Genomic DNA, 57,671 nt, shown 5'->3' with positions numbered 1-57,671 from the left:
GGATGTAGATTTTACCTGTGTTTGAAGCTCAATTTCTTCAGCGAAGGTGAAAAGACCGACGGCATCACGTTGCTTGTGCAGCAAATAAGCCAAAGCCGCCGCAGCCAGAGCGGAAAACTTAATTTTGCCGTGTGTTTTTTCGGGATAATACATGGACGAGGAATGATCCAACACGATGTAGCAGCGCAGATTGGTCTCTTCTTCAAAACGCTTGGTGTATATCCTGTCCGTTCTGGCAAACACCTTCCAGTCGATGTGGCGGGTGCTTTCTCCGGTATTATACAGCCGGTGCTCTGCAAACTCAACTGAGAAGCCGTGGTAGGGTGATTTATGCATTCCAGTAATGAAGCCCTCCACCATTTGCCGGGCTAAAAATTCTAACCCACCGTATTCCTTTACCTTGCTGAAATCAACCTTCATTTGAATTAATTAATAACATTGACTAAGTGAATGTCTCTAATTATTGATTGTCATGAATTAACTTGTTATTTTTCGGATAACCAATAAATATTGTTTGGGTTACTCAATCCCATTATTGCAAAGAGGCTGAATGATCCTGGTGAGTGTTTTGCGTATTTTCTATTTTGAACGATTGTATTCAACAAATATTCGGGTATTTCCGATAAACTTTTATTTTTGACCAAACCTAAACCGGAATCAAGTGGAAGAGAATAAGGATAAAAGCAGAGGTGAAGTGTATTCTGAGAAAGTAAGGGCAGGTAAGCGAACCTATTTCTTTGACATCAAAGCCACAAAATCCAACGACTATTACCTGACTATTACCGAGAGTAAAAGGAAATTTAAGGAGGATGGGTTTTTCTACGAAAAGCATAAAATATTTTTGTACAAGGAAGATTTCGATAAGTTTATCGATGCATTGAACGACTCGGTTAATCATGTAAAAACGGAACTTCTTCCGGGCGTTGATTTTTCACAGTTCGAAGTGAAAATGGAAGCAGGCGGCGACGAAGATATTCCTGAGGATGACACAGAGTTGAAGTGGGATTAATCTGATTCTTCAAACAATATTTTGCGAGCCCTTGGTATACAAGGGCTTTCTTTTTTTACTTTAGGCACATGGTTAGACGAATGCTGCTCTACCTGCTTTTGATGCTGGTTTTTCTGGTGTTTATTAGCTGGTATTTCTCCAACATATTTATTTATCTGATCTTCTCATTGGTCTTAGCGACCCTGCTTAGGCCACTCACCAATACCATTCATCAGATCCACGTTCTCAACAGCAGAATTCCAAGACCAATTGCCATCATTTTCTCGTTTTCGATAGTTATTGTTGTGGTTACGCTCTTTGTGATGCTGTTTATTCCACTTTTCAGCGAACAGGTGAAGGTGCTTTCGCAAATAAGCTACGATTCAGTGCTGACGTCGGTAAGCCAGCCTTTTAATAGTATCGAGCAATTTCTTATTGAGAATAAGCTGACGGTTCAGCAGGAAGGTTTTCTTTTTGAGTCGATCAGAGAGAGCCTATTTGGGTTGCTTTCGGAGGTTGACTTTACGTTGCTGTTGAATAACCTGATATCGGTGACCGGGGGGCTTTTGGTTGGTTTCCTGGCTGTATCGTTTATTACCTTTTTTCTTTTGCTGGAGAACGGGATTTTAAGGAGGCAAATCATTGCTCTGATACCTAATCAGTATTTTGAGGTGTTTATAGCAGCGATGTTTAAGATTGAAAAACTTCTGAGCAACTATTTGATTGGGCTGCTTTTCCAGATGGCCTCCATCTTCAGTATTGCATCTTTGGGCTTGTCTATACTAGGGGTGAAGTACGCATTGACAATTGCGGTATTTGCAGCGGTAGCGAACCTTATTCCCTACCTCGGCCCGATGCTGGGTGCCAGTTTTGGTATAGTGGTGGGCGTTTCAACTAGTGGAGATATTAGCCTTTCTCAGGACCTTTTGATTGTGGTGGTGAAAATTCTGTCGGTGTTTGGTATTGTGCAAGCTGCCGATAACATTTTGTTGCAGCCGCTCATTTTCTCAAAAAGTGTAAAAGCCCATCCATTAGAAATATTTGTTATTATCTTTGCCGGCGCAACAATTGCAGGTATCCCCGGAATGATAGCAGCCATCCCTACGTACACAATCTTAAGAGTGTCTACAATTGAGGTTTATGCTGGCTTTAAGGGGTATCAGATATTCAAAAAGTAACAATTGATCATATTTCATGGGATTGCAATGTGGGATTGTGGGACTGCCTAATGTAGGCAAGTCTACACTGTTTAATGCTCTTTCGAATGCCAAGGCCGAAGCGGCCAATTACCCGTTTTGTACAATTGAGCCCAATGTGGGCGTGATCACTGTGCCTGACGAAAGACTACAAGTGCTGGAGAAGTTGGTTCACCCCGAAAAAGTAATCCCTACGTTTATCGAATTCGTGGATATTGCGGGTCTTGTGAAAGGTGCCAGCAAGGGTGAAGGGCTGGGGAATAAATTTCTTGGCAACATCCGGGAAGTGGATGCTGTCATCCATGTGGTGAGGTGCTTCGAAGACGACAACATCGTGCATGTGTCGGGCACGGTAAACCCGGTGGAAGACAAAGAAGTGATTGACACTGAGCTACAGTTGAAGGACCTGGAATCGGTTGATAAAAAGATACAGCGTCTTGAGAAAATAGCCAAATCGGGTGATGCCAAGGCACGGACTGAGCTGGGATATGTGCAGGCTTATAAGAAGCATTTGGAGTCTGGCAAGAACGCCAGAGTGCTTGACATGCCCGAAGCCGGCAGAGAAGCCGTGGCAGATTTGCAGCTACTCACCATAAAACCGGTTATTTATGTAGCCAATGTGGATGAGGGGTCGCTGCCGGCGGGCAACCAATGGGTGGAAAAATTAAAAGCATCTGTAGCAGAAGAAAGCGCCGAAGTGGTTATCCTTTGTGCCGCTATAGAGTCGCAGATAGCCGAACTGGAAGATCTTGATGAAAGAGCACTCTTTTTAGAGGAATATGGTCTCAAAGATTCAGGATTGAATAGACTAATTAAAGCTTCATACAATATACTTGATCTGATTACGTACTTTACAGCAGGAGTGAAGGAGGTAAGGGCCTGGACCATAGAAAAAGGTTGGAAGGCGCCTAAAGCGGCTGGTGTTATCCATACCGACTTTGAGCGTGGATTTATCAGGGCGGAGGTAATAAAATTGGCCGACTATGAGAAATATGGCTCCGAAAATGCTTGTAAAGAGGCTGGTAAGATTTATATTGAGGGCAAAGAATACGAAGTGCAGGATGGCGATATCATGCACTTCAGATTTAATGTTTAACCAGCTCTTTTATTCCCGAGGATGAACAATTTTTTAATTTTATTGTTTTTCTCATGAACATTTTAAGTACTAGGAAAATAGAGCTTGATTGTTCAGGCTTATTTTCTATATAATTTTTACGCTATTGAGGGTACGTATCGTTTTTCAAGTAAAAAATAAGGGAGGGTTTGTTCCTTTCCATCACCAGTATCTTTTAGCTCAGCTTATTAAGGGAATGCTCGTAAAAGGAGGTCATAAGGAGTTCATCGACTACCCGTTTTACAATTTTAGCGGCCTTAAAGGACAAACAAAGATAAGCAGGCAAGGTTTGCATTTTTACAGCCGGAGAGTTACGCTTGTTGTAGCAAGCAATAACAAGGATTTTATCGACTATTTCCTCAGGGTGTTGTTTACCTTTCCCAAGGTAGACATTGGCAACTTAATGCTAGCGCCCGAGGCAGTGGAGCTGGAGGATCACCCGGAAATAACTGATGCCTCAAGGTATATTTGCATTTCACCTATCGTAGTGCTTCAGCCTTCTTTGTACGATGCAGAAGCTAAGAAGTTCATTTCCCCAGAAACAGATGCATTCTCTGATCTCCTTTTTGAATCAACCATTCAAAGGATGGAGCAAGCCGGAGAAGATCCTCAGAAAATTGACGGTATTGGTAAGTTTCAGTTGGTTCCTGATGAGGACTATTTAAATAAAATCAGGGAAAGCCAAAAGAAGTTTGCCAGGATATACCCGCTATATGATCAAGACTTGAAATACGAAATAAGGGGCTATACTTTTCCTTTTGTTCTTTATGCACCTAAGGTGGTTCAGGAGTTTATTTTCACCTGTGGGTTGGGGCAGTTTTGCCACAAGGGCTTCGGCATGCTTGACATCGCCAATGCCGATCCAAGCAAGAGAGCGGTTACATACGAATTCGCTGAAACTACTACCTGATCAGTTTTTTGGGCCGTTGTGAATGATGCTCTGGTAGCCGACAAGTCGATCTACAAATGACCCGGGAGTTTTAAAGTAAACGAACACTTCATATTCATTTTCAGCCTGGAAGTTGTACCCTTCAAACAAGTAGGGATCAACGCCGTTCCCTTTTGCCCAATACATATAATTGTAGAATCCCTGCTTTAACAATAAGGATGCGGTATACATGCCCGAGAGGTCATCGTAGACCAACCTGTTCTGAGGGGTTTTCTGCCAGTCGTTAAAACCACCGATTACGTACACATCGGTTGCTTCAACTTTCTCCGTTTCCAGGAAAAACATCACCTTCACGTAGTCGGTCTGTAAATCACTGGTGTTAGGCTCGGTGGAACCGATGAAAAAGTTGCCGTCAAGGTCCTGCATTCTGCTGTAGGGCTCGCTGAACCGGGAGGCGTCTTTTAAAAGCAGGGCCCTTATTTCATTTTGGCTTTTTTCTATTTTGCCCACATTGCGACCGTTGTAGCTTAGCGAGCGGATGTCGAAGAACCTGAATTCCCTTGTCGATTTGAAATTGTTCTGGAGCGTGAAATTTCTGTACTCCATGTATCTCTGATCTTCCCTCACCAGCGTGGGTTTCAGGTTGAGAATGGCGTTGTCCCACCTTCTGTTTTGGCGCACCATTACCTTAAAGTCGTTGTACGCATTGGTAGAAGTGAGTCCACCATAGCTAACAGAGAACTCGACCTGATGATTTTCCTCCCTTTCGGCTACACTGGATGAAATCCGAACCTCCATTTGGATATCGGCCCCTTCCTCAAATACCATAAACCGCCTGCTTAGCACAATATCTGCTTTGTTTGTCCCCCGATATACCACCACTACATAGTTCCCGGATTTTTTCACTTTGGGGAGGTCAAGCGAGTATTGTGTGTAGGGAACAATCGTGCTTTGGGAGTACTGGTAGTTGTTGACAGGGTAGGAGTTGTATTCATTCAGAAACTCCATGTCGGTCAGGGCTGAGCGCTCCCAATTAAAATTGCAATGAACGATGTAGGCGTTGTATTGCTGGAAGTCACTTAGAATTTCATCAAATTTGAGTGTGAGAGGTGCAGTTTGGTTGATATGCACAATGGGAGGCTGCATAGTGTCTTCGGCTTTTCCGGAATTTGGAAAAAGGCGAACCAACCTGATGTTATCTTCGTATGATCTGTCGCTGAGCTCTAATACAGCGTCCGAAGTGCTGGTATTGGCGACTTGCTCGAGGGGAAGGCAGCCAGTGAAAAATAAGCAGGAAATGACTAGGAGTAAGAAGTAGTTGAGATGTTTCATCGATAGCTAAACGAACGGCAACTAAATTCATTTTCTACAAATCTGCATAATTCCAACCATTTTTTCAGACCGAGTGTCATAAAAGTCAAAACCTAAACCGAGAACTCGCAGAATGCCTACTGATGAAGAGTTGATAGAGGGATGTGCCAAAGAGGACAGACACATGCAATATCAGCTATACCAAAAGTATAGTGGGCAGATGTATGCCATTTGTTTGAGGTACTGCAAAATGCAGCAGGAAGCTGAAGATGTTTTGCAGGAAGGGTTTGTGAAGGTATTCAACCACATCAAAACATTCCGTAAGGAGTCATCGCTATTTTATTGGATCAAGCGGATCGTGATTAACACTGCGCTCAATCATCAGCGCAACAAGCTTTATATGTATCCGATGGTAGATGTGGCTGAGTTACGGCAACCGTCGGCGAATCACGACATGCTTGCGGGACTTCAGCTGGAAGATTTAATGGGAATGATTCAGGATCTTCCGTCGGGGTGCCAGACAATATTTAACCTGTATGCTATTGAAGGGTATAAACATCATGAAATAGCAGAGCTCCTTGGTGTTACCGAGGGAACCTCCAAGTCGCAGTATGCCAGAGCAAAGCAGCTGCTACAGGAGAAACTTGAGAAATTAGAAAGTACAAATTATGGAAGCCGCAGATAACAACGAATTTTTCGAAAGCCAGTGGCGACAGGCTTTTGACGGAGCCAGCGTGCCACCGTCTCCTATGGTGTGGGAGAGAGTGGAAGCAAGGCTTGCCACCCAAAAAGAAGGAAAGTACAGGAAGGCCATCTTTTACTACAGATGGGCAGCTGCCGCCATGACAACCGTCGCCGTTGGTTTGGGTGTGGCACTTTTGCTCAATGGAACCTCGTCACTTGTAGAGAATGAGATTGCTGGCAATACCAAAGAGAACGTCGTCAATTCTCAGGCAGCACAAAACCCTGAACTTAGGGATATGAAGATGGAAAATGAAGTGGCTTCTACAACCTCCACACTTACCGAAGATGATAAGCCTGAGTTTTATCAAAAAGATACAAAGCCCTTTTTGGCGGTAGCTACAATTGGTAATAGTGGTAGTGAAGCTATCAGGCAGGTGGCAACTCCGATAGACGAGACTTCAACCTCTGAAGAAAATATGTTTGATGTGGCTATCCCTTCTGTTACCGGCATTTTCAGTTCCGAAAGGCTGGCCAGTAACTTATCGAAACTGGAAGTGAATCACTTATATGGTGTGGTACGTCCCATGCAGCGAAAAAAGAAGGAATTGGGAGATCAGCCTTTGTTGGCTGGCCTTGGAGTTGGTAGTGGTACTTTTAATCCTAATTATGGTTTCCGGTCTGGAGGCAACTTGTTTGCTTCTGCCAGCACCGACGAAGCCTCTCTTGTAGCAGAAAACAGTGGAGAGCTAAAGACAAATGATTTTAACGCCGCCAATGGGCTGGTTGGAGCTGCTTCTTCCAGAACATACAATGAGTCGAACGCACAGGGCGGAACTTTCTCATTTGGAGCAAGCATTGGTAAACGCATTTTCAGGAAGATTCTGGTGCACACGGGGCTTCAATATGGAAGGTACAATAGCAACGGAAGTACCAACCTGGTGTTGAACGACGAATCGAACGATAAACGTTATGCGCTGAATCAGGTAAGTTTATTGAGTGATGACATTCTGAATGTGTTTTCATCCTCACAATACTCCTACGATGGGGAAAGAACGAAAATCACCAATACGTATGAGTTCATTTCTGTGCCGGTAAAGGTCGGTGTGATTCTGTTGGACAGGCGGGCCGGGATCGTTTTGAACACCGGTGTTTCCAATGAGTTTTTGCTCGGGAGTGTGATAAAAGGAAGAGACCTTGAGGATGTGAGAACAAAATCTGGAGACCGATCGCCTTACAGGAGCGTGTATTTGAATGGGACTCTTGGTTTGGAGGTTAATTACGCCATCAACAGCCACTATAAAGTCGTTGTGGAGCCGTATTACCGCCAGGCGATTACAAGCCTGACGAAGAACACTGATGGCTATGCGAGTGCGCCAAGGCTATGGGGAGTGCAGGCAGGCGTTCGGTATGAGCTGAGATAGTTTTCCAACCAATCGGCATACAGCGGTGTCCTTTTATCATACCTATTTTTTAGTATATGAAATAGCCATAGCGAATTCCATTGCCAACGGACATGAAAAAATTCATCGAACATGAGATTTTCATTCTCAAAGGGTTTGGGCTATTCCATCTGGCCGCTTAATAAAAATTATATTCAGATGAATGCAGAATTTCACCCCCACGAAGTTAAAGACATTTTCAGAATCACGGTTGTGTCAATTGTGATATTGATTGTCATCGGTTTTCTGTCGACTGGTTGCACCGATACTTGTGAAGTAGACAGGTCGTATACCTATTTCAAGCCGGTATACACCACAACGGAAGAAATTAGAAGCGCAGTAGCTTTTGGCACTCCTCAATCTGTTAACCAGCCAGGAAAGATCTACTTCAAGGATGGCATCCTTTTTATCAACGAAGTAGGTGAGGGCATTCACATTATTGACAACACGAACCCATCTTCGCCCCGTCAGCTGTCTTTTGTTACCATACCGGGTAACTTTGATATGGCCGCCAAAGGAAATTACCTGTATGCTGACAGCTACATCGACTTACTGGTGTTTGACATCTCGAATGTGAATGATGTCAAAATGGTGAAGAGGGTAGAAGGTGCTTTTCAGGCATTTGGTAACCTTCCATTCAATTTTGACTCCTGGCAAGGGGTTATTACTTCATATGAAGAGGCTACAATCGAAGAGGTCACAGAAATGGATTGCGCTTCGAATAGTGGAGGCGATATATTCTTTTATGCAGAAGCTGCCGATGCCTCTTTTGTGAAGTTTAATTCATCTGGCGGGGCTACTTTGATGGCCAACTCCACAAGCAATGCCCCGGCTACCACTGCTGCCGGGGTAGGTGGATCAATGGCCAGGTTTGCCATTTATGAAGACTTCCTTTACACTATCGACGCCAGTTCGTTGTATCTATTCGACATCACGCAGCTTGATGACCCACGGTCGGGTGCCAGAGTAGACATTGGCTGGGGAATAGAGACACTGTTTCCCTATGAAGATAAGCTGTTTATAGGCGCCAATAACGGTATGCACATTTACGACAATGCCAACCCGGAAGCACCGGAGCACCTTTCAACGTACCAGCACATTCAAAGCTGCGACCCTGTGGTTGTTGAAGGCGACTACGCCTATGTGACGCTAAGGTCAGGCAACGCCTGTCAGGGTTTCACCAATCAGCTGGAAATTGTCGATATATCTGATCTAAGAAATCCAAAGGCGTTTCAGACCTACCCTATGCAAAATCCACATGGACTGGGAGTAGACGGAAAATGCCTGTTTATCTGCGAAGGGGAGTTTGGGCTCAAGCTTTTTGATAAAACAGACCTGACCAGCATAGATGACCATTTGGTGGCCAACTATACCAATGTGCATGCTTTTGACGTCATTCCACTCAATGGCGTACTGATGATGATCGGAGAAGACGGCCTGTACCAATATGAGTATGACTGTGAAGGAAAGCTTGAGCTGTTGAGCACAATACCTGTGTTAGCTTTGTAGCCTGACCGATGAGTAATCAAACTGCTAAAAATATCATTTTCAACCGGAAGGGATGGCTCCTGTGGGGCTGTCTCTTTTATTTTTTTGTGCCTGCGCAGCTTATGGCACAGATGCAGGTAAAGGACAAGGCCAGAATAGAAAAAATAGGCGTTGTGCGGGGCAAAGTGCTTGAATACAATGCCGCAGGGGACTTTGTTTTTCTCCGAACAACGGGAGACACCCTCATAGTGGATGCCGACAGGGTGATGAACACGAAAATCATCCATTCCCTCAAAATGCCGGTAAAAGGAATGTTTTGGCATTCAGCTGAGTTCGGCCTCGATTTTGGAAAGTCTAATCAATGGAATCCCGTTTCTCCATACTTGTACCTTGAGACAAACCATGCCTACGTAGTCAATAGGTTCTTGCAACCGGGCATTGGTGTTGGCTATCAACAGGCAGGTGATTTCAGGATCATGCCCATGTTTTTAAGCCTAACAGGTGACCTTTATCGAAGCCGGGTAACTCCCTTTTACTTCTCAAACGTGGGCTATGGCCTGGGCTGGGCAAGGTCGAACGACTGGGGAAATTACGACAAAGTAAGAGGTGGCTTTTTGTGGCATATCGGCGGTGGTTTGAAAATCGCCGGTCGGAACAATGCCGTGTATATAAAGTCCGGCTACAAGATCCAAAATATTTATTCGGAGAGCAGTATCCCCAATTGGTGGGGAACAACCGGCGGTTTCGAAAATATAGCCAGAACCATCCGAAGAGTATACTTCGGAGTTTCAATGGCTTTCTAGGGTCTCATTCGTCTTTGATCCATTCCCCGTTTCTGTACAGGTATTCGATTGTTACCTCGCCGTCGGTATTGTACCATTTCGCAATGCCTTCCCTCACGCCATTCTCATAAGGGCTCTCCTCCATCAGATTACCATTGTCGTGATAGAGCCTTAGCATGCCATTCAGCTTACCGAACTGATAGGCACGTTCTTCCTTTATGTTTTTTCTGTTGTATTTAACATAGGTGCCATGCAGCTGCCCATCGAAAAAATAGGCCTTTTCAGTCACCTGCCCATTTTCATCTACAATCACCTGCGGGCCCTGCTTTTTGCCTTTTACATAGCTGGTAACCATTTTCACCACGCCCGTCGGATAGTATTCTGTCCAGCTCCCTTCCTTTTGCCCATTCAGGTAGTCGCCCTCCGCTATTATCTTATCATTGATGTCGAGCACATGTATTTTCACAAGAGATTCATCGCCAGGGTAGGGCGTTCGTACTGCGCTGGGGGGCAGGTCAGCAAATGCGGGGCCGTCGCTCACTGTTTGGGATTGCGAACAACCAAGAAAAAGTCCTGCAAGAAAGATGGAATTGATAATAGTTGCCTTCATTTTTGATCAGATTTTTTCAGATCGAAAAATAAAAAGAAGTTCCCTTTAACAAAACATGTATTTTACAAGAAATCCGTTCATGATTCAGTTTTTGAAACTACTTTTGCATCCGCTTAGTGCATGTTGAATATTAAAGAGTTTGCAGCGTGGAAAAAGTAAAGAGGATTCTTGAAAGCGATCGTTTTCAGTATTTCATCATAGGACTTATCGTACTGAATTCAATCACCATTGGGCTTGAAACATCTCCCGCCATAATGGCCTTCACAGGAGATTGGCTTTACCTGCTCGATGAGGTTATTTTAGGAATTTTTGTTGTCGAGCTATTGGTAAAGCTGCTGGTTTACCGGGCCAAATTCTTTGGCGAATCGTGGAATATCTTTGATCTTTCCATCGTGCTGCTTGCGTTGATCCCATCAGCCGGTAATTTGTCTATTCTCCGTACGCTCAGGATACTCCGCACACTCAGATTGCTGAAGAATGTGCCAAAGCTGAGGATCATTATCGAGGCCCTTCTTAAATCAATTCCCAGCATTGGCTGGATAGGTGTGCTGGTAATGATCATCTTTTACATTTTCGCTGTTATTGGCACCAGCCTTTATGGAGAGCAGTTTCCACAGTGGTTTGGTAACCTTGGAGCCTCCATGTTTACACTGTTTCAGATAATGACACTGGAGAGCTGGGCCTCGGGCATAGCCAGGCCTGTAATGCAAGAAATTCCTCATGCCTGGCTCTTTTTCGTTCCGTTCATACTTCTTGCCACGTATACTACGCTCAATATTTTTATCGCTATTGTGGTAAACACGATGAATGAACTCCATCAATACGACATCGATGAAGAGGAGAGACGACTTAAGGACTTTGTGCATGAAGAAAATGTGGAGCTTCAGCACCTTCTTGAAGAGCTAAAAGCACAGGTGGCAAGAATTGAGAAAAAAGTGAAGGGTTGACTCAGGCCAATTGCTTCTCCAGTTCTTCAATTTTTATTCCGGTTTCCTCCCATTGGTCATTTAGCCTTTCAAGTTCCGCTTTGATCAGTTGGTATTTCTCATTGCTTTGCGCCAGAGCATCGGGCGACTCGAATACCTCGGGCGAGGCAAGCTCTTTTTCTGCTTCTTCGATCTTTACCTCAGTCTCCAGAATTTCGTTTTCTATTCCATCCAGTTTTTTGCGCAAGGCTTTTAGCTCTTTCTGAGCCTCCATCGATAAGTTATTTGTCTGGCTTGGGGCTGGCTTTGGCTTAGCCTTGGGTTCCTCTTTTTTCACCTGGGGCTGCATGGTGGGGGCTGCTGCCGCTTGCTTTTCTTTCCACCACATGTACTCCTCGTAGGTGCCCGGGTACTCCTTTATTTCGTTGTTTTCAATGTACCAGATTTTGTTGGCGATTTCCGTTACAAAGTAGCGGTCGTGAGATACGACAATAAACGTTCCCTCATACTGCTGCAGGGCCTGGATGAGGATATTGACCGACTGAATGTCGAGGTGGTTGGTAGGCTCATCAAGCAGTAAGAAGTTGGCCTCAGAAATCAACGTTTTGGCCAGCGCCACTCTCGACTTTTCGCCTCCGGAAAGCACCTTTATTTTTTTAAAAACGTCCTCGTCGGAAAACAGAAAACAACCCAGCACACTTCGCAGTTGCATCTCCGTTTTGTCTGTTCCTGAAGCTTTCATTTCTTCGAGGATCTCGTACTCGATGTTCAAGGCCTCCAGCTGGTGCTGGGCGTAGAACGACTTGATAACGTTGTAGCCTTCCTCCCTCTTGCCATTCACCTTGTCGGTGCCTGCGATGATGCGCAGCAAAGTCGACTTTCCTTTTCCGTTGGCTCCAATCAAAGCGATTTTGTCACCTCGCTCTATATGAGCATTCGTATTTTTGAGAATGACAAGATCGCCGTAACTCTTCGATACATCGGTGAGTTGAATGACATGGCGCCCGCTGGGTTTGTTGAAGTTGAACCTGAAGTTGACTTTGGCGTTTTCATCCAGCACATCGTCTATCTTATCCATTCTGTCCAGGGCCTTCACACGGCTTTGCACCTGGCGGGCTTTGGTAGCCTTGGCTTTGAATCGTTCAATGAACTTTTCGGTCTGTTTTATCTTTTGCTGCTGGTTTTCGAAGGCGTTCTTTTGAATCTCATTTCTCAGCTCTTTCTCCTGTAGGTAAAAATCGTAGTTACCGGCGTAAAGGTTGAGTTTGCCATTGCTTACCTCCACGATGGTGTTTACCGTGTTGTTGATGAAATGCCTGTCGTGAGACACCACTATCACCGCACCTTCGTACGTTTTGAGGTAGCTTTCCACCCATTGAATCGACGGAAGGTCGAGGTGGTTGGTAGGTTCATCGAGCATGAGGAGGGAAGGCTTTTCAAGCAGCAGCTTTGCCAGCATCACCCGCATTCTCCAGCCACCGGAGAACTCCTTCAGCGGTCTGGTAAGGTCTTTAGTGCTAAAGCCAATACCCTCCAATATCTCTTCAGCCTTTGATTGAATAGCGTAGCCGTCCAGCGCCTCGAACCTTTCCTGGAGTTTGGTAAGCTTCGTTACCAGGTCATCGCTATAATTGGCCTCCATTTCAGCCAGCACCTTGTCGATTTTGTGGTGAATGTCAACAGCTTCTGCGAAAGCTTTCATGGCCACATCCAAAATGGGTTCGGCAGATTGGTAGGAGAGGAGGTCCTGGTTAAGAAAACCAATGGTGCAGTCCTTACTTTGGCTGATGTCCCCACCGTCGATTGTAAGGTCACCAACAATCATTTTAAGCAGCGTGGACTTACCTGTGCCGTTAAGACCGATGAGTCCTATTTTGTCCTTGGGTTTTATATGCAGATTGGCCCCTTCGTACAGCACTCTTGAGCCAATATTGTAATTCAAATTATTGATTGAGATCATTCGGCAAATTTAGAGCCCTTACGACGAATAACGAAAGTTTTGGTCAAGACCTTTTGTCAATTTTCAGGTTATTTCTCAACCAAATTGGCTAACTATGTGTTCAGATTGAAAAAATAACTCTAATCATGATATTGAAACCAATTCGACTAGCTTTTTACCTTGTAGTAGGTGTGTTGTCAGTTGCAATTTCTTCTTGCGGTGAGTCAAACAAGGAGGCCGCCACAGCAGAGGAGGTCATTGATACTGCAACCACTAATGATGGCGACAGCCTTAGTAAGATTAATCTGCCTGCAGGCTTTGAGATCTCTATTTATGCAAGTGGGATAGACCACGCCAGATCCATGACGATAAGCCCCAGCGGAACAATATACGTGGGCAATAGAGGAGGAGACAAAATCTACGCTATTCAGGATACCGACAAGGACGGCAAAGCAGACAAGACAATTGTTGTGGCCTCAGGCCTGAAAACGCCCAATGGAGTGGCTTTCAAAGATGGCGATTTGTATGTTGGTGAAATCAGCCGGCTTCTGAAATACCCAAATGTGGAGGCCAACCTTGAAGCTGTTGGTGAGCCGGTTGTTGTTTATGACGACTACCCAACCGACGAGCATCATGGCTGGAAGTATATAGCCTTTGGCCCTGATGGTAAACTATATGTGCCAGTTGGTGCTCCATGCAATATCTGCGAAAGTGAGAACGAAATTTATGCGACCATCACCAGAATGAATCCTGATGGAACAGGTCGTGAGATTTTTGCCAGAGGGGTGAGAAACACGGTGGGCATGACCTGGGATGCTGAAGGCAATCTGTGGTTCACCGACAACGGTAGGGACATGCTGGGAGACGATATGCCCGATTGTGAACTGAACAAAGCCACAAAGGCGGGTATGCACTTTGGCTATCCTTACTGCCACAGCGGCGATATTTCTGATCCGGAGTTCGGTTCAAAATTTCCTTGCTCTGACTTTATTGCTCCGGCACAAAAGCTTGGTGCTCACGTAGCGCCACTTGGGCTGAGGTTTTACAGTGGCGATATGTTCCCGGCAGAATACAAGGGCAGCATATTCATTGCACAGCACGGTTCATGGAACAGGAGTAAGAAATCCGGGTACAGGATAGGGCTGGTGAAAGTGGAAAATGGTAAGGCTGTTAACTACTCGACTTTTGCAGATGGATGGCTTGATGAAGCAGAACAGGAAGCCTGGGGACGCCCTGTAGATGTGCAGGTAATGCCTGATGGCTCACTGCTTATTTCTGACGACAAGGCTGGAGTGATTTACAGAGTTACCTACAAGGCCTAAACGGGAAAAGGGTTAAAATGAAAAGGAGGTACTTAGTACCTCCTTTCACCACCTAACCTAAACCAAAAGATTTGACCTTACAGAAATGTAAGGTGTTCAATCAGTGTTAATTAAACCAAATTCCTCCAGTAAAAGTTCAAAACCTGGAAAGCACCTCATCCTGATGGAGAAACCCGCATTTGACGACATTTATATGGAGCTGGCAGTGAACCTTGCCAAGCGGTCTCACTGTATCAAGCGGCATGTGGGGGCCGTGCTTACCAAAGAGACACGGATCATTTCGATAGGTTACAATGGCCCGCCCGGCACACACAACTGCGACCTTGAATGGCCTGAGGTAGGCTGCCCTCGTGATTCGAAAGGTGGATGCTCATTGGCAATACACGCTGAGCAGAATGCCATCCTCTACGCCGTTAAGAATAAGGCAACGGTTGACGGTGCCACCATTTACGTCACGCTATCCCCATGTCTTTCCTGCGCCAGGATTATCTACACCATGGGCATTTCTAAAGTGATTTACCTCAAGTCGTACGCCGAACACAAGGGTATTCCCAACGACGAAGGGATAGACTTCCTCAGAAAGTTTGGTGTGGAAGCGGTGAAGTACGAAGGCACGCTGACCAACGTCACGCACATGATTTAGTGGAAATCCCAAGGCTCAAATCTCAAAAGGTAAATAAGCCCCAAAATCCAATAACGAAATCATAGCACATAGTTGCTTCCTAGGCAAACTAGTCAGGCATTTCGTCTGGGATTTCAGCTCTTCATTTAGTGCTGATTTGGATCAATCTGTATTTCTGGGGATTGAATGTTTCGTTTGTGGTCAAATAAAAAAGCAAAACTGGTTCAATGCGTCTCGCCCGGCCGGGATAGGCTTGGACCTTTTGCTTTTTTATGACCACTTGGGATATTGGGTTTAAAGGGTAATGCCCCAGATTTCCGGCTTGATCCGCTCATTTGAGATTTGGTGCTTGCTATTTGTTATTTGAGTCCCCTAGTTTCTTCTTCATTTAATTTCCAGAAATCTATATTTGCACCATGATAAACAGACGCCTTCCTGCAGAATGGGAACCCCAAAGTGCAGTGCAGTTGACATGGCCACATGACGAGAGCGATTGGGCTGACGACATGGATATTGTGGTGCCATGTTTTGTTGCCATCGCCAGAGAGATATTGAAAAGACAAAAGCTGGTGGTAGTATGCAAAGACAGCGAGGCTGTGCGAAAGCAGATCGGCTCGGCGTCAGCGAATCTGACCCTGGTGGAACTGCCGACCAACGATACTTGGGCCAGAGACCATGGCGCTATCAGCATTGAAGAGGATGGAAAGCCGGTCTTGCTGGATTTTGTTTTCAATGGTTGGGGGTTGAAGTTTGCTGCCGACAAGGACAACCTGATTTCCGGGCGACTTCACGAAAGAGGAATCTTTGGAAAAGTGCCCATGCGGCATGCGGGTTTGGCTTTCGAAGGAGGCTCTTTTGAATCTGATGGAGAAGGGACGCTGCTCACAACCACCGAATGTCTGCTTTCTCCAAATAGAAATCCGCACCTATCGAAGCAGGAAGTGGAAGACAAATTGAAAGAGTTGTTTGGAGTTAAAAAAGTACTTTGGCTGAATAACGGGTACCTGGCAGGCGACGATACCGACTCACATATTGACACGCTGGCGAGGCTCGTGCCTGACAATAAAATACTGTATGTGAAATGCGACGATACCGCCGATGAGCACTACCAGGCGTTGAAGAAAATGGAGGGAGAGTTACAAAACCTGACCAATTCGAATGGAATGGCTTATGAGCTGATACCACTGCCGATGGTCGACGTGGCATTTGACGATGAAGGCAACAGACTGCCTGCTACGTACGCTAACTACCTGATCATCAATGGGGCCGTTTTGGTTCCGTTTTACCAGTCGCCTAAAGATCAGAAGGCAGCGGCCATCATTCAAAGGGCCTTTCCTCAACACGAAATTGTGGGGATCGATTGCAGGCCTTTGATCCTCCAGCATGGCTCCTTACATTGTGTAACCATGCAATACCCTGTGGGTGTAGTTGTATAAATTTCAAAACCAGAAAAACCATGGCAGAGAAAATACTGAAAGTTGGTTATGTGCAGCAGTCTTGCTCCGAAGTGAGAAAAGACAATGTGGCTAAGAGCATTGCCGGCATAAAGGAATGTGCCAGAAGAGGGGCGGAATTGGTGGTGCTGCAAGAGTTGCACACCGGCGTGTACTTTTGCCAGGCGGAGGATGTCAACCGGTTCGACATGGCCGAAAGTATTCCGGGCCCCTCCACTCAGGAGTTTGGAGCCATTGCCAAGGAGCTGGGCATTGTGCTAGTGACTTCGCTATTTGAAAAAAGGGCCCCAGGCCTGTATCACAACACTGCCGTGGTGCTGGAAAAAGACGGTACCATTGCCGGTACCTACCGCAAAATGCATATTCCCGACGACCCGGGGTACTACGAAAAGTTTTATTTCACACCAGGTGACATGGGCTTCAATCCAGTGGAGACCTCTGTTGGAAAGCTTGGTGTGCTGGTGTGCTGGGATCAGTGGTACCCGGAAGGGGCAAGACTGATGGCCATGGCGGGAGCTGACCTGCTGATCTATCCTACAGCCATCGGCTGGGATCCGCACGACACCAAGGCAGAACAAAAACGGCAGCAGGATGCATGGATCATTTCTCAGAGAGGCCATGCTGTGGCCAATGGTTTACCGGTAGTGAGTGTGAACAGGGTGGGGTTTGAGCCCGACTTTAGCGGAGTAGGGAATGGCAGCCGCTTCTGGGGACACAGCTTTGTGGCCGGCCCTCAGGGTGAGTTTTTGTATGTGAGCCCATCGGATCTGGCGGAAAACGTGGTGCTGGATGTTGACCTGGGCAGGGCTGAAGACGTCCGCCGGATTTGGCCATTCTTCAGAGACAGACGAATTGATGCTTACGGAGATATTGTGAAGAGATGGGGTAAATAGTGCCCTATCTGTCCCTTAAACAATATTTACTTCCGCCGACAGCTCAATACCAAATCGCTTCTTTACGGAAGCCTGGATTTCCTGCGCCAACTGCCAGATATCGCCCCCTTTGCCGCCTCCATAGTTAACCAGCACCAGGGCCTGGTTTTTATGCACACCAATTTTCCCAATAGTTTTCCTGAGTTTGACACGCTGAAATTGAAAAAGTGCCATTGCGCTGTGTATGGGCACTTTTTAGACTACTTTTCAGAAATTTGTATATCGAAAACTCGCTTGATTTTCTTTCAGATAGTGGCTTGATTTGCCTCAAACAGATTTTGAGTGCCTAGTATCATTATCGACAAGAAGCCATCAGGTGATTATATCCGCATCGTTGAGTCTTATCGTGACCAGGATGGCAAGCCACGCACCAAAACGCTTTACAGCCTGGGGCGGGTAGACAGTTTTTCGCCCGAGTCTCTGAAACGAATGGGCCAGCGGCTCTATGAATTAGGTGGTGGAAATCTGAAGGATTTACTCGGTGAGCAGGTCAGCGAAGAAGGCAGATATAACTACGGCTTTCTGTTGGTTTACCGTAAAATACTCCACTATTACGGCCTTGATCGCATATTTCAGCGGATCACCAAAAAGAAAAAGCTGACCTTCTCTCTTACTGAAGTAGTTTTACTACTGCTCATTGAGCGCCTCAATGATCCTTGTAGCAAGCGGGGTAGCTTTTTCCACCAGGAAGAATACCTGGGACTGGCTCAGGTGTCCTTGCAACACCTCTACAGGAGTCTGGACTACCTGGCTGACCATAGCCAACTGATCCAGCAAACCATTTTCCAAACTGGTAGAGACCTGTTCAACCAGAAATTAGATGTGGTGTTCTATGACGTGACCACCTTCTATTTTGAATCAGAAATAGAACAGGAAGGAGCATTGCGTCAGAAAGGCTTTAGCAAAGATGGCAAAATAGGAAGCACACAAGTGGTTTTTGCCATGCTCATTGACAGATACAAGCAACCCATCGGTTACAAACTCTATAGCGGAGACCTGTGGGAAGGATACACCTACACAGAAATGGTGGAAAGCCTCAAGAAAGAATACCAGATCGAAAACATCGTCTTGGTAGCCGACCGAGGCATGCTCAATACTGACAACCTGCAAGTCACTGTTGACAAAGGCTATGAGTTCATCATGGGAGAGCGGCTCAAGGTACTCCCCAAACCCATCCAGGCCCGGTTGATCGATCTGGATAACTATCACCATCAATGGATGAGTTCTTCAGTAGGTTCGGAGCGTGAGCCGGTCAAAGTTCGCTACACTGTCCTGGAATACAATGAGCGAAAGATCATAGCTACCTACAGCGAAAAGCGAGCTGAAAAAGATCGACAAGAAAGAGAAGAAAAGCTTCGTAAGGCTGAATTGTTGCTCAAAAACCCAACGCAACTCAAAAAGAAGGCCCATCACTACTACCTCAAAAATACCGAAGGGGAAAAGTATGTGGTTGATACTGAAAAAATCAAAAGAAGCGAAAAGTATGACGGCTTCCTTGCCATCGCCTACCACGCCAAAGGACTCTCCCATGAACAGGTGCTGGATCACTACCACCATCTATACCAGATAGAGCATAGCTTCCGTACCTTCAAAGGCTATCTGGAAACCCGCCCGATGTTCCACTGGACCAATAAGCGTATCCAGGGTCACATTTGCCTGTGCTATATCGCCTATAGCATGCTAAACCATTTACAACTTCGGCTAACCAAACAAGGCACCCCACTTACAGAGCAAACCATCCGAACCCACTTGTCCAAAATGCAAGTCAGTCTTGTCAAACAAGCCGATCAATACTTCTACCTGCGCTCCAAGACCTCTGAAATCTCACAGCAATTACTACAAGCAGTGGCTGAAAAGAACCTGCCTGACCTTTTTTCTAAGGATCAGATAATCAAATACTTATAAAATCTTGTATATCGAAAGCAATTTTTTAATTACTTATATATCAGTTACTTAACTCAAAATCGTGTCAAACTCAGGAGGGTGAGTTTTTGTATGTGAGCCCATCGGATCTGGCGGAAAACGTGGTGCTGGATGTTGACCTGGGCAGGGCTGAAGACGTCCGCCGGATTTGGCCATTCTTCAGAGACAGACGAATTGATGCTTACGGAGATATTGTGAAGAGATGGGGTAAATAGTGCCCTATCTGTCCCTTAAACAATATTTACTTCCGCCGACAGCTCAATACCAAATCGCTTCTTTACGGAAGCCTGGATTTCCTGCGCCAACTGCCAGATATCGCCCCCTTTGCCGCCTCCATAGTTAACCAGCACCAGGGCCTGGTTTTTATGCACACCAATTTTCCCAATAGTTTTCCCTTTCCAGCCGTCTTTCTCTATCAGCCATCCGGCAGGCACCTTCACTGATCCGTTTTCCTGAGGATAGCCTGGAATCTCTGGATAGTCGCTTTTGAGTGCCTCATAAGCCTTACTTGCAATGCTTGGGTTCTTGAAAAAGCTGCCTGCATTGCCAATTTCTTCAGGATTTGGAAGCTTCGATTGGCGGATGTGAATGACCGCTTTGCTCACATCGGCTATAGTGGGCTGTTCGATATTCCAGCTTGCCAGCGTCTCATTAATGGCACCGTAAGTGGTGTTGACTTTAGCCTCTTTTTGAAGCACAAAAGTGACTGATGTAATGATGAACTTGTCCTTTAGCACCTTTTTGAAAACGCTTTCCCGGTAGCCAAACTCACATTCATTGTTATTGAACGTTCTGGTTTTGCCAGATTCAACCTCCAAAGCTTCGAGGCTATGAAATACATCTTTGATCTCCACGCCATAAGCCCCGATGTTTTGCATGGGCGCCGCACCTACCGTCCCCGGGATCAGCGATAGATTTTCGATGCCTCCCCAGCCCTTCGCCACGCAATGCATGACCAACTCATGCCACACCACGCCAGCTCCTACTTTAATGACGACCTCATCCTGACTTTCTTCTTGAACGTGAACCCCTGGCAACGAAAGTTTTACCACCAGACCATCAAAATCTTTCGTGAACAGAACGTTGCTGCCGCCACCAAGAATTAGATGAGAATTACTTTTAAAGATGTCTGAACTGATAATTTCCTTTAGCTCGTTAACCGATTTGGCCTCGGTGAAGTATTTGGCTTTTACATCCAGATGAAACGTATGATAGGGATGCAGGCTCTTGTTTTCGTTGATTTTCATAGAGAACCTAAAATTAGAAAAGCTTATGCTTTATCATTGTTTTTCGGTGCTTTAAGTTTTTGCAGCCACATCTGTCCACAATAGCTTCGCTGGTATATTCTTTTCGGCGGTAAAGCCTTTCTGACTTTCAGGTGCCTGTTTTCGGGATCATCAGCAAATTGAAGATTTCATTTTTTTTCACCAGATTTAGAGCCATGTCTTCAATACCTACACAGGACAATACTTTGAAATCACATTTTCTCAACCCCTCTGGCACCGCCGACTTGCGAGCAAAAGAGAGGGTGGGTAGTATTGACGAAGGTGCTTTGTGGGAGGACTTCAAGAGGGGGAGCGAGATGGCATTGTCTCAAATTTACTCCCTGTATTCGAAAGACATTTACAACTATGGATGTCAGTTTACCAAAAACCACGAGTTGGTAAGGGACAGTATCCAGGATCTTTTTATCGAGTTGATCAAAAGCAGAGCCAGCCTGGGCTCAACTACCTCGGTCAAATTTTATCTGTATAAGTCTTTGCGCCGGAAGCTGGTGCGAGCGCTCAAAAAGCAAAGCAAGTTGTTTGTTACTGATGACATTCAGGAACAGGGATCATTTGCTGTTAGCATCTCACCTGAGCTCCTGCTTCTAAAGACCCAGCTGGACGAAAATCAGCGAATGCTTCTGGAAAAATCGATTAATGCGCTCACTGTTTCTCAGCGTGAAGCCATCTTGCTGTATTTTTATGAAGGGCTCAGCTATGCCGAAATAAGTGACCTGATGGAGATCGGTAAAGTGAAGTCAGCGAGAGCACTGCTCTACAGGGCTATTTCTGCCATGACAGAATTTCTAACCCCCTACAAATCCGATTTGCTACCACTCCTGCTGTTTTACCTCGGCCTTTTCAAGGGGTAGGATTTTGCAATTTTGGCAAATAAATCCACCATTCTTTGCTGTTTTATCGAATGATTTCTGATTTTACTATCTTTCAGTGTAAATATTCAAAAATGCTATGGTCATTTTGAGCGTGCTTGCCTTTATATAACTGTAACCAGGGTTATCAAAGCGGGCTTACCAGTAAGGCTCGGGCACTTATCGGCATTCAATGAACTATAGCGAATACACCGTCGAACAATTTTTACAAGACCAGTACTTTACGAACTGGGTCTTGAGACCATCGAGAGAATCCGATAAGTTTTGGCAGGATTGGATCAGGCAGAACCAGAAAAAACTACCTGAGATTGAGCTTGCGAGAGAAATCATACTCTCAACCACCTACAAGAACAAGCATCTTCTTTCTGAAGAAGACAGCTCCAGCATTTTGGAGAACATCATGCGGGCGCAGGCTGACCTGGGCAACGACCAGACCGGAACCAGGTTTGCCTGGGGACAATTGCTCCGGGTGGCTGCCGTTGTCGCAATTGTAGCCTCCGTGGCCATTTACTTTGTGGTGCCCCGAGAAAAGGAGCCCGAGGTTGTACAAGTGGCCCCTTCTACTGTTATCAAGACTGCCGAGCTTGGCCAGAAGCGAACCGTCGGTTTGCCCGATGGCACTATCGTAAAGCTCAATGCAGGAAGCAGTCTTTCGTACCTCCAGCCATTTGAGGGCAAGGAGAGAAAGGTAGTGTTGGAAGGAGAAGCTTTTTTTGAAGTGACCAAAGACGAAAACCGCCCCTTTGTTATCGAAGCTGGCGGACTGACCACCACAGTGTTGGGAACCTCTTTCAATATTTCTTCTTACGATGAAGCAGGGTCGGTAAAAGTATCTGTGCTTTCAGGAGTGGTGGAGGTAAAGAGCCGCAGAGGGCAAAAGGAAGTGCTGTATCCTGACATGATGGGAGTGTTGTACAAAGACACCGAGAACCTTAACAAAACCACTTTTAATGAAAAGGAGGAGTTCGGCTGGAAGGATGGCATTATCTATTTTAAAAATAACCCACTGAAAGAAGTATTCAAGCGGCTCGAGAAGTGGTACGGCGTAAGCATCAAGCTTGATTCTGATAAAATATTGCAGGGGACCTACACCGGCGAATTCAAAAATGCCTCCCTGGAAAAAGTACTGGAGGGTATCTGTTATACCTCTCAGCTCACCTACTCAGTAGACAACGAAGAAATTACCATTAAACTACAAACCAATTAACTATGAAACACGAAATGACCTACTCCCCCTAAAAGAGAGAGCCGGAAGTAAACTCCCGGCCCCCATTCCTTAATCAATTCATTCCAGTTGATTGGCGTCCACTAAATGTATTGGTTAAGGTGCTTAGTAAAATCGGATTCACTAAAACATTTAAAATTATGAAAAATGCACTACTGAGGAAAATTATTCTTATGTCCAGGTTGATGCTATATGGAATATTTGTGCAGGCGTTCTTTATTTCTTTGCTCAATGCGGGAGATATTGCGGCCCAGGAGAGTATATACGAGATCAAGCTGGATGTTTATCAGCAAGACAAAACGGTATCCCAATTCTTTAAATACGTAGAAAGAAAAACGGATTTTAAGTTCACCTATAATAGCGATCAGGTAGACCTCAACTCAAAGGTCTCGATCAGCGCCACAGACAAATCTCTTGGAGACATTCTTGAAGAAGTTTCCCAAAAAGCCAAAATGAACTTCAGGCGAATAGACTATAACATTCATGTCAGTAAAAAGGAAGACACTTCCGATCAGGTGGAAGAGGTGATAAGTGTTTTCGCTGCTGACGTGCCGATATCAGGAAAGGTATTTGACGAGAATGGCGATCCATTGCCTGGCGCTACGATAGTGGTGAAGGGAACGGCAGTCGGTACTATCAGCGATATTAATGGGGGCTTTAGTTTATTGGCACCCAATGATGCAACAAGTCTTATTGTTTCTTTTGTAGGCTATCAAAGCCAGGAAGTGTCTATTGCGGGGAGAAGCACTATCGACATAACACTGCAGGCAGATATACAGGCGCTTCAGGAGATAGTTGTAATTGGCTACGGTGCAGTGAAGAAAGCTGATATCACCGGCTCCGTGGCGCAGGTAAAAAGCGAGGAGCTGCAGGCAGTTCCGGTTTTCAACGTAGAGCAAGCGCTCAAGGCTCGTGCTGCAGGTGTGCAGGTAACGCAGAACTCCGGCGAGCCCGGTGGAAGAATTGAAGTACGTATAAGAGGTGGTAATTCAATGATTGGCAGCAACCAGCCTTTGTACGTGGTGGACGGTTTTCCTATGACAGGTGGCATCAACTTCTTAAACCCCGCCGACATAGAGTCCATCGACATTTTGAAAGACGCCTCCGCAACGGCCATTTATGGAGCCCGTGGTGCCAATGGTGTGGTGATCATTACTTCAAAAAGAGGTAGTGCTGATCAAAAAGGGAAGATAGAGGTCAATAGCTCTTATGGTGTGCAAACTACGACGAAAAGGTACGATTTGATGAACGCCCAGGAATACGCCGTAGTTGCCAACGAATGGTTGAAAAATGGTGGACAGCAGCCATTCTTCGATGTGAATACAATTCAAAATCCTGGCACCGACTGGCAGGATGCCGTCCTTCAGGCCGCACCTATTCAAAATCACACAGTTGCTCTTTCCGGTGGCGGCAACAGAACAAGGTATTCGCTTTCAGGTAATTACTTTGACCAGGAGGGAATTATGATCAACACCGGCGCAAAAAGGGGCTCTGTGAGGTTAAACCTGGATCATGAGGTAAACGACTGGTTGAAGGCTGGTGTGAATTTGAATATTTCAAGACGGCAACAATTGACCGTTCCTAACAATAACGGTTACCGTGGAACGACGGTGCTTTCAGCAGCTGCTTCAGCACCTCCAACCCTTTCAGTTTACGACGAAAACGGCCTGCCCACTCAAATTGAGAAAGCCTACAGCTTTGGCTCGGCTGACATGAGGAATCCGATGATTTTCGCACAAAATCAAACAGACAACATCTCCAATAATGTAGTCGGCAACTCGAACTTTGAAGTAAAACTGACTGACGATCTTTCTTTTAAAACCCTTTTGGGTATTGAGTATGCTTATACACTGGTAGACTACTATTCTCCTATTATTTTTCCAAATGACAGGGGTTACGCCAGCCAAACTACTTATTATAGGAGCTCATTTTTGAATGAAAATACGCTGCGTTACAATAAAACCTTTAGTGATATTCATAACCTAAGCGTTGTGGCTGGTTACACCTACCAAACAGATATGAATCGTAGCTTTGGTGTGAGTGTAAATGGTTTTTCCAACAATACTACCAGAAATTACAACCTGGGGGCGGCCGAAACAATTGGCACACCGGGCTCAGGTATTTCCGAGTGGACGCTGGCTTCGTGGCTGGCAAGGGCCAACTACTCTTTTGACGACAGATACCTGCTTACTGTCAGTATGAGAACAGACGGATCATCTCGTTTCGGTACTAATAATAAATGGGCTGTTTTTCCATCTGCAGCAATTGGGTGGAGAATTTCTGAGGAAGCGTTTATGAGTAACGTATCGGCAGTGAGTGACTTGAAACTTAGAGCGAGCTACGGTATTACCGGAAACACGGCTCTTTCGCCTTACCAATCATTGGATAGAATGTCTTCGGTAAGAGCTATTTATGCTGATCAGAAGTTTGCTGTGGGTTACAGCCCATCAGGAATTTCAAACCCTGACCTCCGTTGGGAAACGACCGCACAACTCGACGTGGGAGTAGACTTTGGAATGCTTGACAACCGGTTGAGGTTTACACTAGACTACTATAAAAAGAATACCACTGATCTTCTGGCATCGGTACCGCTTCCTCCATCAGTTGGGTTTGGGTCTATCCTGCAAAATGTGGGCGAAATTCAAAACCAGGGATTTGAATTTACTGTGAATGCAGACATACTTACCCGGGATCTTACCTGGGATGTAACTGGTAGTTTCTCCCTCAACAGGAACAAAGTGATTGACCTGGCAGGCGGAAGTGATATCCTCAGTGCAGGTCAGGGAGCTGTCTGGTCAAGTACCAACATCGCACGTGTAGGGCAGCCTTTGGGAATGTTTTACGGCTATCTAGAGGATGGGTTAACTGACCAGGGATTTATCAAGTACAAAGACCTGAATGATGATGGAGTGATTAATTCACTTGACCGCACCATTCTGGGCAACCCTAACCCTGATTTCTTCTACGGACTCAATTCTCATTTTACCTACAAAGGCTTCGACCTGAATGTGTTCTTCGAGGGAGTGTATGGTAATCAGATCTTTAACGCCACCAACGGCACTCACCTCAACTCATTTCAAAGAGGCAGCAATCAGTTTCGGGACTTGATTGGTAACTACTGGACTGCGGAAAATCCCGACCCGAATGCCAAGTACCCTAAAATTAGTGCTGCAACAGGAGTGGACGTTTCTGACCGTTTCATCGAAATGGGTAGCTACCTCAGGTTGAAATCGGTTAAGCTGGCCTATAACCTTCCCGTGAAGAATTGGGGGATGAATTGGGCTGATCAGGCACAGATTTATGTGTCAGGTATCAACCTTCTCACCTTCACCAAATACACAGGACTTGACCCTGAAGTTAACACCAAGGGTGTTGACGATCAGAATGTCTCAAATCGATTAGAAATGGGCCACGACCAAAGCAGCTATCCTAACGCTAAGCTGACGTCAATTGGTCTCCAAATCAACTTCTAAATCTGACAGTTATGAAAAGAGTATCAAACATAAATGGCCTGGCCATCATATTAATATCATCTGTTTTCCTCCTCTCTTGTAGCGATATGCTGGATGAGGTGCCGAAAAACTTTGTTTCAAGGTCGAATTATTACCAGAACGAAGCGGATGCGCAAGGGGCACTGAATGGAGCTTATAGCTCAATTGGGCCAGATTTCTACGGCATTACAAACTACCTGATGACAGAGTTGCAGGGGGATTATTTGAATGGGAGGGGTTCGCAAGCGCCAATTTCAATCGTTGATCAGGTACTAAATCAGCAAAACATTCAAAGAGCGGCATCTAACTGGGGCACTTTGTATAGCGCTATCAACAAAGCAAACGCTGTTCTCGACAATGTGCCGCAGATAGTGAACATATCGGACAATGCAAAACAACGAATCGTGGCAGAAGCACATTTTCTGAGAGCAATAGCGTATTTCGAGTTGGTTCGGGGCTGGGGCGATGTGCCAATAAAAACCACCGAAAGCACTGATCTGTCGGAATTGTCTGCAGCCAGACAACCTGAAGCAGTCGTATACCAACTCATCATCGACGATGCGAAAGCCGCCGAAGCGGCGCTTGGTGAAGTTGGCAATGAAACCGGCAAGGCCTCGGTATGGGCCGCAAAAATGTTGCTGGCCGATGTGTACCTTACAACCGAAGAGTGGGATCTTGCCGCACAGAAAGCCGACGAGGTAATCACAGGTGGCCCATATTCTCTGGTGCCGGTGAGCGAGCCCGATGATTTCTATAAGATATTTGCTTCAGAAACAAGCACGGAGGACATCATGTCGGTGCACCACTCGGAAATAAGTGGATCAACAATTCCTACCTACATCCACATGGGAGGCAATTACCCATACAACTATAGCAGTTCTGGGTTCTTCGCCTGGTTGCCTGATACTACCTCATTTATAGGGGCCAGCTGGGACGACAATGACCTAAGAAAGCCTTTCAACCTATACAGGGAGTTCCAAAATGCGTCAGGTCAGTGGGTGCCACTGCCTTCCACTACACCAGTTCTGTTTAAAAAATTCATTACCAATGAGGCAGGACAAAGTGTTTACAGTGTTCCAGTTTACAGGTTTACTGAGGCCTTTCTTATTTATGCCGAGGCATCTGCCAGGGCCACAACAACGCCTTCAGCGCTTGCTTTAGAACGCCTTAACATGATTAAACGCAGAGCATATGGTCTGCCTCTGCAGGCGCCTTCAGCGGTAGACTATCCTGCAGGAATGAGCGGAGATGACTTTGTCGAGGCTGTGCTACAAGAGCGTGCCTACGAGTTTCTTTTGGAGCGCCGTCGCTGGTGGGACTTAAAACGCACAGGCAAAGTCAAAGAAGCTTTTGCGGCCGTTGGCAAAACATTTATTGACCAGCGCATGCTATGGCCTATTCCTGAAAGTGAAATCAACAACAATCCCGCTATTACACAACAGGATCAAAATCCGGGTTATTAAAAACTAGGTTGGTTGGTAAATGGGGTGGAGGTAGAATAAAGCTCCGCCCCTTTACCTCCATTCCTTTCAATTGTACCTGCTTAAAATCAAAACTATGAAGCTAAAAATGGTTAGTTGTGTGTTTGCCCTGTTCTTCCTGACCACATCTTTTCATCAGCCGCCACCACAACGTGAGAACGGCCCCTCTTATGACCTGGTGATCTATGGAGGGACGTCGGCTGGGGTTGTTGCCGCTGTTCAAGCAGCCCGTTTGGGAAAAAAGGCCGTGATTATTGAGCCGGGAAACCGCCTGGGCGGTGCAATGAGCGGCGGCCTGGGATGGTCAGACATCGGCAATGAGGAGACCATTGGAGGTATGTCGCTGGAATTCTTTCAACGAGTATATGAGTATTATAAGGATGAATCAGTGTGGAAAGCACAGTCCCGTTCATCGTACCAGCTGAATGGCAATCATGCCATCTCTGAAGGGGGCCCTATGTGGACGTTTGAACCGGAAGTGGCGCAAAAAATACTACTGGAAATGATAGCCTCAGCTCCGCAGAAAATTGAAGTGGTTTACAATGAGCGCATTGACCTGAAAAAGGGTGTTCAAAAGAAGAACGGAGAGATCAAATCGCTAAGGACAGAATCGGGAAAGGTATTTACGGGCAAGTTCTTTATCGATGCCTCATATGAAGGCGACCTGTTGGCATTGGCTGGCGTATCTTACCACGTAGGCAGAGAAAGCCGGGATACCTATAACGAGCCTCTTGCGGGTGTCTTGGGGCCAACCATCAAGGTCAGACAGCCCAAACAGTTTTTTGGTCCGGAAATCTCCCCTTATGATGACAACGGTCAATTACTCCCCACCATTCAGGACGTGCCCATGGGTGAGCAGGGGCAGGGAGATAACAAAATTCAGGCATTCAACTTCAGAACCTGCCTTACTACTTTCGAACCCAACAAAATTCCCATCGAAAGGCCTGAAAGTTATGACTCCATGCAGTATGAATTGCTATATCGATACATTGAGCTGAAGAAGCTTACGAAAATCAGCCAGGTGCTGACCATCAGCGCCATCCCCAATCTTAAAACTGACATCAATGATGGAGGCCATGGCTCGCCTTTCTCCACCGACTATAACGGAATGAACTGGGACTACCCGGAGGGAGGTTATGCCACAAGAGAACGTATTTGGAAAGAGCACTACGATTTTACCATCGGTCTGTTCTATTTCCTTGGCCACGACCCAAGATTGCCACAAACCATGCGTGACGAAATGCTGTCGTACGGGCTGCCAAAAGACGAATTTGTCGACTCGGGCAACTGGACGCCACAAATGTATATTAGAGAAACCCGACGAATGATAGGAGAGCATGTGCTCACGCAAGCCGACTGTCAGGAAACAGTGACTAAACCAAATTCAATAGGGATGGCCTCGTACGGGCCCGACTCTCACCATGTGCAAAGGGTAGTTTATAATGGCGAAGTGCAAAATGAAGGAAATTTTCTGGAGCCCCACAAGTCATACGAAATACCGCTTGGGGTCATATTGCCGAAGTCAAATGAGTGTAAAAACCTGCTCGTGCCGGTATGTGTGTCCAGTTCACATATCGCTTTTGGGTCGATACGGATGGAACCAGTATTCATGATCATGGGCCAGGCTGCTGGCACGCTGGCATCCCTTGCCATTGACGGGAAGGTCCCGGTTCAAAAAGTAGGATATGAGAAGCTTAAAATGCAATTAATAAAAGACAAGCAAAAATTGAATTTGGGTGAATAGAATAGCTGCTTCGGACATTCAGTTGCAGTACGCCATTTTGGAATACTCATAAAAATCTGCTTTGTCTATTGGTATCAGCCCTCGAACTTTAACCTAAAAAAAATCTAACTATGAAAAAATGGCTAACACTCTTTGCGGCACTTGCACTTGTCTCTTCCGCCTGCACTCCCGACAAATCTTCGACGAGTGGTCCACTTGTTTACTCAGCGGACATTGTCGTGTACGGAGGCACCTCTGCAGCAGTAACTGCTGCCGTGCAGGCCAAGAAAATGGGAAAGACGGTCATTATAGTGTCTCCTGATATTCACCTCGGAGGACTGTCGTCGGGTGGTCTTGGATTCACCGACACTGGCAGAAAAGAAGTGATAGGAGGCCTGTCGAGGGAGTTTTACCACCGGCTCTACCAGCACTACCAAAAACCTGACTCGTGGAAATGGCAGCAGCAGTCGGAGTACGGCAACAAAGGGCAGGGCACACCAGCCATCGATGGCAACTCAAGAACGATGTGGATATTTGAACCGCATGCAGCCGAGAATGTTTTCGAGGGATTTGTTACGGAAAATGAAATCGAAATCTACAGAGTCGAATGGCTCGACAGGGAAGGCGGTCTGGTGAAGGAAAATGGTAGGATTGTGTCTTTTAAAACGCTAAGTGGCAAAACATTTACCGGGAAGATGTTCATCGACGCCACCTACGAAGGCGACCTGATGGCTAGCGCCGGGGTCAGCTATCACGTAGGTCGTGAAGCCAATAGTGTCTATGGTGAAGAATGGAATGGTGTGCAGGCGGGTGTATTTCACCATGGCCACTATTTTAAAGAAAATATTGACCCTTACGTGGTGCCAGGAGACCCAGCCAGTGGGCTTCTTCCTTACATTTCAAGTGACAAGCCTGGCCCTAATGGTTCTGGCGACCACAAGATACAGGCTTATTGCTTTCGTATGTGCCTGAGCAACCACCCCGACAACCGTGTGCCTTTTGCCAAACCGGAAGGCTATGACCCGTCAAAATACGAATTGCTGGCCAGGGTGTATGCTGCCGGCTGGGGTGAAACATTTCAGAAATTCGACCCCATCCCCAATCGGAAGACCGACACCAATAATCATGGTCCTTTCAGTACAGATTTTATTGGTATGAACTACGACTACCCCGAGGCCAGCTATGCAAGAAGAAGGGAAATCATTGCTGAGCACGAGAAATACCAGAAGGGCTTGATGTATTACCTGGCGAATGATCCCAATGTACCTGAAGAGGTTCGTACGGAGATGAGCCAATGGGGCCTCGCAAAGGATGAATTTACCGACAATGGCAACTGGCCTCATCAGATTTACGTGCGGGAAGCAAGGCGTATGATAGGAGACCACGTAATGACTGAACACGACGTGCTGAACCACAATGTAGTACCCAAGCCAGTGGGGATGGGCTCTTACACCCTGGACGCTCACAACTCTCAACGGTACGTAACTACAGACGGCTTTGTCCAAAACGAAGGCGACATTGGAGTCCATGCACCACAGCCTTACAGCATTTCGTATGGATCTATCGTGCCAAAGGCAAGTGAATGTGAGAACCTGCTGGTGCCTGTTTGTGTATCAAGCACGCATATTGCCTTCGGCTCTATCAGAATGGAACCAGTTTTCATGATCCTGGGGCAGAGTGCTGCCACTGCAGCCGTGCAGGCAATAGCTGATAACGTACCAGTGCAGGGAGTAGACTATGAAAAGCTCAAGGCGCAACTTATTAAGGACACTCAGAAGCTTACAATGGAAGACATCTAAACAACCGACTAACTACATTCTTTATGAAAAATATCATCTTATTACTTGCCTTAGTTTTCACCCTTTCTTGTTCTTCCTCCACCAGCGAGGAACAGTCGTCAGGATACGACATTGTTGTGTACGGAGGAACCTCCGGTGGCATTGCAGCGGCTGTTCAGGCGTCAAGAATGGGCAAAAAAGTACTACTTATCGAACCTTCAAACCACATTGGCGGCTTGACTACTGGCGGACTGGGGCAAACAGATATTGGCAACAAACAAGCCATCGGCGGCATTGCACGGGAGTTTTATACCAATATCCGCACCCATTACAACGACCCCGCCAACTGGAAATGGCAGGAGCCATCCGCCTATATGGACGGAGGGCAAACCCGCACAGTGGAAGGTGAGCCTACTATGTGGACTTTTGAGCCTTCGGCAGCAATGAAGGTTTATGAACAGATGATAGCCAAAGAAGAAATTGAGCTGGTCATCAACAAAAAGCTTAATAGAGAATCAGGTGTAACCATGAATGGAGCCAGTATATCTCAAATTGAAATGCAGGATGGCACGGTGTACACTGGCAAGGTGTTTATCGATGCCACTTACGAGGGCGACCTGATGGCGGCGGCTGGTGTGAGCTACCACGTAGGCCGTGAAGCAAACAATGTCTACAACGAGACCTACAACGGAGTGCAACTATTGGACGGCCATCAATTCCCCGAGGGTATCGATCCTTACGTTAAAAAAGGTGATCCAACAAGTGGCTTGCTTTGGGGAATTACGGACGACGAACTGAAGGAGCAGGGTAGTGGCGACGATTTGGTGCAGACTTACAACTTCAGGATTTGCCTTACGACTAATCAGGACAATATGGTGCCAATCACCGAGCCTGACAACTACGACCCTGCCAGATATGAACTGCTGTTAAGACTTCTGGAGGCCTTGCCCGACCGGAGAAAGCTGAACAACCATTTTATCTGGAGTCACATGGCCAATGAGAAGACAGACATTAACAACAGGGGTGCGTTTTCTACTGACATGATCGGTATGAGTCATGCCTATCCCGAGGCTAGTTACGGGGAGAGGGAGGCCATCGTTAAAGAGCATGAGGACTACACAAAAGGGTTGCTTTATTTCTACGCTTCTGATCCCCGGGTGCCATCGGAACTTAGGGAAGAAATGAAAACCTGGGGCTACCCCAAAGATGAATACACCAACAACGGCAATTGGTCACCGCAGTTGTATGTGAGAGAAGTTCGCCGCATGATCGGAGAGTACGTCATGACGCAAGCCAACTGTGTTGGGGAGGAAGTGATTAGCGACCCTGTTGGGCTAGCTGCTTACACGATGGACTCACACAATTGCCAGCGCATAGTAGTGGATGGGATGGTGAAAAATGAAGGAAACGTGGAAGTTGGAGGGTTTCCTCCTTATCCGATATCCTATCGTTCCATTGTGCCGAAGAAAGACCAGGCTACCAACCTGCTGGTGCCAGTGGCACTTTCTGCAAGCCATATCGCTTTTGGCTCAATCAGAATGGAGCCTGTGTTCATGGTACTGGGCCAGTCGGCAGCCACAGCAGCTGCATTGGCTATCGACAACAGTCAAACCGTGCAGGCTGTCAACTACGACGCTTTGAAAAAGCAAATGCTCGAGGATGGTCAGCGATTGAACCCCTAACAGGTCACAAAATTGAAAAGTAAGTTTCAGTAGTTTGGTAGGTGGAGGTTAAAACCCGGCTTTTGGCCGGAGTTAATTTTTACTTTTCAAACAGCACTTCTCCGCCCACAATGGTCATCATCACCTGAGTGTCAAGAATGTTTTTTTCGTCGATAGTCATGATATCCTTATCAAAGACAGTGAAATCAGCGAGTTTGCCCACTTCAATAGACCCTTTGATGTCCTCCTCAAAAGCGCCATAAGCAGCATCCAGCGTGTAAGAAACCAGGGCCTGCTCCCGGGTCATTTTCTGGTCAGCTTCATAACCGCCTTCAGGGGTTCCTTTCAGCGTTTTGCGAGTCACCGATGCATAAAAAGAGGGGAGTGGGGCAAGCGGTTCCACCGGCGCATCGGTTCCGTTGATCACTTTAGCACCACTTTGCAGAAGCTTTTGCCAGACGTAAGCACCATCTACAATTCTTTTCTCTCCCAATCTGTTAATTGCCCAGGGTCTGTCGCTCGACATATGAATGGCCTGCATAGCCGCAATCACTCCCAACTCCGCAAACCTTGGAATGTCCGCCAGGTCCAGGTGTTGTGCATGTTCGATCCTGAACCGGGAGTCTTTGGCTTTTTCAGGGTTATTCTTCAAAGCTGCTTCGTAAATGTCCAGCACTTCCTGGTTGCCCCGGTCGCCAATAGCATGGGTACAGATTTGGAAGCCAGCCGCCAGGCCTTCGTTGGTCACTTTTTCGATCTCTTCCATTGGCGTCACATTGTGCCCAAACACCCCCGGCATGTCGCTGTATTCTTCCAGCAGCCAGGCACCTCTTGAACCGAGCGCACCATCTGAGTACAGCTTGATCGAACGAACAGTCAGGTGATTATCACCCAGACCAATTTCAGGGCCTTTGTCGTAGTATTCCTCCAGCAGGTTTTGGTCGTGTCCGCTCAGCATCGTGTATAGCCTGATTTTGAGCTTTCCCTCTTCAGCAAACTGTTTGAATAGTTCAATGTCATCTTTGCCCGCTCCAGCGTTTTGAAAACTGGTAATGCCTAATTCTAAACATGCCTGAACGGCCAATTCCAATGCCCTCTGTTGCTTTTCCATAGTGTTTTCCGGAATAGCTGCCCTAATAAGGCCTTGAGCCGTTTCGTTAAATAGTCCCGTAGGCTCGCCGTTAATGTCACGGAAGATATCACCGCCGTCTGGCGTCTTCGTGTCTTTGGTGATGCCGGCAAGTTCCATGGCTTTGGCATTGGCAAAACCAGCATGTCCGCTCGCATGCGACAGAAACACAGGGTGATTCGGAACTGCTTCGCTTAACAAGTGATGCGTTTGAAAGCCGTCGACCATTCTCTCCGCTGGCTTTATCCATTTGTCCTGGTGCCAGCCTCTGCCGAGTATCCACTCACCCTCAGGTGTTTCGTCTGCGGCTTTTTTCACCTGTGCCACAAGCTCCTCGTAACTGGTTGTGGCCATCAAATCAACGTTCATCAGGTTGTAACCCACGCCCATAATATGCGCATGAGACTCAATAAACCCCGGCGTCATTGTTTTGCCCTCAAGGTTAATGACCTGGGTTTCCGGCCCCACCATATCTTCGGCGCCATCTTTACCACCCACATATATAATAGAGTCGCCTGTTACGGCCACAGCTTCGGCCTTCTGCCCGCCCACAGCGGTGTAAATATTACCTCCCCAAATGACCATATCGGCCTTTGGTGTTTCCTGGCAGGCTGCAAATGCCAGACCCAGAACAATGAGTAGAATGGTTGGTTTCATATACTTTTTCAAATGGGTTAAAACTGAGTAAGCTCGAAATACTCACTAATGTTTCTTTTTTCAAAGAAGAATTATTCCTGACCTGGAGCCACCAAGGCATTATTAACAGGCCTATTTTTTAATCTTAGTGAAAAATGTCTAATTTTGCGCTCCCATTCGGGTGAATGGGCTTCCGGGCATTCTGGATGAGTTTAAACTAAATATTGTTGTGGGCTGGTCCTGCTGCAACAGTGTAATTTTGGACCTTTATTTTTATGGGAGAAACAGCAGTAGAATTTGATTGGGAAGGCTTGTCAGCCAAAGGATTTGGCGAAGGCTATTCAAAATCAAAGCGTGCCGAAATGGAGAAACTCTATGAAGGCACTCTTAATTCGATCACTGAAAAAGAAGTGATCAACGGAACGGTGGTAGGTATTACTGACCGTGACGTAATCGTTAACATCGGTTTCAAATCCGACGGACTTGTGGCCTTGTCTGAATTTCGTGACAGACCTGAGTTGAAAGTTGGCGACGAAGTGCAGGTGTATATTGAGGAGCAGGAAAATGCCAACGGGCAGCTTGTTCTTTCAAGAAGAAAAGCCAAAATCGTTAAGGCATGGGAAACCATCCAACACGCTTATGAGCACGATGAAGTGATCGAAGGTATGGTGAAACGCCGTACTAAAGGTGGTCTTATCGTGGACATCTATGGTGTTGAGGCATTCCTTCCTGGTTCACAAATAGACGTGAAGCCAATTCGTGACTTCGATGTGTTCGTTGGCAAGAAAATGGAAGTGAAAGTTGTGAAGATCAACTACACCAACGACAACGTGGTAGTATCTCACAAAGTATTGATCGAGAAAGATCTTGAGAAGCAAAAGGCTGAAATCCTGAACAACCTTGAAAAAGGTCAGGTACTCGAAGGTGTGATCAAGAACATGACCAACTTTGGTGTGTTCATCGACCTTGGTGGTGTTGACGGCCTGTTGCACATTACCGATATCTCCTGGGGACGTATCAACCATCCGGAAGAAGTACTTCAGCTTGACGCAAAAGTCAACGTGGTTGTACTTGACTTCGACGATGAGAAGAAGCGTATTTCTCTGGGTATGAAACAACTTACGTCACATCCTTGGGATTCACTTGGCAAAGAGATCGAAATTGGCTCTAAAGTGAAGGGCAAGATTGTGAACGTAGCAGACTACGGTGCATTCCTTGAATTGCTTCCTGGCGTTGAAGGTTTGATCCACGTATCTGAAATGTCATGGTCTCAGCACCTGCGCAACCCACAAGACTTCATCAGCATTGGTGATGAAATCGAAGCGGTTGTGTTGACTATCGACAGAGACGAGCGCAAAATGTCACTTGGCATCAAGCAGCTTTCTGAAGACCCATGGACTAAGCAAGACCTAATCGTTAGCTATGCGGTAGGCACCAAGCACAAAGGTGTGGTTCGTAACCTGACTAACTTCGGCTTGTTCATCGAGCTTGAAGAAGGTATCGACGGCCTTGTTCACGTGTCTGACTTGTCATGGACTAAGAAGATCAAGCATCCATCTGAATTCGTGAAAGTAGGGGACGAGCTTGAAGTAGTCGTTCTTGAACTTGACGTTGACAACAGAAGACTGGCACTAAGCCACAAACACCTTGAAGAAAACCCATGGGATACTTTCGAAACAGTATTCACCAGAGGATCTGTTCATAAGTGTACCATTATCAATAAGAGCGAAAAAGGAGCAATCCTTGAATTGCCTTATGGTTTGGAAGGGTTCTCAACTACCAAAAACCTTACAAAGGAAGACGGATCAGTTGCTGAAGCTGGAGAAACACTTGACTTCATGGTAATGGAGTTTTCTAAAGATGAGAAGCGCATTGCTCTTTCTCATACTGCTATCTTTAGCGAGCCACAGCCTCAGGAAAGACCAAAGGCGGCTCCTGCTAAGAAAGATGTAAAAGGAAAGTCTAAGGCGGTTGACAGAATCAACAAAGATGCTGAGAAAACAACCCTTGGCGACCTTGAAGCACTTTCAGCATTGAAAGAGCAGATGGAAAGCAAGGCTACTGCACCGAAGAAGGAGGCAGCAAAGCCAAAGGCAGCAGCAAAGGCTGAGGAAGAAAAGCCAGCGGCAAAAGCCAAGGCTGAAGAAAAGCCTGCAGCTGAGGCAGCCAAGCCAAAAGCGAAAAAAGCCAAGGCTGATGAAGCCGACGCTGCTGATGAAAAATCAGAATAACTGAACAAATAAAAAGAGGTGCTTCGGCACCTTTTTTTATTTTGATTGTTTTACCAATGAAACATTTGGACTGATATAGATAATTTCTAGATTTGCAGTCCCAAAAATGGTCGAGTGGCCGAGTGGCTAGGCAGAGCTCTGCAAAAGCTCCTACAGCGGTTCGAATCCGCTCTCGACCTCAATTAAAAAGAGAGGCAATTTGCCTCTCTTTTCTTATTTTGACCCCTCCTCAAAATGTTCAATCCCGGCCTAATTTAAAATAATTCTAAATAGATCATTTTTTCATTGATAAGCCCTTTTAATTAATTGGTATTCAAAGGTTTTAGATATTATTGCACAGTAGTTCAAAATCGGACAAAAATTTACCTCTAAATAAGTTTTTGAAAAGATTGACTCCCATATTAGATTTGCAAGGACTCTAAAAGGTACAACACAAAAGATGCTAAAACCTGTAAAATTCTCTCCTTTCAAGGAAAAAAGCAGACACCTAACCCGCACCTTTTGTCTATCCCTCGTTGCATTAATATTCTCCGCTGCTGTAGCGTTTGCTCAGGACGGTGAAGCTGCATCAGGCGGAGCGGACGATGGCATTCCTTCTGACCCGGCGGTCATCTCAGCCGGAGAAGCATTATTCAAGCAAAACTGTACAGTGTGTCACGCTGTAAATGATCGGGTTGTCGGCCCGGCTTTGCGTGATATTCACGTTCGCAGGCCTTTGCCATGGATTATCAGCTTCGTGCAGAACTCCCAAAAGGTAATTCAAAGCGGCGACGACTATGCCGTTAAGCTTTATAATGAGTACAACAAGACTCAAATGACCTCGTTTGATTTCTCAAACGAAGAAATCACATCAATTGTTGCTTACTTAAAAGCGGAATCTACCAAACCAGCTGAAATTCCTAAGGCAGACCCTTCTGACGGAGGCAATACTGTGGCAGGCGGGAGTGGTTCAGGCGTTCCATCTGAGTATATCAATATCATATTGATAGGCCTTCTGGTAGTGTTGGCATTGATCCTGTTGGTGCTTGTGCTGATAGTGTCAGTTTTAACAAAATACCTTGCTCAAAAGGACGACCTGGATGAAGAGGACAAAGAGGTCGTTCAGAACAAGTTTGACCTGGGTAAAACCCTCAAAGGAAATACCTTCATGGGCTTTGCGGTATTCATTTTTACAGCCATTGTGCTCAAGAGCGTCATCGACGGTCTGTTCACTGTCGGAGTTCAGCAAGGATACCAGCCTGCGCAGCCCATTGCATTCTCCCATAAGTTGCACGCCGGTCAAATGGAAATCGACTGTAACTATTGCCACACAGGGGTTAGAACCAGTAAATCAGCCAACATACCGTCGCCGAATATATGTATGAATTGCCACACCGTAATTCAGAACGTAGGAGGACAAACAGGTATGTCTCCTGAGATTCAGAAAATATACAACGCTATTGATAACAATCAGCCGATCGAGTGGGTGAGGGTTCACAACCTGCCTGACTTGGCGTACTTCAATCACTCACAGCACGTGAAGGTAGGAGGACTTGAATGCCAGACTTGCCATGGAGAGATTCAGGAAATGGACGTCGTGTATCAGTTCGCTCCATTAACAATGGGCTGGTGTGTTAATTGCCATAGAGAAACACAAATAAATACCAAGGATAACGCTTATTATGACAAACTAGTGGAGCTCCACGAAAAGAAGAGCAAAAAGCCAATGACCGTCGAAGACAACGGTGGTTTGGAGTGTGCTAAGTGTCATTATTAATTGAAAATCATCTCCTGGGACAACATGAAAGAAAATACTAAAATATATTGGAAGGGAATTGAGCAACTGAAGAACGATCCTGAGTTCGTTAAGAATGCTGACAAAGAATTTCCAGAATACCTCCCAATTAGTGAAAATGAAAATGGAAACTCACGTCGTGATTTCCTGAAATTAATGGGATTTGGAGTGGCCGCCGTTTCTTTGGCAGCTTGCGAAGCTCCAATACGAAAGGCGATACCTTACCTTAACAAGCCAGTAGATGTCGACCCAAGCGTCGCCAACTACTATGCATCTACCTATATAAATGGTAGCGACTACTGCAGTGTGGTAGTTAAAACAAGAGAAGGTAGGCCTATCAAAATTGAAGGCAATAAGCTTTCGAAATACTCAGGCGGAGGAACAACTGCTCAGGTAGAAGCAAGCGTACTTTCTCTTTATGACAAGCAAAGGCTGCAAAACCCGGTGAAAGCTGGTGCAGCTGTGACCTGGGATGCACTTGATGCTGAGGTAAAATCCAAGCTAGGAGAGATTGCTGCGGCTGGCGGACAAATCAAAATCGTTACCCATAGTATCGTAAGCCCTTCAACAAAGAAGGCCATTGCAAAATTCATAGCAGCTTACCCAAGCACTCAGGTAATTACTTACGATGCGTCGTCTTATAGCGGAGCGTTGAATGCTAATCTTTCATCATTTGGTATTCGTGCATTACCATCTTACAACTTCAATAAATCAAAGACCACTGTTTCCTTTGGAGCTGATTTCCTAGGAACATGGTTGAACCCGGTTGCTTTTTCGAAGCAATTTGCTGAGACCAGGAAACTTGGGCCTAAGAAGAAAGAAATGTCAAGGCTTTATAGCTTTGAATCCAACCTTTCCCTTACGGGAGCAAACGCTGACTACAGGTCACCTATCCGTCCTTCGGAAGTTGGTCTTTATGTAGGCAACCTGTATAACCTCATTGCCGCTAAGGCAGGAGCACCGACCATTTCAGTGGCCAAAGTTGATGATACTGCCACTTTGACCAAGGCAGCTAATGATCTTTGGGCCAGCAAGGGATCATCGCTTGTGGTGTCGGGTGAAAATGACATCAGTGTTCAAACTGTTGTCAATGCAATTAATAACCTGCTCGGTAACTACGGAAGCACGCTCAGCTGGGATGCTCCTGTGATGACGAAACAGGGAGACGACGCTATGATGGACGTTTTCGTTACTGACCTGTCTCAGGGATTGGTGAGCGGCGTTATCTTCTTCAACTGTAACCCGGTATACGACCACCCTAAAGGTGCAGTTATTGGTTCGAGCCTTGCTAAGGCCAAGTTTACGCTGTCAACTTCCGATAGAGTAGATGAAACCACCTCTCAGGTGACTTATGTAGCTCCTGATAATCACTATTTGGAATCATGGAACGATGCTGAGCCAGCCAAAGGGCAGTATAGCCTTTCGCAGCCTGCCATCAGCAATATATTCAACACACGCCAGGCACAACAGTCTTTCTTAACCTGGGGCAATGTGTCCACTTCATACCTTGATTTCATCAAGGAAAATTGGAAAGAGACGCATTTTGCCAGTCAAACTGAGATTGCTGACTTCCAGACATTTTGGGATCAGTGTCTATACAACGGCGTGTTTGAGGGTGATGCAACCTCTACGATGAGCGCTGTAGAGTTTTCAGGCGATGTAAATGCTGCTGGTACTAAAATAGCTGGTAAATACAAGAAAGGTACTGGTTTAGAGCTGGTAACTTATGAGAGTATAGCGATAGGAGCAGGGGAGCAGGCTAACAACCCATGGTTGCAGGAGATGCCCGATCCACTTTCTAAGGTTTGTTGGGAAAACTACATCAGCATGTCTCAGTCCACTGCCAACGAACTGGGCATTGAGATGAAGGAAGGCTTTACTACCAAGGTGAATGTTAAGGCTGGTATTGGAACCGTCACATTGCCAGTAGTGGTTCAGCCAGGCCAGGCAGCTGGCACTGTTGGATTAGCCCTTGGCTACGGCCGTACTAAAGCGGGCAAAGTTGCTGATGGTGTGGGTGTAAATGCCTTTGCATTGCTGAGCTCAAATAATGAAGGAATCGTTTATTCTGTGGCTGGTGTAACCATTGAGCCAACAGGAGAAAGCTATAGAATTGCGCAGACCCAAACGCACCAGACTTTTATGGGGCGTGAGACAGTTATTCAGGAGGCTACGCTTGCTGAATACAAAGCTGATGCCTCTGCCGGCCGTTACAAGCCAATGATATCCAGCTATTCAGGCCCTAAGAAGCCTAATGCTGTATCTCTTTGGAAAGGCCATGAATACAACAACCACCATTGGGGAATGGTGATTGACCTGAACTCATGTACCGGTTGCGCTGCTTGTTCAGTGGCTTGCCAGGTAGAGAACAATATTCCGGTTGTAGGAAAAGAAGAAGTTGTCAACCGCCGTGAAATGGCATGGCTAAGAATCGACAGGTACTACAGCAGCCAGGGAAGCAAAGAGGACAAGTCGATGGAAGGTTTGAGCATGCTCGAAAAGGCTGCTGAAAACCCTGAAGTAACTTTCCAGCCAATGATGTGCCAGCAGTGTAACAACGCTCCTTGCGAGACTGTTTGTCCTGTTGCTGCCACTACTCACAGCACTGAAGGTCTCAATCAAATGACTTACAACCGTTGTATTGGTACAAGATATTGCGCCAACAACTGTCCCTTCAAAGTACGTCGCTTTAACTGGTTCAAATACCACGACAACCGTCAGTTCCCTGACAACACTTCCATGAACAATGAGCTTGGCAAGATGGTGTTGAATCCGGACGTGGTGGTTAGAGCCCGTGGTGTGATGGAAAAATGCTCTTTCTGCGTGCAGAGAATTCAGGCTGGTAAGCTAAACGCCAAGAAGCAAGGCCGACGCCCTGTTGATGGCGAGATTTCTACAGCTTGTGCCACTGCATGTCCTACAGAAGCCATTGTATTTGGTGATATGAAAGATTCAAACAGCAGAATTTCTCAGCTGCTTCGTCTTTCTGCTACCGAAGAAGGCGACACAGAAGTGAAGGAAGAAAGAGCTTACAATGTGCTCGAGGAAATTGGTGTGAAACCAAACGTTTGGTATTTCACGAAGATTAGAAATAAAGAATTAACTGATAATCAAGCCTAAGATCGATACTATGCAAGCAGTAGCATCAGTAAGAAACCCTCTGGTAACCAATGGAAAGACCGTCCACGATGTTACCGAAGATATTTGCTCAAGGGTAGAGCAGAAGCCAACCAAAACGTGGATGTTTGCCATCACGGTGGCTTTGGGTCTTCTCATGGTTGGCGGATATGCTGTTTACCGAACCCTTTGGGACGGTATAGGCATGTGGGGTCTTAACAAGACCGTTGGCTGGGCTTGGGATATTACAAACTTCGTATGGTGGGTGGGTATTGGTCACGCAGGAACACTGATTTCTGCTATCCTCTTGCTTTTCCGTCAGAAGTGGAGAATGTCGATCAACAGAGCAGCAGAAGCGATGACTATTTTCGCCGTAATCTGTGCACTGATGTTCCCGATTTTGCACATGGGTCGTCCATGGTTAGGAATGTACTGGGCTATTCCGCTTCCCAACACCTTCGGGTCGCTGTGGGTGAACTTTAACTCACCGCTACTATGGGACTTCTTCGCCATTAGTACATATTTCTCTGTATCTCTTGTTTTCTGGTACATCGGCCTTATTCCCGATTTTGCTACCATCAGAGACAGAGCCACAGGACCAATAGCCAAAGCAGTTTACGGTGCCTTGAGCTTTGCCTGGGATGGCGCTGCCAAAACATGGTCGAGATATGAGTCGGTAGCCCTGATCCTCGCCGGATTAGCTACACCCCTTGTACTTTCGGTTCACACCATTGTATCGTTTGACTTTGCTACCTCCGTAATACCTGGCTGGCACACCACTATTTTCCCTCCTTACTTCGTTGCTGGAGCGATTTTCTCCGGGTTTGCTATGGTGTTGACGCTTCTTCTGGTGACCAGAAAGGTGTACAAACTGGAGGACTATATTACTATTGAGCACATTGAATTGATGAACATTGTTATCATCATTACCGGCTCTATCGTGGGAGTGGCCTACATCACTGAACTTTTCATCGCCTGGTATTCGGGTGTTGAGTACGAGCAGTATGCTTTTATCAACAGGGTGTCAGGGCCTTACTGGTGGGCCTATGCTTCCATGATGACCTGCAACGTAATTTCGCCACAGCTTTTCTGGTTCAAGAAGATTCGTACCAACCTGGCTTCCACATTTGTGCTTTCTATTGTTGTGAACATAGGTATGTGGTTCGAACGGTTTGTAATCATCGTTACATCAATCCATCGTGATTATCTACCATCTAGCTGGGCAATGTTTTACCCAACCAGGTACGATGTGGGTATGTATATGTTCTCCTTTGGATTTTTCTTCACAGCGTTCTTATTGTTTGCTAAGTATTTCCCGGTGATCAACATTGCTGAAGTGAAGAGCATTATTATTTCTGATTCTGAAAAAGTAAAAAAATAATCCGATGTCATCAGATAGTAAATACATACTTGGGGTTTATGACAATGAGGTAACCCTGTTGAATGCGGTGAAAGCTGTGAGAAAGGGTGGGGTTAAAATCCACGAGGTTTTCACACCTTTTCCTGTACATGGATTGGATATTGCCCTTGGCTATAAAATGTCAAGACTACCGATAGCTGCTTTTCTTTTCGGCTTGCTTGGTACCAGTCTGGCTCTTACCATGCAAATTGGCATGATGACTGTTGACTGGCCAATGATTATAGGTGGTAAGGATTACCTTCCGTTGCCATCCTTCATCCCTGTAACTTTTGAGTTGACTGTTCTGTTGGCCTCATTTGGTATGGTAGGTACGTTCTTCGTAGCGAGCAACCTGAAGCCATGGGGAAAGCCGAAAATATTTGACATCAGGAGCACTGACAACAAACATATAGTGGCGATTGATTTGTCAAAAAATAAGCTGTCAGAAGCCGATATCAAGAAAAGCTTGAAGGACAGTGGTGCTTCCGAGGTAAATGAGAAAGTATTTTAAAGAGACACAGGAGATGATAGGAAATAATCATATTGTAAAGAAACTATTTCAACTGTCTGGGTTGCTGTTGCTAGCGGGGTGCGCTGCTAAGGGGGATTATCCTGGTGTTGAATATGCTCCTCAGATGTATCATTCGGTACCTTACGAGCAGCTTTCGCAGGTGCAGGACGAGGAGGCAGGTAGATGGTTGACATCGCTCGACGAAGGTCCAGCTGAGTTTTATAATTCTAACCCACTTAATCCGAGCGGCATGACCATGAGAATGCCAGTCGAAGGAACGGTTAAGAGAAACGCCAACGGTTACCTTCCTTACAGGATCCCTAAAGATTCATTTGCACTTGCTGGCAGGGTAATGAAGAATCCTTTGGATTCAACTGCTTCTGTTATCAGTGATGGTAAGGCGCTTTTCCTACGTTATTGCCGCCATTGTCATGGAGACACCGGACAAGGGGACGGACCGGTAGGTAAAGTGTACAAGGGTGTGACACCTTACAATTCAAGGGCTGTGAAGGACGCACCGGCTGGGCATATTTTTCACGTAATTACCCACGGAAAAGGAAGAATGTATGCGCATGGCTCTCAGGTGAGCGTGGAGGACAGATGGAAAATAGTTAGGTATGTACAAACTCTTCAAAGACAATAATTAATTCTTTAAGCCAATATCCATGACTGAAGAAAGATACGAATTTACATCCACTGCTAAGAAGAGGCTTATCATTACCCTCATTGTAGGGCTAGCAGTACTTGCGCTAGGCATCGTTATGATGAGCTCAGGTGGGGGACATGATGCACACGGTGCAGAGACGGCTGAGGCAGCTGAAGGGGGGCATCACGCCTTTAACTGGATGCAAAGAATTTGGGCTAATTTGTGGATCAACAATGTCTTCTTTGGTGGACTTGCTCTCATTGGCGTTTTCTTTGTGGCGATTCAATATGCAGCACAGGCAGGCTGGTCAGCTGGTATTGTAAGGATACCATTGGCGTTTGGCGGTTGGCTGCCCATCGCATTTGTGTTAATGTTAGTAACCTACCTTTTAGGTGGACATGACATTTTCCATTGGGCTCACCACGATTTGTATGATCCTGCATCTCCTGATTTTGACCCCATACTCGATGGCAAAAAGGGTTTCTTTTATTGGCCCATGAGTGAACATCCCTCGGTGCCGGTGTTTTGGCTGTTTCGTCTGGTGTTCTTCTTTGGTGTTTGGTATTTCATCTTCACCAAGATTCGTTCACTGATGTTTCAGGAAGACGAAATGGGTGGAGACTCCTACTGGTTCAGACTTCGCAAGCTTTCGGCCATATTCCTGGTGTTCTTTGCGTTCTCTTCTTCAATAGCGGCATGGGACTGGATCATGTCTATAGATCCACACTGGTTTAGCACTATGATGGGTTGGTATGCATTTGCCAGCTGGTGGGTGAGTGGCCTGGCTCTTATTACATTTGTAGTTGTATTGCTGAAGGACAAAGGGTACCTGAAGATCGTAGATGCCAATCATTTACATGACCTGGGTAAATTTGTGTTTGCTTTCAGTATTTTCTGGACTTATATCTGGTTTTCGCAGTTCTTCCTGATTTACTACTCTAATATTCCTGAAGAAACGATATACTTTGTGGAAAGATGGAAAAGCGGTCATTACGCTCCGTTCTTTTACTTCAACCTTGCGATCAACTTCTTCTTCCCATTCCTGGTGTTAATGACCAGGGACTCTAAGAGGCATTCGAGAATACTTAAGATAGTTTGCCCGGCGGTGATTTTCGGTCACTGGATGGACTTCTATTTGATGGTTACTCCAGGGACACTGAAGGATAATGGTGGTTTTGGTTTAGTGGAAGTAGGGATGCTGACTGTTTTTGTCGCTGCTTTCTTATATGTAGTTCTTTCAAACCTTTCTAAAGCACCATTGGTTGGTAAGAATCACCCTATGTTGCAGGAAAGCTTACATCATCATATTTAACTGGAAAGGTAAAAACATCTGCTATGTTCAATGCGGTAGTAATTATTGGTTTAATCTTAGTAGCAATCATCCTGTTCACATTGTTCAGGGTCAGCACGCTTGTAGATGTGCTAAAGGGTAGCTCTAAGAAGAAGGTTACGAAAAGTAACGGAGTAAATGCAGGGCTGGGCATCGTGTTCATGATTGGTGGGTTGCTGCTGTTCTTCATCTACTCATATACGGAGTTTGATAGATACAATCTGCCGTTGGCGTCTGAGCATGGAGCCGTAACGGATCAGCTTTTCTGGGTAACAATGGCCATAACAGGCATTGTTTTCGTCATCACTCAAATTTTACTTTTCGGTTTTGGCTGGAAGTACAGATATAAGGAGGGTAATCAAGCCTTATTTTATCCGGACAATAACAAGCTTGAAATGATGTGGACTATTGTTCCCGCCATTGTTTTGACGCTTCTCATTTTTTCTGGATGGAGGGCTTGGGTGGACATTACCGACAAGGCGCCGGATGAAGCAGAGGTAGTAGAAGTGATGGGGTATCAGTTTGCCTGGTCTGTTCGCTATCCGGGTAAAGACAAGCAACTTGGAGACTACGATTTCCGACTTATCGATGCTGAAAACGCTATGGGTATGGACTTCAAAGACAAAGCATCTTTTGATGACTTTATTCCAAGAGAAATCCACGTTCCTAAGGGAAAACCGGTGAAGTTTAACATCAGAGCGAGAGACGTGATACACAGTGTGTATGCTCCTCATTTCAGGCTTCAGATGAACGCAGTACCTGGGATGCCGACTACTTTTTGGTTTACGCCAACAAAGAGCACACAAGACATGAGGGAGGAAACAGGAAACCCCGAATTCAACTATGAGTTGGTTTGCAATAAAATTTGCGGAAAGGGTCACTTTGCGATGAGATACCTCATCGTTGTTGACGAGCCTGCCGACTACTATAAGTGGTACAATGAGCAGCAGGCATGGCTGGCTAAAAATCCGTCGTACCTTTCGAGCGTTCCTCAACACTTGAAAGAGGTGGCTATAATTTCTTCCGGAATGGAAAACAATCCGGAAGTACAGGCTGTTACTGGCCTTGAAGAAGAGGAAGAAATGGTAGGAGCATTTTAAATTAAATTTGTTATGTCAACAACAGCAGTACATACAAACGAACATATAGGTCACGACGATGCTCATGATCATGAGCACCACGAGCTTAATTTCGTTGAGAAATATATTTTCAGCACTGACCATAAGACAATCGCTAAGCAATTCCTTATCACTGGAATTATTTGGGCGCTTATAGGTGGTGGATTGTCTATCATATTCCGTTTACAATTAGGGTTTCCAGACATGAACCTGGAATGGCTTAGACCAATTCTGGGCAAGTGGATCACGTCCACAGGACAAATTGATTCTGAATTCTACCTGGCTCTTGTTACTATGCATGGCACCATCATGGTGTTCTTCGTGTTGACGGCCGGTCTGAGCGGTACCTTTAGTAACTTCCTGATCCCGTTGCAAATTGGCGCAAGGGATATGGCTTCTGGCTTTTTGAACATGTTGTCATACTGGTTCTTCTTTCTTTCAGGAGTGGTCATGTTCATTTCATTCTTTGTTGAGACCGGGCCGGCGTCAGCTGGCTGGACTGTATACCCACCGTTGAGTGCGTTGCCAACGGCCATGCAGGGATCGGGACTGGGAATGACACTTTGGCTAGTGGCCATGGTTTTCTTCATCGTGTCGTCATTGCTGGGTGGTATCAACTATGTTACCACCGTGATTAACCTCCGTACGCAGGGTATGTCGTTTTTCAGACTACCACTGACGATATGGGCATTCTTTTTGACAGCTGTTATCGGAATACTTTCTTTCCCGGTATTGCTTTCTGCGGCGTTGCTGCTTGTATTTGACAGATCATTCGGCACCAGCTTCTATCTGTCAGATATCTACATAGGAGGAGAGGCTCTGCCAAACGTTGGCGGTAGCCCAATACTTTACCAGCATTTGTTCTGGTTCCTCGGCCACCCGGAGGTATATATTGTAATTCTTCCGGCTTTGGGAATCACCTCTGAAGTTATCGCTACAAACTCAAGAAAGCCTATTTTTGGTTACAAGGCGATGATTTTATCGCTCCTTGGAATCACTATTCTTTCGTTCGTGGTTTGGGCACACCATATGTTCGTGTCAGGGCTAAGTCCATTCCTTGGATCTATTTTCATGTTCCTGACATTGATTATTGCGGTGCCGAGTGCTGTGAAAGCGTTCAACTACCTCACCACACTTTGGAGAGGAAATATAATATTCACGCCAGCTATGTTGTTTTCTATCGGCCTGGTTTCATTCTTTATTTCTGGTGGTTTAACTGGTATTTTCCTTGGTAACTCTGCAGTAGACATCAATTTGCATGATACATACTTTGTGGTTGCCCACTTCCACCTGGTAATGGGTAGTGCGTCCTTCTTTGGAATGATGGCAGGTATCTACCATTGGTTCCCTAAGATGTTTGGTAGAATGATGAATGAGAAGTTGGGATATATCCACTTCTGGCTGACCTTTATTGGTGTGTATCTGGTGTTCTTCCCTCTTCACTACATTGGTATCGCAGGTTTCCCACGTCGCTATTACTCGTTCACTAACTTCGATGCGTTCCAGGATTTCACTGACCTGAACACATTCGTGAGTGTGGCTGCTATCATTACTTTCTCTGCGCAGTTTATCTTCCTTTTCAACTTCTTCTACAACATATTTAGAGGTAGAAAGGCACCAGCTAACCCTTGGGGAAGTAACACATTGGAGTGGACGACACCAAGAGTGCCAGGGCACGGTAACTGGGAAGGTGATATCCCAAAGGTTTATCGCTGGCCATATGACTATAGCAAGCCGGGCGCTCCGGAAGACTTCATACCGCAGCACATTCCTTTAACGGAGACACCAGAGTCGAACCTACCTCACGAAGTAGAGCAGTTGAAGGAAGAAGGGATAGAAGTGAAAGCTGCTAATGCAGGAAAATCCTAAGTCTCTAAGGAGATACAAGCAACTTACTATAAGTACTATCATTGCCGTCTACCTTTTGATTTTGGTAGGCGGCATTGTTAGAAGTTCGGGTTCCGGCATGGGTTGTCCCGATTGGCCAAAGTGTTTTGGCAACTGGGTGCCCCCAACCAGTGTTGAGCAGCTCCCCGCTAATTACAAGGAAGTGTATTCCGAAAAGCGCCACCAGAAGAACATCCGCTTGACAGGCTACCTTGAAAAGTTAGGTTTTTCCGATACAGCCAACAAGTTGAAGCACGATCCATCGGTAAGGGAAGAGGCTGACTTCAATCCATTGAGAACATGGATAGAATATGTGAACCGCCTGGTGGGAGTGGTGATAGGGATGCTTATTTTCGCCACTTTTGTTTACTCCATTCGATTCAGAAAGACGCAGCCGAAAGTATTTGTATTTTCGTTGCTGGCATTTGTAGGGGTAGTTTTTCAGGGTTGGGTAGGTTCAATTGTAGTTTCTACGAATTTGCTTCCAGGAATGATCTCCTTTCACATGCTACTGGCATTGCTGATCGTTATGCTGCTTATTTATACTTATTTTACGGTTGATCCACCCGTTGCCGACAAGGAAACAGACGTGGGTTCGAAAAATGTAAAATGGCTATTGCTGGGGTGTGCAGCTTTATTTATAGTACAATTGATTGTTGGCATCAACGTGAGAGAAGGTGTGGATTCCGGGCTGTCTGCCGGGATGGAGCGTAGCGCAGTACTTGACTGGATTGGTTTTAGGTTTTATTTCCACAGATCTTTTTCATGGGCTTTGCTTGTCGGACATGTGCTACTGACCTACTTCTTGTGGACGTCTTCGTCGCTTTCATTTTCCGTTAAATTCTCGGCAGTTTTGACACTAGTGGTGTTTCTTGAGATTGTTTCGGGAGCAGCAATGGGGTATTTCTCCATTCCGGCTTTTATACAACCGATTCATTTGCTTTTAGCAAGCGTAGTGTTCGGTTTTCAGGTATATTTGTTCCTCCGCTTCAATAGAAAGGATGCGCTCAATATTAAACACTCGATTTGAATCATACTTCTTACATATCGCCGGGTTTTGTCGTCATTGGGAGGTTAAAGGCCTACTACGAATTGCTTAAATTCAGACTCTCTTTTCTGGTGGCCTTTTCGTGTGGTTTTGGCTACTTGCTGGGAGCCAGAGGTGCTGTTGACTGGGCTACTCTGGGCTTTTTGTCGCTTGGTGGGTTTTTGATTTCCGGAGGCAGCATCACTATCAATCAGGTGATAGAGAAGGATCTCGATAAATTGATGAAGAGGACGATGGGTCGGCCGTTGCCTACCAATAGGGTAGGAGTTGGCGAGGCCGTTGTTTTTGCTGCTGTGGTAATTGCCATGGGGCTGGGGCTGATCCTTATTTATGCCAATCCGCTTACTGTGGTGCTGTCTGTCGTGTCAATGGTGCTGTATAGCTTTGTTTATACACCATTGAAGCGGGTAGGGCCTATCGCCGTGTTTGTAGGAGCAATTCCCGGAGCGCTTCCTCCTTTGCTGGGATGGGTAGCGGCTACTGGTGCTATTACACACGAAGCGTTGATCATCTTTGGTATCCAGTTTATCTGGCAGTTTCCGCATTTCTGGGCTATTGCCTGGGTAGCGGATGAGGATTATAAAAAGGCGGGATTTAAGCTGTTGCCTTTCGGCGGAAAGAAAGATTTCACGACAGCTGTGAACATCATGATTTACACGCTGTTTTTGCTTCCTCTAGGGTTGTTGCCAGCTTACTTTGGCATCACTGGGATAAATTCTGCGGTGGTAGCTACTATTTGCGGTGTGTTATTTTTAAGTCAAACCTTTATCCTGATAAGGGACTGCTCCCGTGAGGCGGCCCTGAAGCTGATGTTTGCTTCATTTATTTACCTGCCAGTTGTTCAAATCGCCTTTTTACTAGATAAATTATGATGAGCGCCAAAAAATCTGATATTGAAACTCCTGCTCAGGTGCTATCGATGCACCCCAGGAAGTTTTTGCTTTGGCTGTTTATAGTATCTATCGTAATGATATTTGCCTCGCTCACCAGTGCGTATGTGGTGAAGCAATCGGAAGGAGCCTGGCTGATTTTTGATTTACCCGAAGCCTTCATCTATTCCAGCATTGTTGTGCTGTTGAGCAGTGCCACTATGCAGTGGGCCTACTGGGCCGCTAAAAAAGACAATCTTTCTCAAATTAAGATAGCTGTTGGTGCTACGTTGGCGCTTTCTTTGGTTTTTCTGATTGTGCAGTACCTCGGCTGGGAGCAGTTGGTTGATCAGCAGGTTTTCTTTGTCGGTAACCCGGCAGGATCTTTTATCTACGTTTTGACAGGTTTACATGCCTTTCACCTGGCGGCAGGTATTGTTTTTTTGATTATTGTTTTAATTTCGACCCTGAGATTTAAGGTACACTCAAAAAGTATGACCCAGATTGAAATGTGTACAACATTCTGGCACTTCCTGAGTGGACTTTGGATATATTTGTACTTATTTTTATTATTAAATAATTAATCTGAACTAATCGTCTATGTCTAGCACTGCAGTAGTTGCATCCGATTCTGACAAGGACCTTTGGATGGGAGGTAAAGAGCCCCTAAAAGCGAGCTATGGCAAGCTTATGATGTGGTTCTTCCTGCTTTCCGATGCCTTTTCTTTCTCTGGCCTTTTGATTGCCTACGGAATGATCCGTTTCAGCCACCCTGCATTCCAGGGCAGCCCCGACGAATTCGTTTTCTCACAAGAGTACTGGCCAATACCTGAAAAAGTATTCGAAGCGGTTCCTTTCCTTCACGGCGTTTCGTTGCCACTGGTGTTTGTGGGTATCATGACTTTCGTACTGATTTTGAGTAGCGTAACCATGGTGCTTGCTGTGGAAGCTGGTCAGCGTATGGACAGGAAGGGTGTAGAAAAGTGGATGCTTTGGACGATTCTGGGCGGACTTGCCTTTTTAGGCTGCCAGGCTTGGGAGTGGACGCACTTTATAGTAGGTACAGAAGAGGGTGGCAGATTATTGGATGGTACTTTCATTCATGGAGCAAACCTGTCACAGAATCAATATGGCCCGCCTAACTTTGCGGCTTTGTTCTTCTTTATCACAGGCTTTCACGGCTTCCACGTATTTAGTGGGGTATGCCTTAACTTCCTGATATTTTATCAGGCAACAGTAGGCAAGCTTGAAAAAGTGGGGCATTACGAAATGGTCGAAAAGGTCGGTTTGTACTGGCACTTTGTAGACCTTGTATGGGTATTTGTATTCACCTTCTTCTATTTGGTTTAATTTTCCGTTCTATAAACAATTAGTAAAATGTCAGCAGAACATCACGAAGAATCAACAGTTGTAGTTCAGCCAGTCGATAAGGCGAAAATCAGACTGTTCTTGAAGGTAACACTGATCTTGTTTGTCATTACAATGATTGAGTTTGCCATTGCCTTTACGGTTGATGCAGGGATTTTGAGGACTGCTGTCTTCATAGCTTTGACGATTGTAAAAGCCTTTTATATTGTAAGCGAATTTATGCACCTTGGCCACGAAGTAAAGACCCTTATCTGGTCTATTCTTATTCCATTGGTGTTTCTGGTCTGGCTTATCATAGCGTTGATATATCAGGGCGGCCAGGTGTTGCTGGTCCGATAAATTTAGCGACGTAGAAGATATTAACATGCCGGTAGTACTTACCGGCATGTTTTGTTTGTACCCACACACCATTTATGAGCAAACTGCTAAAGGGAATTATTCTAATTGTAACACTTGGACTGCCGGTGTCTATTTATCTCTTTCTCCAAGCTTTCGGTGAAAATATGTATGCGCTTCCCGTGTACCCGGAGACGTCATATACCTCTACAGACTGCGGAACAGTACCGGTTGACTACACTGTTAGCAAGCTTACCTGCGACAGCACCGATGTAGTGGTACTGGGCGACCAGCAAACCTATCTCTTTCATTTTCCTGACCGTTCTAAAACGGATATAGCAGGTGAAATGAATGAAATGAGAAGGCTGGTGGAAGAAACCAAACCACTGGATTATCGGTTAATCACCGTGAGCAATGACGAGCAGGTGGATAAGTGGGATAAGCTCGCTGCTTCACAAGATGGGAACAGGTATTGGGTTGTGACTTCAGCTTGTGCTGATGGCTTAGAACAGCTGATGAATTGTCAACTACTGCTTTCTCAATTTACCCTAGAAATCGAGGGTTCGAAGAGCAGAATGGTGTTGGTAGATAAGGTCGGCCGGGTCAGGGGTTTTTACGCCAGCGCTGAAAAGGGTGAGATGGATAGATTGTTAGTTGAGTTGGATGTTTTAATGCAGGAAAAATGAGTGCTGTTTCAAATACTAAGCCTAATTATTTGCGCTGGATAAGCGTTGTTTCAGTGATCATTCCGGTGGCAGTGGCTGTATTGATATTCATGCCAGCAAGGTTAAATGCTGGCGATTGGGTAAAGTTTTTGCCTCATTTGAATGCCGTGATTAACAGCGCAACGGCGGCCTTGTTGTTGCTAGGTCTGTATTTCATCAAGAATAAAAACGTTGATCATCACCGGGCAGTGATGCTGGGTGCATTTGCATTGGGTGCCATTTTTCTTGTTTCGTACATTATTTACCATGCTTCTGTGCCGTCGGTGAAGTACGGAGACGCCAATGCGGATGGGCTACTTTCGGAAGCAGAAATGGTAGCAACGGGCAATGGCAGAACGATTTACCTGATTACCTTGCTGTCGCACATAGGGCTTTCTATTGTTGTGGTTCCTTTTGTGCTTATGGCATTGTATTTTGCACTCACCGGACAGATTGAAAAACACAAAAAGGCTGTGAAGTTTGGATACCCGATCTGGCTTTATGTGTCAGTTACCGGTGTGATTGTCTATTTTATGATAAGGCCTTTTTACACATAAAAGAACTCAGGGAAGTCAACGACTGTTAGTTAGCATATGAAAGTATTTATCAAAACCCTTTTTGTTGCTGTGGTGCTGCTTTTGACCAATGTGGATAGCTGGGCTCAATGCGCCATGTGCCGGTCGACGCTGGAGTCAAACATGAGCAATGGAGAAACAGCCAATTTTGCAGCGGGCCTTAACTTTGGCATACTCTACTTGTTTTTCACCCCTTATTTGTTGTTAGCAGTGATTGCCTTTTTTTGGTACAGAAACAGCAGGAAAAATGTCAAAAACCTCCGCCCTTCAGGCAATCGTTCATGGTAAGTGTCCCCGTTGCCGGTCTGGCAGCATGTTTGTTGAGCCGAACTTCAGGTTAAAAAACTTCGATAAAATGCCGGTAAAGTGCGAGGTTTGTGGCCTTCGCTTTGAGCCGGAGCCTATGTTTTACAATGGTGCCATGTATGTGAGTTATGCCATTTCCGTGGCGCTGACCATCATAGTAGGGTTTTCAATCTATTTTATATTTGACAACCCCGACATGTGGGTTTACATGGCGGCAATCATCACCGTTGTGTTGCTTTTGTCGACAACTATGTTCAGATATTCCAGAATTCTTTATCTTCATGCATTTGGTGGCATAAAATATGATGCATCTTTCGGTGTGTCGAACAAAGACAAATAGGTAAGATAAAACTGTTCCATTTGGCCTCCCATGTAGTAAGCTATAAATATCTTTTCATTGCAGCCCTGTTCGGGGCTTCTGCGTTCTTCTATTGGTATTTTGTTGGTAAGAGCTCGAAGAGAGGTCAGGAAGCTTACGAGCAAATCAGTGAACGGCTGGTTAGCCAGTTGCAACTCATTGAGAGCGACCTGGCCAATGCGAAAAGCAGTGGGAAGGTGCCAGGAACGCTGCAATCCAATTACCCCATACAGATTTACACGAATCGATCGCTCACCGGGCTGAGCTCCAATGCTTTTGTGCCCGACTACAGAGTGATTGAGGGTGACTACCAAATTCAATATTTGGAATGGGAGGGCAATAAATTCATTGCTCTGAAGGAATATACCGAAAGAGCAGGGGTTCGGAAGGAGTATGTGGGCGTGCTGCCCATCTATCGTAACTTTCCGATTGAGAATGAACTGATCAGAGGAGGGTACGATAAGAGTATTTTTGATGAGCTGAGGGTTTTCGTATATGACAAGGAGGTGGAAGGAAGCTTTGCCTTTAGCTATCATGATCAGGTAGTATGCTATTTCACCATTCAGTCGCCGCCAGCTGTTTCGTCCCGTTTTGACCGCTTCCTTATCTTTAGCTTGCTTTCTGTGGCGTTTGTGCTGGGTTTTTTCTTCTTCCAGCGATCTGCTTCCAACCTGGCAGAAAACGGCAGGCCTTATGCAGGCATAGCTTTATTGCTTGCAGGAGTAGTGTTTATCCGCTGGCTACTACTGGCTACCAACTTCCCATCGTCGGTTTACCAGTTTGACCTGTTCAATTCACGGTACCTTGTGATTTCTTCGCTCCACAAGTCATTGGGTGACTTGATTATCACAGCCTTTTTGCTCGCTTACTTTGTCTACTTTACTTCCAATGCCGTTTTTCGCAGCGACGCCTACGCTTACTTCTCTGGTGCCTCGCAAAAGGTAAAATGGTTGATCACCATTGTGGTCATACTGCTGGGCTATGGGTTTATGGGTTATACCTACCTGCTTTTGCAAGAGATATTTAAGAACTCTCAAATACACCTCGATGTAAACCGTAGCATTCACCTCGATATGTTTCGGATGGGCACGCTGGTAGTATACTTTCTGTTTTGCTTCAGCTATTTTCTCATTGCTCATGCTTCCTACATACTGCTTAAGCATTTCAGAAGTACGTCGCCAGGGGTCGCCTGGCTGGTTCATCTGGCAATGGCTGCCATTTTGTTCCTTGCGGCCCTTGTCATCGATGATGATTTGGCCATTGTACCTGTGCTGCATGCTGCTTACTTCTCCATTATTTTTTGGTTCAGCCTCCCTGAGTTTATTAGACCGATCCAGTTTCAGGCCTTCCTTTATTTCTTTCTGGCGGCGGCTTTTTCGTCCATTCTGGGAAGCTATTCTATTTATAAATACAGTGAGTTTGAGAGGAACGTGCAAAAACAAAAATTTGCCAATAGCCTGCTGATAGAAAATGATATTCAGGGCGAGTTTCAGCTAGATGGCATTATGAAATCCATCAAGAGCGACATCTTCATTTTGACCCGCATGATGAGCCCTGTGCTGGCCAAGGACATGATTAAGCAGCGCATTAAGAGGCTTTACATGAACAGCTACTTCGATAAGTATGATGTGCAGGTGTCGATGTATAACTCGAAAGGCGATCCCTTTCCCAACGAGCCCGGTGTTACTTTCTCAGCGATAAAGGAGACCTATGACAAGCCGATTTATAAAACCGATTATCAGAATATCTTTTTCGAGAGCAACTTTTCGCCAGGATCTACCAAGCGCTACGTGTGTTTTATAGGATTGGAAAGGTATGATAAAACGATCGGGTATATCGTTTTGCAGCTTCGCCTGAAGAAGTACCTTCCCAGCACAGTATACCCACGCCTGCTGGTAGACGAGCGGTTTATGAATGAACCGGCCGATGAAAACTACAGCTACGGTATTTATGAGGGCACAAACCTGCGGTACAAGTCTGGGACGTTCAACTATATCACCAATCTGCCTCAAGGTATTTTTGACAGGGAAACCTTGTATACCACCGGCCTGGAGATCAATGGGTTCCATCATTTGGGGATAAAGGGATCAAGAGGGAAAAGAATCATTATTACCTCTCCGATGTACGAGGTGAGCTGGATGGTTTCCAATTTCTCGTTCCTATTTCTGGTACTTATTGGCGGCATAGCTCTTACAGTCGTTTTTAATGCGCTTGAGGTGAGGTTTGCCAACACCGGGCTTACTCTGGCTTCGAAGATCCAGATTTACCTGAGCATCGCCTTCTTTCTTCCGCTGGTAGTGGTTACTGTGGCGACGCTCAGCGCTATCAATAATTCGTACAAGGAGGATATTGACAAGCAGTATATGAAGAAGGCCGAAAGTGTGAACGGCTACCTGGTGTCGTTGATGGACAACTACATTTCCAACGTGATCAATAAAGAGGTGCTGTCCAACGAGCTGACTGATATTGCCAGGTTTTCGCAGGCTGATATCAACCTGTTTAGCGTGAATGGAAAGCTGATGGCTTCCAGCCAGCAAACAATCTATGATGACAAGCTGCTTTCTGAGTACATTAATCCAGAGGCATTGAGACGGATCAGGGAGGATGACGGGGAAAGGATTATTCTTTCGGAAAGCCTGGGCAGTCTTAACTATAAGTCGACCTACCTGGCGATCAAGTCATTCAATGACGCCAGCTTGTTGGGTATTATGAGTATGCCGTTTTTTGAATCGAGGGCGCAACAACAGAACCAACAGATTGAGGTGTTCACCAACATCATCAATATTTTCACCTTCATCTTTATTTTCTCACTGGTGGTGTCGTTCATGGCATCGAGGGTGCTCACCAATCCATTGCGAATTATCACTTCCAGGCTGCGGAAAACGACCTTCAACGAAACAAATGAGCCTATTCACTGGAATACTTCTGACGAAATTGGATTGCTGGTGGCTGAATACAACTCCATGCTGGTGAAGCTGGAAACCAGCCGGGCGGCATTGGTGAGGAGCGAGAAAGAGTCGGCATGGAAAGAGATTGCCCAGCAAGTGGCGCACGAGATCAAGAATCCGCTGACGCCCATGAAGCTTACGCTTCAGCACATGCGCAGGCTTGCAGATGACAAAGATGAGGGGCTGAAGAAGTCGATTGATAACTTACTGCGGCAAATTGATAACCTGAGCGATATTGTTACCTCATT

48 protein-coding genes, 1 tRNA gene and 1 pseudogene (2 of these 50 running past the window's edge) are annotated in these 57,671 nt (G+C 45.8%); 42 read left to right on the top strand and 8 right to left on the bottom strand.

The features are described from left to right. Positions 1-420 carry the start of a DUF58 domain-containing protein gene (locus ACMVP2_RS28585; RefSeq protein ID WP_193217778.1) on the bottom strand. 486 nt of this gene lie to the left of the window's left edge, so only the first 420 of its 906 coding nucleotides appear in the window; the start codon lies at positions 418-420; its stop codon lies off the left edge, out of view. Positions 421-661: 241 nt separating this feature from the next. Here ACMVP2_RS28585 and ACMVP2_RS28580 point away from each other — a divergent pair, with 241 nt between their 5' ends. From ACMVP2_RS28580 to ACMVP2_RS28565, 4 genes are all read left to right on the top strand, one after another. After that, positions 662-1,009, top strand: a complete 348-nt coding sequence (locus ACMVP2_RS28580) for a DUF3276 family protein (RefSeq protein ID WP_339790735.1) — start codon at positions 662-664, stop codon at positions 1,007-1,009. A gap of 68 nt (positions 1,010-1,077) precedes the next feature. Continuing rightward, positions 1,078-2,166, top strand: a complete 1,089-nt coding sequence (locus tag ACMVP2_RS28575; protein WP_416866146.1) for an AI-2E family transporter — start codon at positions 1,078-1,080, stop codon at positions 2,164-2,166. Positions 2,167-2,182: 16 nt separating this feature from the next. Continuing rightward, complete coding sequence (gene ychF / locus ACMVP2_RS28570) at positions 2,183-3,280, top strand: redox-regulated ATPase YchF (RefSeq protein ID WP_339790730.1); 1,098 nt, start codon at positions 2,183-2,185, stop codon at positions 3,278-3,280. A 214-nt stretch (positions 3,281-3,494) separates the two neighbouring features. Next, complete coding sequence (locus ACMVP2_RS28565; RefSeq protein ID WP_339790728.1) at positions 3,495-4,208, top strand: CRISPR-associated endoribonuclease Cas6; 714 nt, start codon at positions 3,495-3,497, stop codon at positions 4,206-4,208. Here the strand turns inward: ACMVP2_RS28565 and ACMVP2_RS28560 are convergent, their stop codons facing one another. Then, positions 4,209-5,519: a DUF5103 domain-containing protein gene (locus ACMVP2_RS28560; RefSeq protein ID WP_416866145.1), complete on the bottom strand. Its 1,311-nt coding sequence runs from the start codon at positions 5,517-5,519 to the stop codon at positions 4,209-4,211. It abuts the gene before it with no gap. A 112-nt stretch (positions 5,520-5,631) separates the two neighbouring features. Between ACMVP2_RS28560 and ACMVP2_RS28555 the strand changes: the two genes are divergently transcribed. From ACMVP2_RS28555 to ACMVP2_RS28540, 4 genes are all read left to right on the top strand, one after another. Further along, entirely contained in the window at positions 5,632-6,183 is a 552-nt protein-coding gene (locus tag ACMVP2_RS28555) for an RNA polymerase sigma factor (RefSeq protein ID WP_339790723.1), read from the top strand. Next, on the top strand, positions 6,167-7,603 hold the full coding sequence (locus tag ACMVP2_RS28550) for a hypothetical protein (protein WP_416866144.1): 1,437 nt from the start codon (positions 6,167-6,169) through the stop codon (positions 7,601-7,603). The genes ACMVP2_RS28555 and ACMVP2_RS28550 overlap by 17 nt, the downstream gene beginning before the upstream one ends. Before the next feature lie 177 nt (positions 7,604-7,780). After that, positions 7,781-9,130, top strand: a complete 1,350-nt coding sequence (locus ACMVP2_RS28545) for an LVIVD repeat-containing protein (protein ID WP_416866143.1) — start codon at positions 7,781-7,783, stop codon at positions 9,128-9,130. An 8-nt stretch (positions 9,131-9,138) separates the two neighbouring features. Further along, positions 9,139-9,912, top strand: a complete 774-nt coding sequence (locus tag ACMVP2_RS28540; RefSeq protein WP_416866142.1) for a hypothetical protein — start codon at positions 9,139-9,141, stop codon at positions 9,910-9,912. A 4-nt stretch (positions 9,913-9,916) separates the two neighbouring features. Here ACMVP2_RS28540 and ACMVP2_RS28535 read toward each other — a convergent pair whose 3' ends face one another. Continuing rightward, on the bottom strand, positions 9,917-10,501 hold the full coding sequence (locus ACMVP2_RS28535; protein ID WP_416866141.1) for a toxin-antitoxin system YwqK family antitoxin: 585 nt from the start codon (positions 10,499-10,501) through the stop codon (positions 9,917-9,919). Positions 10,502-10,647: 146 nt separating this feature from the next. Here ACMVP2_RS28535 and ACMVP2_RS28530 point away from each other — a divergent pair, with 146 nt between their 5' ends. Beyond that, a complete protein-coding gene (locus ACMVP2_RS28530) occupies positions 10,648-11,448 on the top strand; it encodes an ion transporter (RefSeq protein WP_416866140.1) in 801 nt (266 codons plus the stop codon). A gap of 1 nt (position 11,449) precedes the next feature. Here the strand turns inward: ACMVP2_RS28530 and ACMVP2_RS28525 are convergent, their stop codons facing one another. Next, positions 11,450-13,387: an ABC-F family ATP-binding cassette domain-containing protein gene (locus tag ACMVP2_RS28525; RefSeq protein ID WP_416866139.1), complete on the bottom strand. Its 1,938-nt coding sequence runs from the start codon at positions 13,385-13,387 to the stop codon at positions 11,450-11,452. Positions 13,388-13,512: 125 nt separating this feature from the next. Between ACMVP2_RS28525 and ACMVP2_RS28520 the strand changes: the two genes are divergently transcribed. The 4 genes from ACMVP2_RS28520 to ACMVP2_RS28505 all read left to right on the top strand — a co-directional run bounded on the left by ACMVP2_RS28520 (position 13,513) and on the right by ACMVP2_RS28505 (position 17,657). Then, positions 13,513-14,688 carry a PQQ-dependent sugar dehydrogenase gene (locus tag ACMVP2_RS28520; protein WP_416866138.1) on the top strand — a complete coding sequence of 392 codons (1,176 nt, stop codon included), beginning with the start codon at positions 13,513-13,515 and terminating at the stop codon, positions 14,686-14,688. A gap of 163 nt (positions 14,689-14,851) precedes the next feature. Beyond that, positions 14,852-15,331 carry a deoxycytidylate deaminase gene (locus ACMVP2_RS28515; protein ID WP_416866137.1) on the top strand — a complete coding sequence of 160 codons (480 nt, stop codon included), beginning with the start codon at positions 14,852-14,854 and terminating at the stop codon, positions 15,329-15,331. Between the two features lie 395 nt (positions 15,332-15,726). Further along, positions 15,727-16,746 carry an agmatine deiminase family protein gene (locus ACMVP2_RS28510; RefSeq protein WP_416866136.1) on the top strand — a complete coding sequence of 340 codons (1,020 nt, stop codon included), beginning with the start codon at positions 15,727-15,729 and terminating at the stop codon, positions 16,744-16,746. A gap of 20 nt (positions 16,747-16,766) precedes the next feature. Then, positions 16,767-17,657 carry a carbon-nitrogen hydrolase gene (locus ACMVP2_RS28505; protein ID WP_416866135.1) on the top strand — a complete coding sequence of 297 codons (891 nt, stop codon included), beginning with the start codon at positions 16,767-16,769 and terminating at the stop codon, positions 17,655-17,657. Positions 17,658-17,672: 15 nt separating this feature from the next. Here ACMVP2_RS28505 and ACMVP2_RS28500 read toward each other — a convergent pair whose 3' ends face one another. Beyond that, positions 17,673-17,870 (bottom strand): hypothetical protein, encoded by a 198-nt coding sequence (locus ACMVP2_RS28500; RefSeq protein WP_416866134.1) that lies wholly within the window; start codon positions 17,868-17,870, stop codon positions 17,673-17,675. 108 nt (positions 17,871-17,978) lie between these two features. Here ACMVP2_RS28500 and ACMVP2_RS28495 point away from each other — a divergent pair, with 108 nt between their 5' ends. Together ACMVP2_RS28495 and ACMVP2_RS28490 are read left to right on the top strand one after the other, a co-directional pair. Beyond that, on the top strand, positions 17,979-19,601 hold the full coding sequence (locus tag ACMVP2_RS28495) for an IS1634 family transposase (protein ID WP_416864706.1): 1,623 nt from the start codon (positions 17,979-17,981) through the stop codon (positions 19,599-19,601). Positions 19,602-19,693: 92 nt separating this feature from the next. Beyond that, positions 19,694-19,834, top strand: coding sequence for a hypothetical protein (locus tag ACMVP2_RS28490; protein WP_416866133.1), 141 nt, complete (start codon positions 19,694-19,696; stop codon positions 19,832-19,834). Positions 19,835-19,849: 15 nt separating this feature from the next. Here the strand turns inward: ACMVP2_RS28490 and murB are convergent, their stop codons facing one another. Then, entirely contained in the window at positions 19,850-20,866 is a 1,017-nt protein-coding gene (gene murB / locus ACMVP2_RS28485) for a UDP-N-acetylmuramate dehydrogenase (RefSeq protein WP_416866132.1), read from the bottom strand. A gap of 194 nt (positions 20,867-21,060) precedes the next feature. Between murB and ACMVP2_RS28480 the strand changes: the two genes are divergently transcribed. From ACMVP2_RS28480 to ACMVP2_RS28450, 7 genes are all read left to right on the top strand, one after another. Next, complete coding sequence (locus ACMVP2_RS28480) at positions 21,061-21,756, top strand: RNA polymerase sigma factor (RefSeq protein ID WP_416866131.1); 696 nt, start codon at positions 21,061-21,063, stop codon at positions 21,754-21,756. Between the two features lie 190 nt (positions 21,757-21,946). Continuing rightward, the gene (locus ACMVP2_RS28475) at positions 21,947-22,981 is read left to right on the top strand and encodes a FecR family protein (protein WP_416866130.1); all 1,035 of its coding nucleotides are present in this window, start codon (positions 21,947-21,949) and stop codon (positions 22,979-22,981) included. Positions 22,982-23,139: 158 nt separating this feature from the next. After that, complete coding sequence (locus ACMVP2_RS28470) at positions 23,140-26,472, top strand: SusC/RagA family TonB-linked outer membrane protein (RefSeq protein ID WP_416866129.1); 3,333 nt, start codon at positions 23,140-23,142, stop codon at positions 26,470-26,472. Positions 26,473-26,483: 11 nt separating this feature from the next. Continuing rightward, positions 26,484-27,953 (top strand): RagB/SusD family nutrient uptake outer membrane protein, encoded by a 1,470-nt coding sequence (locus ACMVP2_RS28465; protein WP_416866128.1) that lies wholly within the window; start codon positions 26,484-26,486, stop codon positions 27,951-27,953. A 94-nt stretch (positions 27,954-28,047) separates the two neighbouring features. Next, the gene (locus ACMVP2_RS28460; RefSeq protein ID WP_416866127.1) at positions 28,048-29,715 is read left to right on the top strand and encodes an FAD-dependent oxidoreductase; all 1,668 of its coding nucleotides are present in this window, start codon (positions 28,048-28,050) and stop codon (positions 29,713-29,715) included. Between the two features lie 110 nt (positions 29,716-29,825). Next, entirely contained in the window at positions 29,826-31,493 is a 1,668-nt protein-coding gene (locus ACMVP2_RS28455) for an FAD-dependent oxidoreductase (RefSeq protein WP_416866126.1), read from the top strand. 23 nt (positions 31,494-31,516) lie between these two features. After that, on the top strand, positions 31,517-33,154 hold the full coding sequence (locus ACMVP2_RS28450; RefSeq protein ID WP_416866125.1) for an FAD-dependent oxidoreductase: 1,638 nt from the start codon (positions 31,517-31,519) through the stop codon (positions 33,152-33,154). A 79-nt stretch (positions 33,155-33,233) separates the two neighbouring features. Here ACMVP2_RS28450 and ACMVP2_RS28445 read toward each other — a convergent pair whose 3' ends face one another. Beyond that, a complete protein-coding gene (locus ACMVP2_RS28445) occupies positions 33,234-34,919 on the bottom strand; it encodes an amidohydrolase (RefSeq protein WP_416866124.1) in 1,686 nt (561 codons plus the stop codon). A 254-nt stretch (positions 34,920-35,173) separates the two neighbouring features. On the opposite strand from ACMVP2_RS28445, the gene rpsA reads away from it, so the two are divergent. The 3 genes and pseudogenes from rpsA to ACMVP2_RS28430 all read left to right on the top strand — a co-directional run. Continuing rightward, entirely contained in the window at positions 35,174-37,129 is a 1,956-nt protein-coding gene (gene rpsA, locus ACMVP2_RS28440; protein WP_151997361.1) for a 30S ribosomal protein S1, read from the top strand. Positions 37,130-37,237: 108 nt separating this feature from the next. Beyond that, positions 37,238-37,308: transfer RNA gene (locus ACMVP2_RS28435), tRNA-Cys, on the top strand. A 260-nt stretch (positions 37,309-37,568) separates the two neighbouring features. Next, positions 37,569-37,988: pseudogene (locus ACMVP2_RS28430) on the top strand (c-type cytochrome); the annotation flags it as partial. A gap of 186 nt (positions 37,989-38,174) precedes the next feature. Here ACMVP2_RS28430 and ACMVP2_RS28425 read toward each other — a convergent pair. Continuing rightward, positions 38,175-38,393 carry a hypothetical protein gene (locus tag ACMVP2_RS28425; RefSeq protein ID WP_416868229.1) on the bottom strand — a complete coding sequence of 73 codons (219 nt, stop codon included), beginning with the start codon at positions 38,391-38,393 and terminating at the stop codon, positions 38,175-38,177. Between the two features lie 516 nt (positions 38,394-38,909). Between ACMVP2_RS28425 and ACMVP2_RS28420 the strand changes: the two genes are divergently transcribed. The 17 genes from ACMVP2_RS28420 to ACMVP2_RS28340 all read left to right on the top strand — a co-directional run. Continuing rightward, positions 38,910-42,023, top strand: a complete 3,114-nt coding sequence (locus ACMVP2_RS28420; protein WP_416866123.1) for a TAT-variant-translocated molybdopterin oxidoreductase — start codon at positions 38,910-38,912, stop codon at positions 42,021-42,023. A gap of 10 nt (positions 42,024-42,033) precedes the next feature. Next, positions 42,034-43,401: an NrfD/PsrC family molybdoenzyme membrane anchor subunit gene (nrfD, locus tag ACMVP2_RS28415; RefSeq protein ID WP_416866122.1), complete on the top strand. Its 1,368-nt coding sequence runs from the start codon at positions 42,034-42,036 to the stop codon at positions 43,399-43,401. 4 nt (positions 43,402-43,405) lie between these two features. Beyond that, complete coding sequence (locus ACMVP2_RS28410; protein ID WP_416866121.1) at positions 43,406-43,930, top strand: DUF3341 domain-containing protein; 525 nt, start codon at positions 43,406-43,408, stop codon at positions 43,928-43,930. Continuing rightward, entirely contained in the window at positions 43,914-44,573 is a 660-nt protein-coding gene (locus ACMVP2_RS28405; RefSeq protein ID WP_416866120.1) for a c-type cytochrome, read from the top strand. Before ACMVP2_RS28410 ends, ACMVP2_RS28405 begins: the two co-directional genes overlap by 17 nt. Positions 44,574-44,595: 22 nt before the next feature. Further along, positions 44,596-45,888, top strand: coding sequence for a quinol:cytochrome C oxidoreductase (locus ACMVP2_RS28400; RefSeq protein ID WP_416866119.1), 1,293 nt, complete (start codon positions 44,596-44,598; stop codon positions 45,886-45,888). A gap of 23 nt (positions 45,889-45,911) precedes the next feature. Then, entirely contained in the window at positions 45,912-47,006 is a 1,095-nt protein-coding gene (locus ACMVP2_RS28395) for a cytochrome c oxidase subunit II (protein ID WP_339790653.1), read from the top strand. 12 nt (positions 47,007-47,018) lie between these two features. Next, entirely contained in the window at positions 47,019-48,893 is a 1,875-nt protein-coding gene (locus ACMVP2_RS28390) for a cytochrome c oxidase subunit I (RefSeq protein ID WP_339790649.1), read from the top strand. Further along, complete coding sequence (locus ACMVP2_RS28385) at positions 48,877-49,941, top strand: COX15/CtaA family protein (protein WP_416866118.1); 1,065 nt, start codon at positions 48,877-48,879, stop codon at positions 49,939-49,941. Before ACMVP2_RS28390 ends, ACMVP2_RS28385 begins: the two co-directional genes overlap by 17 nt. Next, complete coding sequence (gene cyoE, locus ACMVP2_RS28380; protein WP_416866117.1) at positions 49,938-50,831, top strand: heme o synthase; 894 nt, start codon at positions 49,938-49,940, stop codon at positions 50,829-50,831. The genes ACMVP2_RS28385 and cyoE overlap by 4 nt, the downstream gene beginning before the upstream one ends. Continuing rightward, positions 50,831-51,412, top strand: a complete 582-nt coding sequence (locus tag ACMVP2_RS28375; RefSeq protein WP_416868228.1) for a cytochrome c oxidase subunit 3 — start codon at positions 50,831-50,833, stop codon at positions 51,410-51,412. Before cyoE ends, ACMVP2_RS28375 begins: the two co-directional genes overlap by 1 nt. Positions 51,413-51,428: 16 nt before the next feature. Further along, positions 51,429-52,178: a cytochrome c oxidase subunit 3 gene (locus ACMVP2_RS28370; RefSeq protein WP_416866116.1), complete on the top strand. Its 750-nt coding sequence runs from the start codon at positions 51,429-51,431 to the stop codon at positions 52,176-52,178. A gap of 27 nt (positions 52,179-52,205) precedes the next feature. Continuing rightward, the gene (locus ACMVP2_RS28365; RefSeq protein ID WP_339790634.1) at positions 52,206-52,535 is read left to right on the top strand and encodes a cytochrome C oxidase subunit IV family protein; all 330 of its coding nucleotides are present in this window, start codon (positions 52,206-52,208) and stop codon (positions 52,533-52,535) included. Positions 52,536-52,609: 74 nt separating this feature from the next. Beyond that, positions 52,610-53,218: a hypothetical protein gene (locus tag ACMVP2_RS28360; RefSeq protein ID WP_416866115.1), complete on the top strand. Its 609-nt coding sequence runs from the start codon at positions 52,610-52,612 to the stop codon at positions 53,216-53,218. After that, positions 53,215-53,793, top strand: coding sequence for a DUF420 domain-containing protein (locus ACMVP2_RS28355; protein WP_416866114.1), 579 nt, complete (start codon positions 53,215-53,217; stop codon positions 53,791-53,793). The genes ACMVP2_RS28360 and ACMVP2_RS28355 overlap by 4 nt, the downstream gene beginning before the upstream one ends. A gap of 36 nt (positions 53,794-53,829) precedes the next feature. After that, positions 53,830-54,099 (top strand): hypothetical protein, encoded by a 270-nt coding sequence (locus tag ACMVP2_RS28350; RefSeq protein ID WP_416866113.1) that lies wholly within the window; start codon positions 53,830-53,832, stop codon positions 54,097-54,099. A gap of 67 nt (positions 54,100-54,166) precedes the next feature. Continuing rightward, entirely contained in the window at positions 54,167-54,457 is a 291-nt protein-coding gene (locus ACMVP2_RS28345; protein WP_416866112.1) for a DUF983 domain-containing protein, read from the top strand. 20 nt (positions 54,458-54,477) lie between these two features. Continuing rightward, a protein-coding gene (locus ACMVP2_RS28340) for an ATP-binding protein (protein WP_416866111.1) crosses the window boundary here: on the top strand, positions 54,478-57,671 show its 5' portion. 466 nt of this gene lie beyond the right edge of the window; the window shows 3,194 of its 3,660 coding nt (coding positions 1-3,194); its start codon is at positions 54,478-54,480; the stop codon falls past the right edge of the window.

It is taken from the genome of Imperialibacter sp., from assembly GCF_048007035.1.
Classification (GTDB): domain Bacteria; phylum Bacteroidota; class Bacteroidia; order Cytophagales; family Cyclobacteriaceae; genus Imperialibacter.
The sequence above is the reverse complement of the archived record's forward strand: the minus strand, read 5'-3'. Positions and strand labels throughout refer to the sequence as shown.

Excerpts from the sequence above, each read along its gene's own strand:
- ACMVP2_RS28355 (WP_416866114.1), top strand. The coding sequence starts at position 53,215 with ATGAGTGCTGTTTCAAATACTAAGCCTAATTATTTGCGCTGGATAAGC.
- ACMVP2_RS28460 (WP_416866127.1), top strand. The coding sequence starts at position 28,048 with ATGAAGCTAAAAATGGTTAGTTGTGTGTTTGCCCTGTTCTTCCTGACC.
- ACMVP2_RS28400 (WP_416866119.1), top strand. The coding sequence starts at position 44,596 with ATGACTGAAGAAAGATACGAATTTACATCCACTGCTAAGAAGAGGCTT.
- ACMVP2_RS28475 (WP_416866130.1), top strand. The coding sequence starts at position 21,947 with ATGAACTATAGCGAATACACCGTCGAACAATTTTTACAAGACCAGTAC.
- nrfD (WP_416866122.1), top strand. The coding sequence starts at position 42,034 with ATGCAAGCAGTAGCATCAGTAAGAAACCCTCTGGTAACCAATGGAAAG.
- ACMVP2_RS28360 (WP_416866115.1), top strand. The coding sequence starts at position 52,610 with ATGAGCAAACTGCTAAAGGGAATTATTCTAATTGTAACACTTGGACTG.
- ACMVP2_RS28350 (WP_416866113.1), top strand. The coding sequence starts at position 53,830 with ATGAAAGTATTTATCAAAACCCTTTTTGTTGCTGTGGTGCTGCTTTTG.
- rpsA (WP_151997361.1), top strand. The coding sequence starts at position 35,174 with ATGGGAGAAACAGCAGTAGAATTTGATTGGGAAGGCTTGTCAGCCAAA.
- ACMVP2_RS28500 (WP_416866134.1), bottom strand. The coding sequence starts at position 17,870 with ATGGCACTTTTTCAATTTCAGCGTGTCAAACTCAGGAAAACTATTGGG.
- ACMVP2_RS28445 (WP_416866124.1), bottom strand. The coding sequence starts at position 34,919 with ATGAAACCAACCATTCTACTCATTGTTCTGGGTCTGGCATTTGCAGCC.
- ACMVP2_RS28505 (WP_416866135.1), top strand. The coding sequence starts at position 16,767 with ATGGCAGAGAAAATACTGAAAGTTGGTTATGTGCAGCAGTCTTGCTCC.
- ACMVP2_RS28420 (WP_416866123.1), top strand. The coding sequence starts at position 38,910 with ATGAAAGAAAATACTAAAATATATTGGAAGGGAATTGAGCAACTGAAG.
- ACMVP2_RS28470 (WP_416866129.1), top strand. The coding sequence starts at position 23,140 with ATGAAAAATGCACTACTGAGGAAAATTATTCTTATGTCCAGGTTGATG.
- ACMVP2_RS28535 (WP_416866141.1), bottom strand. The coding sequence starts at position 10,501 with ATGAAGGCAACTATTATCAATTCCATCTTTCTTGCAGGACTTTTTCTT.
- ACMVP2_RS28395 (WP_339790653.1), top strand. The coding sequence starts at position 45,912 with ATGTTCAATGCGGTAGTAATTATTGGTTTAATCTTAGTAGCAATCATC.
- ACMVP2_RS28480 (WP_416866131.1), top strand. The coding sequence starts at position 21,061 with ATGTCTTCAATACCTACACAGGACAATACTTTGAAATCACATTTTCTC.
- ACMVP2_RS28450 (WP_416866125.1), top strand. The coding sequence starts at position 31,517 with ATGAAAAATATCATCTTATTACTTGCCTTAGTTTTCACCCTTTCTTGT.
- ACMVP2_RS28370 (WP_416866116.1), top strand. The coding sequence starts at position 51,429 with ATGTCTAGCACTGCAGTAGTTGCATCCGATTCTGACAAGGACCTTTGG.
- ACMVP2_RS28550 (WP_416866144.1), top strand. The coding sequence starts at position 6,167 with ATGGAAGCCGCAGATAACAACGAATTTTTCGAAAGCCAGTGGCGACAG.
- murB (WP_416866132.1), bottom strand. The coding sequence starts at position 20,866 with ATGAAAATCAACGAAAACAAGAGCCTGCATCCCTATCATACGTTTCAT.
- ACMVP2_RS28565 (WP_339790728.1), top strand. The coding sequence starts at position 3,495 with ATGCTCGTAAAAGGAGGTCATAAGGAGTTCATCGACTACCCGTTTTAC.
- ACMVP2_RS28555 (WP_339790723.1), top strand. The coding sequence starts at position 5,632 with ATGCCTACTGATGAAGAGTTGATAGAGGGATGTGCCAAAGAGGACAGA.
- ACMVP2_RS28365 (WP_339790634.1), top strand. The coding sequence starts at position 52,206 with ATGTCAGCAGAACATCACGAAGAATCAACAGTTGTAGTTCAGCCAGTC.
- ACMVP2_RS28520 (WP_416866138.1), top strand. The coding sequence starts at position 13,513 with ATGATATTGAAACCAATTCGACTAGCTTTTTACCTTGTAGTAGGTGTG.
- ACMVP2_RS28575 (WP_416866146.1), top strand. The coding sequence starts at position 1,078 with ATGGTTAGACGAATGCTGCTCTACCTGCTTTTGATGCTGGTTTTTCTG.
- ACMVP2_RS28345 (WP_416866112.1), top strand. The coding sequence starts at position 54,167 with ATGCCGGTAAAGTGCGAGGTTTGTGGCCTTCGCTTTGAGCCGGAGCCT.
- ACMVP2_RS28560 (WP_416866145.1), bottom strand. The coding sequence starts at position 5,519 with ATGAAACATCTCAACTACTTCTTACTCCTAGTCATTTCCTGCTTATTT.
- ACMVP2_RS28455 (WP_416866126.1), top strand. The coding sequence starts at position 29,826 with ATGAAAAAATGGCTAACACTCTTTGCGGCACTTGCACTTGTCTCTTCC.
- ACMVP2_RS28510 (WP_416866136.1), top strand. The coding sequence starts at position 15,727 with ATGATAAACAGACGCCTTCCTGCAGAATGGGAACCCCAAAGTGCAGTG.
- ACMVP2_RS28465 (WP_416866128.1), top strand. The coding sequence starts at position 26,484 with ATGAAAAGAGTATCAAACATAAATGGCCTGGCCATCATATTAATATCA.
- ACMVP2_RS28375 (WP_416868228.1), top strand. The coding sequence starts at position 50,831 with ATGAGCGCCAAAAAATCTGATATTGAAACTCCTGCTCAGGTGCTATCG.
- ACMVP2_RS28385 (WP_416866118.1), top strand. The coding sequence starts at position 48,877 with ATGCAGGAAAATCCTAAGTCTCTAAGGAGATACAAGCAACTTACTATA.
- ychF (WP_339790730.1), top strand. The coding sequence starts at position 2,183 with ATGGGATTGCAATGTGGGATTGTGGGACTGCCTAATGTAGGCAAGTCT.
- ACMVP2_RS28525 (WP_416866139.1), bottom strand. The coding sequence starts at position 13,387 with ATGATCTCAATCAATAATTTGAATTACAATATTGGCTCAAGAGTGCTG.
- ACMVP2_RS28540 (WP_416866142.1), top strand. The coding sequence starts at position 9,139 with ATGAGTAATCAAACTGCTAAAAATATCATTTTCAACCGGAAGGGATGG.
- ACMVP2_RS28515 (WP_416866137.1), top strand. The coding sequence starts at position 14,852 with ATGGAGAAACCCGCATTTGACGACATTTATATGGAGCTGGCAGTGAAC.
- ACMVP2_RS28545 (WP_416866143.1), top strand. The coding sequence starts at position 7,781 with ATGAATGCAGAATTTCACCCCCACGAAGTTAAAGACATTTTCAGAATC.
- ACMVP2_RS28410 (WP_416866121.1), top strand. The coding sequence starts at position 43,406 with ATGTCATCAGATAGTAAATACATACTTGGGGTTTATGACAATGAGGTA.
- ACMVP2_RS28405 (WP_416866120.1), top strand. The coding sequence starts at position 43,914 with ATGAGAAAGTATTTTAAAGAGACACAGGAGATGATAGGAAATAATCAT.
- ACMVP2_RS28425 (WP_416868229.1), bottom strand. The coding sequence starts at position 38,393 with ATGGGAGAATGCAATGGGCTGCGCAGGCTGGTATCCTTGCTGAACTCC.
- ACMVP2_RS28390 (WP_339790649.1), top strand. The coding sequence starts at position 47,019 with ATGTCAACAACAGCAGTACATACAAACGAACATATAGGTCACGACGAT.